The organism is Flavobacterium sp. LK-23, assembly GCF_058135255.1.
In genome coordinates this window covers 346,028-403,698 of sequence record NZ_JBYUVT010000002.1, presented here as the reverse complement: position 1 = coordinate 403,698, position 57,671 = coordinate 346,028, and the positions used below count along the sequence as shown (strand labels likewise).

At 36.5% G+C, this 57,671-nt stretch carries 43 protein-coding genes (1 of these 43 cut by a window edge); 15 read left to right on the top strand and 28 right to left on the bottom strand.

From position 1 onward, the window contains the following. Positions 1-1,047: the 3' portion of a cation:proton antiporter gene (locus tag AC3Y25_RS05155; RefSeq protein ID WP_095927773.1), read on the top strand. It extends 108 nt beyond the left edge of the window; the window shows 1,047 of its 1,155 coding nt (coding positions 109-1,155); the start codon falls outside the window, past its left edge; it ends in the stop codon at positions 1,045-1,047. An 844-nt stretch (positions 1,048-1,891) separates the two neighbouring features. Here AC3Y25_RS05155 and AC3Y25_RS05150 read toward each other — a convergent pair. From AC3Y25_RS05150 to AC3Y25_RS05125, 6 genes are all read right to left on the bottom strand, one after another. Next, entirely contained in the window at positions 1,892-2,710 is an 819-nt protein-coding gene (locus AC3Y25_RS05150) for a helix-turn-helix domain-containing protein (protein ID WP_095927772.1), read from the bottom strand. A 30-nt stretch (positions 2,711-2,740) separates the two neighbouring features. Continuing rightward, positions 2,741-3,736 (bottom strand): SDR family NAD(P)-dependent oxidoreductase, encoded by a 996-nt coding sequence (locus tag AC3Y25_RS05145; RefSeq protein ID WP_095927771.1) that lies wholly within the window; start codon positions 3,734-3,736, stop codon positions 2,741-2,743. 668 nt (positions 3,737-4,404) lie between these two features. Then, on the bottom strand, positions 4,405-5,841 hold the full coding sequence (locus AC3Y25_RS05140; protein WP_095927770.1) for a TolC family protein: 1,437 nt from the start codon (positions 5,839-5,841) through the stop codon (positions 4,405-4,407). Further along, positions 5,831-9,037 (bottom strand): efflux RND transporter permease subunit, encoded by a 3,207-nt coding sequence (locus AC3Y25_RS05135; RefSeq protein ID WP_095927769.1) that lies wholly within the window; start codon positions 9,035-9,037, stop codon positions 5,831-5,833. The genes AC3Y25_RS05140 and AC3Y25_RS05135 overlap by 11 nt, the downstream gene beginning before the upstream one ends. 21 nt (positions 9,038-9,058) lie before the next feature. Then, on the bottom strand, positions 9,059-10,141 hold the full coding sequence (locus AC3Y25_RS05130) for an efflux RND transporter periplasmic adaptor subunit (protein ID WP_095927849.1): 1,083 nt from the start codon (positions 10,139-10,141) through the stop codon (positions 9,059-9,061). A gap of 158 nt (positions 10,142-10,299) precedes the next feature. Beyond that, positions 10,300-10,689, bottom strand: a complete 390-nt coding sequence (locus AC3Y25_RS05125; protein ID WP_095927768.1) for a hypothetical protein — start codon at positions 10,687-10,689, stop codon at positions 10,300-10,302. Positions 10,690-11,197: 508 nt separating this feature from the next. On the opposite strand from AC3Y25_RS05125, the gene nhaA reads away from it, so the two are divergent. Then, a complete protein-coding gene (gene nhaA, locus AC3Y25_RS05120; protein ID WP_095927767.1) occupies positions 11,198-12,379 on the top strand; it encodes a Na+/H+ antiporter NhaA in 1,182 nt (393 codons plus the stop codon). Here nhaA and AC3Y25_RS05115 read toward each other — a convergent pair. The 6 genes from AC3Y25_RS05115 to AC3Y25_RS05090 all read right to left on the bottom strand — a co-directional run bounded on the left by AC3Y25_RS05115 (position 12,312) and on the right by AC3Y25_RS05090 (position 18,929). Then, positions 12,312-13,715 carry a DUF389 domain-containing protein gene (locus AC3Y25_RS05115; protein ID WP_253251743.1) on the bottom strand — a complete coding sequence of 468 codons (1,404 nt, stop codon included), beginning with the start codon at positions 13,713-13,715 and terminating at the stop codon, positions 12,312-12,314. The genes nhaA and AC3Y25_RS05115 overlap by 68 nt on opposite strands. Positions 13,716-13,819: 104 nt before the next feature. Beyond that, on the bottom strand, positions 13,820-14,038 hold the full coding sequence (locus AC3Y25_RS05110) for a hypothetical protein (protein ID WP_095927766.1): 219 nt from the start codon (positions 14,036-14,038) through the stop codon (positions 13,820-13,822). Positions 14,039-14,193: 155 nt separating this feature from the next. After that, complete coding sequence (locus AC3Y25_RS05105; RefSeq protein WP_320492525.1) at positions 14,194-15,246, bottom strand: succinylglutamate desuccinylase/aspartoacylase family protein; 1,053 nt, start codon at positions 15,244-15,246, stop codon at positions 14,194-14,196. Between the two features lie 206 nt (positions 15,247-15,452). Then, the gene (locus AC3Y25_RS05100; RefSeq protein ID WP_320492526.1) at positions 15,453-17,243 is read right to left on the bottom strand and encodes a chloride channel protein; all 1,791 of its coding nucleotides are present in this window, start codon (positions 17,241-17,243) and stop codon (positions 15,453-15,455) included. 499 nt (positions 17,244-17,742) lie between these two features. Further along, positions 17,743-18,105 carry a hypothetical protein gene (locus AC3Y25_RS05095; RefSeq protein ID WP_489902000.1) on the bottom strand — a complete coding sequence of 121 codons (363 nt, stop codon included), beginning with the start codon at positions 18,103-18,105 and terminating at the stop codon, positions 17,743-17,745. Between the two features lie 407 nt (positions 18,106-18,512). Beyond that, a complete protein-coding gene (locus tag AC3Y25_RS05090; protein WP_489901999.1) occupies positions 18,513-18,929 on the bottom strand; it encodes a hypothetical protein in 417 nt (138 codons plus the stop codon). Positions 18,930-20,282: 1,353 nt separating this feature from the next. Here AC3Y25_RS05090 and AC3Y25_RS05085 point away from each other — a divergent pair. The 13 genes from AC3Y25_RS05085 to AC3Y25_RS05025 all read left to right on the top strand — a co-directional run bounded on the left by AC3Y25_RS05085 (position 20,283) and on the right by AC3Y25_RS05025 (position 40,998). Beyond that, a complete protein-coding gene (locus AC3Y25_RS05085; protein WP_095927765.1) occupies positions 20,283-20,948 on the top strand; it encodes an IS6 family transposase in 666 nt (221 codons plus the stop codon). Between the two features lie 737 nt (positions 20,949-21,685). Beyond that, positions 21,686-22,297, top strand: a complete 612-nt coding sequence (locus AC3Y25_RS05080) for a thioredoxin family protein (protein WP_489901998.1) — start codon at positions 21,686-21,688, stop codon at positions 22,295-22,297. A gap of 337 nt (positions 22,298-22,634) precedes the next feature. Continuing rightward, positions 22,635-23,840 carry a MalY/PatB family protein gene (locus AC3Y25_RS05075; RefSeq protein ID WP_489901997.1) on the top strand — a complete coding sequence of 402 codons (1,206 nt, stop codon included), beginning with the start codon at positions 22,635-22,637 and terminating at the stop codon, positions 23,838-23,840. A gap of 157 nt (positions 23,841-23,997) precedes the next feature. Next, positions 23,998-24,432, top strand: coding sequence for a DUF3995 domain-containing protein (locus tag AC3Y25_RS05070; RefSeq protein WP_489902048.1), 435 nt, complete (start codon positions 23,998-24,000; stop codon positions 24,430-24,432). A 242-nt stretch (positions 24,433-24,674) separates the two neighbouring features. Further along, a complete protein-coding gene (locus AC3Y25_RS05065; RefSeq protein WP_489901996.1) occupies positions 24,675-24,920 on the top strand; it encodes a hypothetical protein in 246 nt (81 codons plus the stop codon). A 21-nt stretch (positions 24,921-24,941) separates the two neighbouring features. Beyond that, positions 24,942-25,457: a DinB family protein gene (locus AC3Y25_RS05060; protein ID WP_489901995.1), complete on the top strand. Its 516-nt coding sequence runs from the start codon at positions 24,942-24,944 to the stop codon at positions 25,455-25,457. 1,129 nt (positions 25,458-26,586) lie between these two features. Beyond that, a complete protein-coding gene (locus tag AC3Y25_RS05055) occupies positions 26,587-27,144 on the top strand; it encodes an RNA polymerase sigma factor (protein ID WP_489901994.1) in 558 nt (185 codons plus the stop codon). Positions 27,145-27,233: 89 nt separating this feature from the next. Continuing rightward, complete coding sequence (locus tag AC3Y25_RS05050; RefSeq protein WP_489901993.1) at positions 27,234-28,286, top strand: FecR family protein; 1,053 nt, start codon at positions 27,234-27,236, stop codon at positions 28,284-28,286. Positions 28,287-28,449: 163 nt separating this feature from the next. Continuing rightward, on the top strand, positions 28,450-32,031 hold the full coding sequence (locus AC3Y25_RS05045; RefSeq protein WP_489901992.1) for a SusC/RagA family TonB-linked outer membrane protein: 3,582 nt from the start codon (positions 28,450-28,452) through the stop codon (positions 32,029-32,031). Positions 32,032-32,048: 17 nt separating this feature from the next. Beyond that, positions 32,049-33,404, top strand: a complete 1,356-nt coding sequence (locus AC3Y25_RS05040) for a RagB/SusD family nutrient uptake outer membrane protein (RefSeq protein WP_489901991.1) — start codon at positions 32,049-32,051, stop codon at positions 33,402-33,404. A gap of 9 nt (positions 33,405-33,413) precedes the next feature. Next, a complete protein-coding gene (locus tag AC3Y25_RS05035; protein WP_489901990.1) occupies positions 33,414-35,396 on the top strand; it encodes a TlpA family protein disulfide reductase in 1,983 nt (660 codons plus the stop codon). A gap of 22 nt (positions 35,397-35,418) precedes the next feature. Continuing rightward, entirely contained in the window at positions 35,419-38,019 is a 2,601-nt protein-coding gene (locus AC3Y25_RS05030) for an alpha/beta hydrolase family protein (protein ID WP_489901989.1), read from the top strand. A 177-nt stretch (positions 38,020-38,196) separates the two neighbouring features. Beyond that, positions 38,197-40,998, top strand: a complete 2,802-nt coding sequence (locus AC3Y25_RS05025) for a M16 family metallopeptidase (RefSeq protein ID WP_489901988.1) — start codon at positions 38,197-38,199, stop codon at positions 40,996-40,998. Between the two features lie 728 nt (positions 40,999-41,726). Here AC3Y25_RS05025 and AC3Y25_RS05020 read toward each other — a convergent pair. From AC3Y25_RS05020 to AC3Y25_RS04945, 16 genes are all read right to left on the bottom strand, one after another. Beyond that, on the bottom strand, positions 41,727-42,350 hold the full coding sequence (locus AC3Y25_RS05020; RefSeq protein ID WP_489901987.1) for a TlpA family protein disulfide reductase: 624 nt from the start codon (positions 42,348-42,350) through the stop codon (positions 41,727-41,729). Between the two features lie 25 nt (positions 42,351-42,375). Then, positions 42,376-42,948: a TlpA family protein disulfide reductase gene (locus AC3Y25_RS05015; protein ID WP_489901986.1), complete on the bottom strand. Its 573-nt coding sequence runs from the start codon at positions 42,946-42,948 to the stop codon at positions 42,376-42,378. 36 nt (positions 42,949-42,984) lie between these two features. After that, entirely contained in the window at positions 42,985-43,548 is a 564-nt protein-coding gene (locus AC3Y25_RS05010; protein WP_489901985.1) for a TlpA family protein disulfide reductase, read from the bottom strand. Between the two features lie 5 nt (positions 43,549-43,553). Beyond that, complete coding sequence (locus AC3Y25_RS05005) at positions 43,554-44,663, bottom strand: efflux RND transporter periplasmic adaptor subunit (protein ID WP_489901984.1); 1,110 nt, start codon at positions 44,661-44,663, stop codon at positions 43,554-43,556. Between the two features lie 23 nt (positions 44,664-44,686). After that, positions 44,687-47,866: an efflux RND transporter permease subunit gene (locus tag AC3Y25_RS05000; RefSeq protein ID WP_489901983.1), complete on the bottom strand. Its 3,180-nt coding sequence runs from the start codon at positions 47,864-47,866 to the stop codon at positions 44,687-44,689. A gap of 10 nt (positions 47,867-47,876) precedes the next feature. Next, positions 47,877-49,247, bottom strand: coding sequence for a TolC family protein (locus AC3Y25_RS04995; protein WP_489901982.1), 1,371 nt, complete (start codon positions 49,245-49,247; stop codon positions 47,877-47,879). 854 nt (positions 49,248-50,101) lie between these two features. Further along, positions 50,102-50,488, bottom strand: coding sequence for a DUF983 domain-containing protein (locus tag AC3Y25_RS04990; protein WP_489901981.1), 387 nt, complete (start codon positions 50,486-50,488; stop codon positions 50,102-50,104). A gap of 791 nt (positions 50,489-51,279) precedes the next feature. Further along, positions 51,280-52,038 carry an SDR family NAD(P)-dependent oxidoreductase gene (locus tag AC3Y25_RS04985; RefSeq protein ID WP_489901980.1) on the bottom strand — a complete coding sequence of 253 codons (759 nt, stop codon included), beginning with the start codon at positions 52,036-52,038 and terminating at the stop codon, positions 51,280-51,282. Between the two features lie 70 nt (positions 52,039-52,108). Beyond that, positions 52,109-52,495: an OsmC family protein gene (locus AC3Y25_RS04980; protein WP_489901979.1), complete on the bottom strand. Its 387-nt coding sequence runs from the start codon at positions 52,493-52,495 to the stop codon at positions 52,109-52,111. 48 nt (positions 52,496-52,543) lie between these two features. Further along, the gene (locus AC3Y25_RS04975) at positions 52,544-53,242 is read right to left on the bottom strand and encodes a DsbA family oxidoreductase (protein ID WP_489901978.1); all 699 of its coding nucleotides are present in this window, start codon (positions 53,240-53,242) and stop codon (positions 52,544-52,546) included. 639 nt (positions 53,243-53,881) lie between these two features. Further along, on the bottom strand, positions 53,882-54,325 hold the full coding sequence (locus AC3Y25_RS04970) for a hypothetical protein (RefSeq protein ID WP_489901977.1): 444 nt from the start codon (positions 54,323-54,325) through the stop codon (positions 53,882-53,884). 72 nt (positions 54,326-54,397) lie between these two features. Further along, complete coding sequence (locus tag AC3Y25_RS04965; RefSeq protein ID WP_489901976.1) at positions 54,398-54,799, bottom strand: GlcG/HbpS family heme-binding protein; 402 nt, start codon at positions 54,797-54,799, stop codon at positions 54,398-54,400. A gap of 107 nt (positions 54,800-54,906) precedes the next feature. Then, positions 54,907-55,536: an FMN-dependent NADH-azoreductase gene (locus tag AC3Y25_RS04960; RefSeq protein ID WP_489901975.1), complete on the bottom strand. Its 630-nt coding sequence runs from the start codon at positions 55,534-55,536 to the stop codon at positions 54,907-54,909. A gap of 25 nt (positions 55,537-55,561) precedes the next feature. Further along, positions 55,562-55,855: a thioredoxin family protein gene (locus AC3Y25_RS04955; RefSeq protein ID WP_489901974.1), complete on the bottom strand. Its 294-nt coding sequence runs from the start codon at positions 55,853-55,855 to the stop codon at positions 55,562-55,564. A 72-nt stretch (positions 55,856-55,927) separates the two neighbouring features. Further along, on the bottom strand, positions 55,928-56,476 hold the full coding sequence (locus AC3Y25_RS04950; protein WP_489901973.1) for an OsmC family protein: 549 nt from the start codon (positions 56,474-56,476) through the stop codon (positions 55,928-55,930). A 125-nt stretch (positions 56,477-56,601) separates the two neighbouring features. Then, positions 56,602-57,624: an LLM class flavin-dependent oxidoreductase gene (locus AC3Y25_RS04945; RefSeq protein ID WP_489901972.1), complete on the bottom strand. Its 1,023-nt coding sequence runs from the start codon at positions 57,622-57,624 to the stop codon at positions 56,602-56,604. Positions 57,625-57,671: the final 47 nt, after the last annotated feature.

The window sequence follows — 57,671 nt, the reverse complement described above, 5'->3', positions numbered from 1 at the left end:
GCCGGCGTGCTTTTAGGTCCTCAGGTATTTAATATTATCCACAAACCTGATGTGATATCAGAACTTGGTGAGATAGGGATCATTATTATGATGTTTTCCATTGGAAGCGAGATTGACCTTCAATATCTCACGCGTAATTTTTACAAGCCGCTGTTGATTTCAGTTGTTCAGGTCGTGCTTAGTTTTATCTGCATGTATTTTGTAGGATCATATGCGGGATGGGAAATTACAACAATTGTGTTGACTGCTTTTACAATCAGCATCAGCAGTTCGGCTATTGTATTTCAGTATCTGGCCAGAACAGGCCAAATTAAAAGTCAGCTCGGCATGATTACCTGCGGTGTATTATTAATGCAGGATATATTGGTTATACCTATGATGCTGGCTTTGAATTTTATGTCAGGCGCCGCCGTATCAGCAGTTCAATTGATAAAAGTATGTGCAGGAGGCGTACTGATGATTCTTTTTTTGAAAGGGGCTCTGACTAAAAAACTTTTTAAAATTCCGATGCGCAAAGAGATTGCTGCTGACCATGAACTGCAGGTTTTTATCGGCTTCAGCATCTGTTTCACAATGGCCTGGATCAGCGGATGGTTTGGCTTGTCTACCGCCTTTGGTGCTTTTGCTTCAGGAATATTAATCGGGCATGATAAGGCAACCCGCTGGCTGGGTAGTTCCCTTATTCCTTTCAGGGTATTTTTTATGGCTTTCTTTTTCTTAGCTGTAGGACTGCAGTTGGATATTAATTTTTTTATTCAAAATACAGGTACAGTTATATTGATTTCATTTTCAGTACTCATTATAAACAGCCTGATCAATACCATCCTTTTTAAACTGACTAAGAACTCCTGGCGAGACAGTTTATATGCAGGGGCACTCTTATCGCAGATAGGGGAATTCAGTTTTATTTTAATGACCATGGCAGCTTCTTTAAAATTAGTGGAAAATTATACGTATCAAATAACACTGGCTGTAATTACTTCAACTATGATGCTTACTGCAATCTGGCTTATGATTATCCAGCGGCTGATTTTCAGGCTGAAATAGAAATGAAAGATTGTTTTTTTTTTGACCGGCACGGCTATATTTTTTTTTTCTGAGAATTGGTTTATAAAAGTCCCGAAGAAAAAATAGGACAGTGATGAATTGATTGTGAGCGGCCTGTCTAAGTTAATATGAATTGCTGTCAGCATCATAAAATATACTATGATTGACAGTGCTTATTTCCTAGGAGCTCTTCCCGCTGTGCGCTGCAATCTTTGCGGTGAACCCCGCAACAAAAGATTTTACTGCACACGAGCGAAGCGAAATGGCGAAGCAATCGGTGCTGGGGGATGCTCAGACGTGCTTTTTTGTCTTGGAAAACTGCACTTCAAACCCGCTTTTTGCACTTCTAATCAACAGCCAATCCCCTGTTTATAGTGATGCAGTAAACATAGCAGCGGCGGGGCTTTAAATTAATAAAAAAACAGAAGGTTATAATAAAAAAGGCGCCAATTGTCTTGAATTGGCGCCTTTTGGCTGTGGAGAGAGCAACAGGACAAATTTCTGTAAAATTTTTGGACGATTTGAAGAGATTGTCATACTGCATTTAGTGCCTTTCATTCATTGGCTTTATCAATTTGGTTTGGATGTCCTGTTGGGGATTGATCGAAAAATCTATTTAATTTTTTTTGACAGCTTAAACAGAATTCACCTTAGCTTTATGTGACACTTTTGGAGGCAGCTCCAGCACCGGGTGCCACGATTTTCGCGCAGAACTAAGAATGTTGAGATAATAACCAGCCTAAGACTTCTGTAAAATAAGAAGCAAATCCAATTTTAAATTTTAAAAATGCCTCTGAATAGCTAATGCTAGTTCATTTTTAAGGAGGGCTATTATTAATAAAGCTTAACTATTTTTATTTATTTTTTGCAATTCAGTCGGGGAGTAGCCAAACTGTTTTTTGAACGCAAAGGAAAAATGCGATAAATTTTCAAAACCTGTTTCATAATAAATCTCGACAGGTTTTTTATTTTTTTCATTAAGCTGATAATGGGCTAATTCCAATCTTTTTTTGGTTAGCCAGCGTTGTGGCGTACTATTGAAAGCCTTATGAAAATCCCGTTTAAAAGTGGTAAGACTCCGGCCTGTTAAATAGCCAAACTTTTCCAAAGGCATATTAAACATAAAGTTCTTCTCCATAAAAGCAGTTAAATCAATTTTATCAGGTTCTTCAAAGCTGGCCAGTACAGCATCAATATCGGCATCAATGTTTCTAAGAATTGAAATTGCTTCAGTAATTTTTAATGAAGCGATATTCTCGGGAAAGTTTTCCTGCATGTCAAAATAGGGAATCAGCGAAGCCAGACAGCTTTCCAGCAGAGGATGTTTATGGAAACTGAAAATTTTTGGTATGGCAGTTTTTATTTTTGCATTTTGGCGATCGTAAAATTCCCGGAGCCTTTTAGCCGTTAGATGCATCGCAGCTGCTTTGTGGGGCAGTCCATCTTTTGGAATATTAATGATTGCCGCCAATTGGTTTCTTGGAATTAAAAAAGTACTGCCCGGGCCAAATACAAAACTTTCATCTGCCTGGATAATTTTGGTTTCACCTGAAATTAACCACACAAGCAGATGGTCATTAAACGCAGCTTCTGTTTTAAACAGCTTACCGGAATAATTAGAAAGTTTAATGTCTGGGTTTATGTAATTTACCTGATAATCCATAATTGCCTGTGTGGTATAAAGATACAAATATTAACTAAGATCGAAATGTATTCCGGTCATTTCCTGGCTTAATTTCCATAAACGTTTTGCATTTTTTTCATCTAATGAATAAGGTGCAACACCTCCAATAATTTTTTCATTTGAATTTAAAGATGCTATATCTGCGTTTTCACAATACACCCCGCCAATATTGTTAAGCGATTTGCTTGTCGCAGCCCAAAGGGTTGTGGCTGCACCTTGCGGGATCGTTTTTAATGACGCGGCAACTTCCGGCAGTATATTTCCTTCAGCATCACTGTAACCGAGTTTTTGGAACAAATCAGCTGGCGCTTCTCGAGCTAATTCTGTTTGCCCAACAGCACCCGGACATAAGCAATAACTTCTCACATTATACTTTTTTGCACGCGTGTCTAATTCCATAGAAAAGAGATTCACCGCTGTTTTTGACTGTCCATAGGCCTGTAAGGTCTCATACTCCCGATTTAGAAAATTAGGATCTTGAAAATTAAAATCTGAAAATTGATGCCCTCCTGAAGAAACATTGACCACTCTGGCGCCATCAGCTTTTTTTAGTGCAGGCCATAATCTTGCCGTAAGCTGAAACAGTGCCAGATAATTAGTGGCTAATTGTGATTCATAGCCTCGGGAATCCCTGCGCAGCGGCACCCACATAATCCCTGCATTGTTAATGAGCAGATCAAGCGGTCTTCCTGAATGCAGATACTTTTCAGCAAAAGCATCAAGAGAACCGGGATTCATTAAATCCATGTTTTCTATTATTACATTTGGAGTTCCCTCGAGATTTCTTTTCGCTTTCTCTGCATCTCTGGCCGGTACAATGACCGTTGCCCCTGCCGCCGCAAGTGTTTTGGCCGTTTCCAGGCCAATGCCTGTATTCCCGCCCGTTACAATGGCAGTTTTCCCTGTAAGGTCAATTCCTTTTATAATTTCCTTTGAGGTAGATTTTGCGCCAAATCCCGAACCTGTGGTTTTCTGTAATTTTCCGTGATAATTATTCTGTTCCATTTTTTTAATTTAAATTATTTTAACAGGACAAAATTAGAGGATGAAACAAGCAGCCGCTTTGTTTAAACGTCTTAATATGGTTTGTTTAAACGTCCAGGTCAAAAATTTGCGGGTCAACTTCAGGTATAGCTCACCGGAGCGGCCAACAATTACTATTATGGAGCAGCCTATTATGAATAGGATGTGAAAAAATCCACCATTGCAGCCCCAACTGCTGGAATTATAGAGGAAAACCTTTCGGATGGGCCGATGAGGCGGAAAAAGAAAGCTAATGTTTAAAAGATGGGCTGCGTGCCGGATCTGCTGGAACAGCACAGAAATGGATAAAACAATACAGGCAGTAAGGATAAAAGCGGTCTGGACACAGCGCAGAATTAAAATTTTAAGCCGAAAGAGACATGATCTGCAGAGGGCGCCCAGATTGTCCATAGCTGGTAAAGAGGAAATCAGTACCTGAATTATTTTTTAACAGCATCTGAAAATGAGACAGAGCTTATAAAATCATAGATGCGCGGAAGATTGCGGACAGACTCTATCGCCTGAGGGCATACGCTTAGGAATTATACAGCTGGATTAGTTTTAGATTTGATCCAGGACTAGGTGGTAAGCAGAAAAGGAGCCCTGTTAAAAAACAGGGCTCCTTTAAAAAAAAATAAAAATGAAAACTACTAATTCCAGCCGCCGCCTAAGGCTTTATAAACATTAACAAAAGCATTCATCTGCTGTTTTTTGGTTTCGATAAGTTCAAACTTAGATTCTAAAGCATCTTTCTGGGTCAGTAAAACTTCCATATAATCTGCCCTGGCAGAACTAAATAAGTTATTGGATATCTGAACAGATTCGTTTAAAGCATCAACTTGTTTTGACTTCAAATCATAGCTTTTTGCTGTATTTTGAATTTTAGAAAGCTGATTCGCAACTTCAACATAAGCGTTTACCAAAGTTCTTTCATAATTGTAAACTGCCTGAATTTGTTTGGCGCTTGCAGTAAGATAACTTGCCTTAATAGCATTTCTGTTGATCAGAGGAGCAACCAAATCTCCGGCTATGGAATACAATAGAGATTCTGGAGAAGTCAGCAGATACTTGGCATTGAAAGCTTCATAACCAATTCCTGCTGAAATGCCCAGCGATGGATAAAATTTAGCTTTAGCGGCCTTAATGTCGAGTTTTGCAGCGATTAGTTCCATTTCTGCTTTTTTAATGTCGGGACGATTCTCCAGAAGCTGAGAAGGCACTCCGGCATGAATATCTGCAGGAGTTATAGAACTGAATGTATTGCTGTTTCTGGCAATTTTTTGAGGAAAACGCCCCAACAGGAAATTGATTTTATTTTCTGTTTCGGTTATCTGCTGCTGTATGTCAAACTGAATGCTTTGCGTGCTTAAAATCTGAGCTTCAAACCGGCGTACAGCCAGTTCGTTTACCCTTGCCGCTTCTTTTTGTATTTTTACGACTTTTAATGCATTGGTCTGAATGTCAATATTTTGTATGATGATTTTCAATTGATTATCCAACGCTAAAAGTTCGTAATACGAATCGGCTATTTCTGCAATCAAATTGGTAACTACAAAATTCTTTCCTTCAATAGAACCTAAATAACGGTTTAAAGCTGCTTTTTTAGCATTATGCAGTTTGTTCCAAATATCGATTTCCCAGCTTGAAGTCAGCGCAAAACGATAATTAGGAAGCGGATCTGGTGTTTCTTTCCCAGGCATAATTTCTGTTGTAGCTTCACCAGAACCTGTGCTTGTGTATCTTCCTGACTTCGTTACATCTGCACCGGCGCTAAAACCTACAAAAGGCAGGTATTCTCCTTTTCGTGCTTTTACTTCGCTTCTGGCAATTTCAATTTCCTGAAGTGTGATGTTTAATTCCTGATTGTTTTTTAAAGCGATATCAATCAGATTTTCTAAATTTTCGTCTGTAAAATAACTTCTCCATTTTACTTTTCCGGTATTTAGAGTGTCTAAGCCAGTGTCAGCATAGTTTTCTGGCAGTGTTTTGTTTTCTGTTTTTTCTGCAATAGTTGTCGTTTTACAACCCGCTATGGTGAGTAATACGCAGGCAAGACCTGCGTATTTTATATTTCTGTTATTCTTCATTTTCCTCCGTTTGATTGTTTGTTGAAAAATCATGTACATGATGCATAAAATCATCAGATAATGAACTTTCTTCTTCTCCTTTAATTAGTTTTCGGCCTTGAGCCAATGAACCAAAAATGTAGTATAGCCCGGGAACAATAATTACTCCGAAAATAGTTCCGAAAAGCATTCCACCAAGCGCGGATCCTCCAATAGTTCTGTTACCGATTGCACCCGCTCCAGAAGCGAAAATCAACGGAATCAATCCTGCAATAAAGGCAAATGATGTCATTAAGATTGGTCTGAAACGAACCTTAGCGCCTTCAATAGCGGCTTCGAGAATGGTAGCGCCCTGCTGGTGTTTGAGGACGGCAAATTCGACTATCAATACGGCATTTTTACCGAGCAGTCCGACCAACATAATTAATCCGATTTGCGCATAAATATCGTTTTGTAAGCCCATCATTTGAAGAATGACAAACGAACCTAAAATTCCAACAGGAATCGATAAAATCACTGAAAACGGAATAATAAAACTCTCATATTGCGCAGCTAACACAAAATAAACGAAAGCCAATACGACTAAAAAGATGTAAAGTGATTCGTTACCTCGTCCAGCTTCATCATAGGAAAGGCCCTCCCATGCAATATCATATCCTTTAGGAAGTGTTTTAAGCGCTGTTTCCTGTACTGCTTTAATGGCATCAGCAGTGGTGTATCCTTTTGCAGGCTGACCCTGAATAGCAGCAGAATTATACATGTTGTAACGCGTGATCTCATTAGGTCCTTGTGTTTTTTTAAGCGTCATAAAAGCAGAATAAGGCACCATTTCTCCATGATCATTTTTTACATAGAGATTCAATATATCTGACGGAAGTCTTCTGAATTTTGGATCAGACTGCACGTATAATTTAAAGAAACGTCCAAATTTGATGAATCCTTGTTCGTAGGTACTTCCGATTAGAATGTTGAGGTTTTCCATCGCTTTACCAATAGAGACCCCTTTTTGCATTGCCAGATCATTATTTATCTCCAATTCATACTGCGGATAATTGGCAGCGAAGAATGTAAACAAACCAGAAAGCTCTTTACGTTTGCCGAGTTCGGACATAAACTGCTTGTTGATTTTATCAAACTCCTGGTAATTGGTACCGGTTGTTTTATCCAGCAAACGCATCGAAAAACCTCCTGATGATCCAAAACCAGGAATTGCAGGCGGTTCAAAAAACTCTACAACAGCACCCAGATCTTTAGATTTCTTTTCTAACTCTTCCATGATTTCTGTAACAGAATGTTTTCTGTCCGACCATGATTTCAGGTTAATCAGACAGGTTCCAGCATTTGACCCACGGCCTTCCGTCATGATTTCGTAACCCGCCAAAGAAGAAACCGATTCAACACCTTCAACCTTTTCACAGATTTTCTGCAGTTTCTGCGCTACCTGATTGGTTCTTTCTAAAGTTGCACCCGGTGGTGTTTGAATGATTCCGTAAATAGTTCCCTGATCCTCACTCGGAATAAATCCAGAAGGTAAAACTTGATTTTCTATAAAAATGAAAGCACAGAACGCAATTAAAATTCCGAAAGTTAGAACTCTTCGGCTCACAATTGTTTTTAGAACGACAACATAACGGCCTGTAAGTCTTTCAAACCATCTGTTAAAAGCATCAAGAGACTTGGTGAGGATATTTCCTTTTTTCTCTTTTCCGTGATTGTTTTTCAAAAGAATCGCACAAAGAACAGGAGTAAGGGTTAAAGCCACGATTGCTGAAATAATAATCGAGCTTGACATGGTAACCGAAAATTGTCTATAAAAAGTTCCAACCGGACCCGACATAAACGAAACGGGGATAAAAACCGAAACCATAACGGCTGTAATGGCGATAATCGCACCTCCAATTTCACCCAAAACTAATTTTACAGCATGGTAAGGCGTAATATGCGGAAATTCTTCAAACTTGGCATGGACGGCCTCGACAACGACAATCGCGTTATCAACTACAATTCCTATCGCTAATACCAATGAAAATAGGGTTACCAAGTTGATTGACATTCCAAACATCTGGATCACAAAGAAAGCTCCAACCAAAGAAACTGGAACGGCAATAATTGGAATTAAAGTGGAGCGCCAATCTCCTAAAAATATAAATACAACTAAGGCAACCAAAATAAAGGCATCTCTCAAAGTATGAACCACCTGATCGATAGAAGCATCTAAGAATTGCGAAACGTCATAACTGATTTTATAATCCATTCCTGGAGGAAAACTTGCTTTCATTTCTTCCAGTTTCGCTTTAACGTCATTGATTACGTCGCTTGCATTACTTCCGTAGTTTTGTTTTAATACAATTGCGGCAGAAGGATGACCATCTAGATTGGAGTAAATATCAAAGAATTCACTTCCTAATTCTACTTTTGCAATGTCTTTTAAGCGAATGCTTTCACCTTCAGAATTCGCACGGACAATTACATTTTCGTATTGTTTTGGCTCGTCGTATCTTCCTTTATAAGTCAATACATATTCTAAAGATTGTGCTGCAATACCAGAACTTTGTCCTAATCGTCCCGGACGGCCAATAATACTTTGTTCTTGTAAAGCTTCCATCACTTCTTCAACAGAAATTTTGTAAGCTCGCATTCGGTCAGGATTCAACCAAACACGCATGGCATATTTACGGCTTCCTAAAATTTGAGTTCTCGCAACACCTTTAACACGGCTGATTTCCGGAATCATTTTTACATCAGCGTAGTTGTAAAGGAATTTTTCATCCATGCTTTTGCTTTTCGAATAAAGATTCACATACATCAGCATGCTGGGCTGAATAGGGGTAATAACAACTCCTTCACGCTGAACCAGTTCAGGTAATAATGGCATTACCTGATCGACCCTTGTTTTGACTCTGATTACAGCTTCATTAGGATCGGTTCCCGGTTCAAAAATGATTCTAAGTGTTGCTTCTCCAGCACTTGTGGCATCTGTCGCCATATAACGCACACCTTGTGTACCGTTAAGCGAATTCTCTAAGGTGATTAAAGTAGATTTTACCAATACATCGGCACTTGCTCCCGGATAAGCAATAAAGATATTTACAGTTGTGGGCGCAATTTGAGGGAATTGCGAAATAGGTAGCTGTTTGATCGACAGCGTGCCTATAAATACAATTATAATCGAAATTATAATTGCAAAAACGGGTCTATGTATAAATTTATTAAACATTTCTTTTTCTTTTAGATTCGGTTATTCCGCATACAGTTCTAAGTTGGACATAACCGATTCGGGTTTTAAAACTTCGTAGTCTATTTTTTGATTTTCTTTTACAAGACGAAGTCCCTCTAAAAGTATTTTATCATGAATCGACAAACCTTCTTTTATTACAAATAGGTGAGGCATTTCGGCAGCAATAACAACCTCTCTCGATTTTACTGCATTGTTTTTATCAATTACATATACATATTTTTTGTCTAAAACCTCAAAAGTTGCTTTCTGAGGTATCAGCATAGCATTTTTCAGTTCTATCGGCATCTGGATGCTTCCGGTTTCCCCGTGTCGTAACAATCTTTTTGGATTTGGAAAAACAGCTCTAAAAGGAATATTTCCTGTTTCATTATCAAAATCGGCTTCAATGGTTTCTACAACTCCGGGATATTGGAATTTTTTATTGTTGGCCATCAATAAATAAACTTTCATTTTACCATTTTTTCCTGCTTTTTCCTGATAATCTAAATATTCAGATTCCGGAACATTATAATATACCCACATTGAACTGTTGTCTGCCAATTCTGTAAGCAGTTCGCCTTCATCAACTAAACTTCCCTGACGGACATGAAATTTATCGATGATTCCGTCAAAAGGCGCTCTGATTTCTGTAAACTGAAGATGAACTTTGCTTAAGGCCATTTCAGCATTTGCTTTTTCCAGTTTGGCTTTTGCCATTGCCAGTTCATTTGGAGAAACCACTTTTTCGTCAGCTAATTTTTTAGCATTTTGGTATTCTATTGAGCTGAAACTTACTTCTGCTTTAGATTTTTTTAATTCGGCTTCATAAAGCGCAGGCATAATTTTAAACAACAGCTGGCCTTTTTTAACCATTTGTCCTTCATCTACATAAATTTTTTCAAGGTAACCGCGCTCTTGCGCTCTTATTTCGATATGTTGAATAGAGTGTATCTGCGATACATAATCTTTTGTAATGGTAGTATCTTTTTCAATTGGATTCGTAACCAGAAATTTGGTTTTTTGCTCTTTTTCTCCTTCTTTTTTAGAGTTGCAGCCTGCAAAAACTAATGCACATAAAGACATGAGCATGAAAATTCTTTTCATAATAATTTCAGAATTAAAACGTAATGATTTTGATTTTTTTAACAGCCTTAAATAAGGCTGAAGTATTCCGCATCCGTTTGCCGGCTTAGAGAAATCATCTGCCGGCAAAGGATAAAACGGTAAATTGGAAATAGTTTGTGACTACTTAGGATAAAAAATCAAATTCTGAAAACTTGAAATCGAAGGTATACTTTATTAGAAAGTAAGGCGAAAATTTTAAAGTTATTAGCCTTTTTGTTAAAGGCAGGACACACTGCAAATTTATTGCGGCACAGGAAATGTAAAAAGCAGCTGCTTTTTACAAGCTGTTTTTGAATGGTGGAAAAATTTTCTTCATTTTCTTCATTATCTAAAAGACAGCATTTTCTTTTGAAGGTTTCAACAGAATGTCTTTTAGCCAGATAAGCTCCCGTATCGGACTTTATTTCCCGAAGTGCTGCAGGGTGCGGTTTTTTCTCTGAGAATTGGCTGCTGCTTGTATATACACTGCCATATCCCATTAACAGGACAACAAGTGACAGGGTAAAACTAGCAAACCATTTTTTCATAGGAAATACAAATTTAGATAAAGAATTTTATAAAAACAATCACTGTGATTTACTAATTTATGCCAAATGGTAATTTGGGATTTTTTAGGCAATTTATTAAAAAAAATCATTTATTTTTAGCCCCCATATTATGAATTGGCAAATAAATAGAGATTATGCCTTGTCTTTTTTTATCAAAAGCCGGCCGTTTTAAAGAAAATGAAAAGCTGGGCACCAATTGCTAATATGAAGTATGGTTCCAATCCAGGTCTTATCAATGCCTTTTGCATATCAGCTCTTAAAAGCAGGCTTTTTTATATAAGGGCTGATGATGAAAAGACCGGATAAAATGAACGGGATACCCAGCCGGTGCCCGTTGACAGCAGAGGGGCTAATTAGTGTGCCTTTGCAAAATAATCTTACTTACGTGATTGGTCCTAACTGGCATTATTCATAATACCGGATGCTGGTTCATTTTTATGCATGGATCTTCTTTGGCATTTTAAGCCCTAATGCCTATTTTTGTTCAATGGCAAAACTTATAAATCTCAAAATTTTCGTACATTTTTTCCAATCTTCCGCAGCAGGAGGGATTCTGCTTTTAATTTGTGTGCTGGTTTCTCTTATAATGGCCAATACTGGGCTCGGAGTACATTTTAATGATTTGCTGGGGTATCCTTTGGGATTTGAAGCAGCGGGCCTGCAGCTGCGGTATCCGGTGCTGCTATGGATCAACGATGGCTTGATGGCTGTTTTTTTTCTGCTGGTAGGCCTTGAAATCAAGAGGGAAGTGATAGAAGGTGAGCTTTCATCTCTTCGCCATGCGGCCCTGCCGGTGCTGGCAGCTGTTGGAGGGGTCATGGTTCCCGCATTGATTTACTTTCTTTTTAACGGACAAAGTCCTGATACTGCCAAAGGATGGGGAATCCCTATGGCAACCGATATTGCTTTTGCTCTTGGAATACTTTCCCTTTTAGGAGATAAGGTTCCATCAGGGCTTAAGATATTTCTTGCCGCTCTGGCCATTGTGGATGATCTGATTGCCATTTTGGTTATCGCGGTTTTTTATTCCTCGGAACTTCATTTTCTGTATCTGGTTTATGCAGGGGGTATATTTGTACTGCTTATGATTTTTAACCGCTTGGGTGTTAAGAATTTGTTTTTTTATCTCCTGCCCGGTGCGGTGATGTGGTATTTTATACACCATTCAGGCGTTCATGCCACGATAGCCGGAGTGCTTACGGCCTTAACGCTTCCCACTAACGAAGAAGAAACGGATTCCCCTTTGGAAAAGCTGGAACATGCTTTGGCTCGTCCGGTAAATTTTATCATCATGCCTGTTTTTGCACTGGCCAATACTAACATTGCTTTTGAATCCGAAATGCTGCAGGGACTAACCGGTAATCTTGGACTTGGAATTATTCTGGGGCTTTTCCTGGGCAAACCCATCGGCATCTTTGTAATGTCTTGGTTCTCGGTAAAAATCAGGGCAGCTGATCTGCCTGCTCAGACGACATGGACTCATGTGCTGGGACTGGGGCTTTTAGGCGGAATCGGCTTTACGATGTCCATCTTTATAGCGCTGTTGTCTTTTCAGGAGCAGGCCTATCAGAATGAGGCGAAATTTGCGATACTTACTGCTTCTATACTGGCTGGGGTATCAGGTTTTGTATTGCTGAGCTGGTATAATAAAAAGAAACAGCAGCAGTAGTTTTTTGTTGATTCTTCTTAAGGGCTAACTGTCTTTTAAACAATGCGGCATCTTTCACTAAAAGACGTTCATTGAGCCATTTGGTCAGTTTTTCACTGTCTTCTGCTGTTAGGTTTTTTGAGGCATCGTAAATTACAGCGGTGATCGTTGAGGTGCTGTCTTTATAATTCACTAAAGTGTTTTTGGCAATGGAAAGCGAATGGACATCAGGAAATAAGGTTCTTATTTCTTTTAAAAGCTGTTTGTTGTCAAATTTGTTTTTTGCCAGCTCTTTTTCCAGCTGGATTATTTTAACATCCTTTACATTCATTTCATTCTCGCTGCTCTTGATCTGATTTAAGATATCGCCTTTTATGTCGTTAAAGCGGTCGGTGCTGTCCTGTCTGATGCGAAGGCTGGTGCCGGCAAGGTACTTATTGCTGTTGAGTCTGCTTTTAAGGCTCTGAATCTCCTTATCGGAAAATCGTTTCGATAAGAAAGCAAGTTCGAGTTTTTTCTGCTTCGCGTTAAAATCCGTCTTTTTATAAACCACCGTATAACCCTTGCTGCTGAACTCACTGTCAACAAAAAGCTCTGCATTTTTTTTAAACTGCTGTTCCCTGTATAGGGAGTAGGCGAGATAACTGCTGGGAACGAGCATGGCAGTAATGAGAAAAGCAATAATATACTTCACCCTTTGCTGGTGTTTTTCATCCACCTGTTTAACAGCAGCATAATTCAGGTATTTAATAATTAGAAAAGTAGCGATACCGATAAAAACGCAGTTGATGCAATACAGGTAGAAAGCTCCTAGAAAAAAGCTCCACTGGGCAGTTGCAATCCCATATCCTGCGGTGCATAAAGGCGGCATCAATGCCGTTGCAATAGCTACTCCGGGAATAGGATTTCCTTTCTCTGACCGCGTAACGGCAATGACCCCGACAACACCTCCAAAAAAAGCGATAAGAATATCGTAAATGTTCGGGGAGGTTCTCGCCAGTAGCTCCGACTGCACATCCTTGAAAGGACTCAGATAAAAATAAAGCGTGGAGACCGCCAGACTCACAACCGTTGCATTGAGCAGGTTTTTGAGTGATTTTTTAAGCAGTGAAAAGTCATAAATGCCCAGGGCAAAACCAGCCCCTACAATAGGCCCCATCAGAGGGGAGATGAGCATCGCACCGATGATAACAGCTGTAGAGTTTACATTGAGCCCCACAGAAGCCACAATTATGGCGCAGGCCAGTATCCAAAGATTGGCTCCTTTAAAGGAAATGTTTTTTTTAACGGTCTGCAGTGTTTTTTCTCTGTCGTCTTCTCCTTCTCTAAGATTCAGAATATCAGTAATTTTTCTCATGATTGTCTGCATTAGGGTTACTGCTGTGATCGCTGTATTTAAAGATAAGATTTATTTTAATAACAGGTATGGATTTCAAACAGATTAATTAGTGCAGCGGCTTATTATCCATTAATTTTATCCTTGTGGTATTCTTTGAGCCATTTTTCCATTTTTTGCAAAAGCTGTATTTCTTCTGGATCACCTGCTGGATCTAAAAGGCCGATGATTGTTCTGTCGTAATTGAATTTCTTATCTTCAAAAATACAGCTGAATTTGGGAACTTCGTTGTGAGATACAAGCCATTTTCCGTGCTCTGTTTTTTTAATTTGAAATTTTTTCATAGGAGTTTAAATTTGTCTGGGTGCCTTAATTATAGTGCTGTTATGATAGACAGGCACCGAACTATTGTAAACGGCTGACAGCAGGCAGTATTGTTCATGTAGATTAATTCTTTTCAAAGCGGCAGGATCTTGGAGCTTTCGGTATTGATATAAAATTAATCCACAGCCTTATAGCCGATACAGAATAATGTTTCGCCTTGGTTTACCGGCAGTCTTCCTGCTTTGTAGAGAATTGTGCCGCTTTGGGGCGCTGTGATTATTTTCACATTACGTCCGAAAACATCTGTGATATAGCCAATTTCCTCTTCTTTTATCACTCTGCTTCCAGCTTTAAAACTGCTGTAAAATAATCCCTGGCCGGGTCCTGAAACATAGGCCTGCCTGTTGTATTTGTTTTTTGCAGGAGCAGCCGGTATCACTTTTTTGCTTTCATACATTTGCAGCTCTTTGAGCATGCGGTAAACTGCATTTTTAGTAAAGGAAACATCTGACTTCTCGCAGCTGCCAAGCTTTCCAATTTCAATGCTCAGCGCCGGGATGCCCAGCCTTACGGCCTGCTTAAAGGCATACATCGCCGGCTGGCCTTCGGCAATTACATAGGGATAACTCACAATGGTGGAAAAACCGCTGTTTTCACTAAGACGGGAAACCAGCCGGGTCTGCTCTTTGAATTCCTTGTTATCATAATAACAGATAAAGGGTATGAGATCTTCATTGACATCCCCGCCATGCAGATCCAGAAACACGTCCGTGGCGTCAAAAACCTGAGTGGTTATAAAATCAGCAATTACCTCGGTGATACTTCCTGTTCTGCTGCCTGGAAAAACACGGTTTAAGTTCAGGTTGTCCGAGGGGTTTACAAAAGGAGTTCTTTGGTAGAAGGACTGCAGGTTCATGATGGGAATAATGATTAAATTTCCTTTAAGCTTTTGAGGATTTATTTCCCTGCGAAGCTGCAGCAGAGAGGCTATGGCGGGATATTCCATTCCGTGAATACCTGCCGTTATGGTAAAAGTGGGACCGCTCTGGCTTCCTTTGATTAGAGTTGCGGGAAGATCTGCCGTAATGGAATCCAAGGTGCTTAAATGAAATATGGTGTCTTTAACACCAGGCTGGAGCTGGGATAAGATCTTTTTTAAAGAATTTTTTTGAGACTGTGCTGTTTGAACTATTAGTAAGGAAAATAAAAAAAGGAGTAAATTTTTCATGCGTATTTTAAAGCGGCTGAAGCGCTTAATATATTATTGTTTAGTTGATTTAAATTAAAAATAATAGCTCGGGATTCAATTTGCTGCAGGGAGAAAAACAAAAGCTGAACGAACGGCTCTTTACCTTTTTTTAAAATTTGATGCAGTCTGCATTTTTTTTATTAGCTGGAACAAAAATGTTCCATTGTAATAATCCCTAAAAGTTATTATTCAAATGTCATGGATTTAAGCCTGTTTCGGTAGGATTCCAAAATATCTGATTTAGCCATAAAACCATAATACCTGCCGTTTTTTTCTACAGGAAGAAATATTTTACTGCTTTTCTCAAATTTATTCATGACGGTTTCCATGCTGTCAAAGAGATAGATAGTTTGAACCGGCTTTAACATTATATCTTTTACCATTGTATTTTTAACTTGAGAAGTATCAAAAATGATTTCTCTGATGTCATCAAAATAAACCAGTCCCTCGAGCTCATTCTCCGGGCTCACTACTCCAAAAACGACCTGATCGCAGTGTGCCAGCAGATCGGAAATCTTTTCCATATCCTGATCTGCTGTAAGGGTCAAATAATCTTTTTTTACAAGATCCTCAATATTGAGCGTGCATAAAATATTGCTGTCTTTATTGCTGGTGAAGGCATTTCCTTTTCGGGCAAGGTTTTTTACATCGAGAGAATGTTTTTCAAAACGTTTTGAAACAGCAAAGCTTACTGAAGCCACTATCATAAGGGGTATCATCAGATCGTAGCCTCCGGTTATTTCTGCAATAAGAAAGATCGCTGTCAGCGGGGCATGAAACAGCCCGCTGAGAATTCCTGCCATCCCTACAAGGGTAAAGTTGCTAATCGGAAGATCCGTTAAACCAGCCAGATTTAACAGCTTTGAAAAGAAGTATCCAGCATAGGATCCCAGAAATAAGGAAGGGGCAAAGTTCCCGCCGTTCCCGCCGCTTCCAAGGGTTATCCCGGAAGCAAAAGCTTTTAGGAACATTGAAAATCCAACGAAAGCCAGCAGTATCCAGCTGCTGGTGCTGTATTGCTCAAAGAGTGTGTTTTTTAAAAGTGCTCCCGGGTTCTTATCGGCCAGGATTTTGATGCTTTCATAACCTTCACCAAATAAGGTAGGGAAAACAAAAATCAGAATTCCCAATACCGCTCCTCCAATTAAAGCTTTTTTATAGGGGCCAAATTTTAAGTGCGCAAAAAAATGTTCTGTTTTTAAAAATTTCCTGGCGTAGAAAACCGCTGTAAGACCAGTAAAAAGTCCCAGCAGCACGTAAAATGGAATATTATGATAGTCGAATGTCTGCTTTTCTCTAAAAACCAGCAGTATATTTTCATTTAAGACCACCGCTGAAACAAGCGCGCCTGTTGCCGCGGCAATCATAATAGGGGTAAAAGCCGCGATTGTAACATCTACCAGCAGCACCTCGACAGCAAAAAGCACACCGGCTATAGGAGCGTTAAAAGCGGCCGCTATACCGGCTGCAACCCCGCATCCAATGAGCAGCGTCCGTTCCTGGTAGCTTAATTTGAACTGCTGGGCAAAATTGGAACCAAAGGCGGCACCGGTAATTACAATTGGACTCTCCAGCCCGGCCGAACCCCCAAGCCCCACAGTAAGGGAACTGGTCATGATCTGGGCGTACATTTGTTTTTTAGGGATAATGCTGGCTTTTCGCGCGACGATGTACAAGATCTGAGAAGTCCCTTTTTCGAGGCTGCCTCCTAAAATCCTGTTTACCACAAGTACAGTCAGCAGTATCCCAATCAAAGGAAGTATGCTGTTTATAAAACTTAATTTTACTATTGCGTTGATATAAGCTGCAAAGGAAAAGACCCAATGGGCAAAGGCCTTTAAAAATATTACAGCAAAGGCAGCAGTAAATCCAATCAATACGCTGGCGAGAAAAATGAACTGTTTGCGGGTTAATTTTTTCTGTCCTTCAATCAGGATGTATTTTACTTTTAAGAGCTGTGTTACGACTATTTTCATTGATTAGTAATCAGGTGCGGGCAGCCAGCGGGCAGTATTAAAATATTCAGCCTGGGTCTTGCCTTGTTAGTTATCTCTATCGTTTTTGTCTGCAGTGCAGAGCTGGATTTATTATTTTACTTAGCCACAGCGGTTCTCTGTACGCTGAAATTTTTATTTTAGCAGTAAACAGGCAGAAGATTTCTTCTTGTTCTGGTCTTTCCGCTGCGAATGCCGGCTTGTAATTGCTGTAATCCTTTTTTATTGGTGCTTATCAGTGAAGAAATTTCTGCAGTATAAATTGAACAGCACCTGCGGACATAGTTTTTTAAAAACAGCAGCGCCGGGAACAAGTGCCCAGACATCGCTGAGCCTTATTTATGGATCCAGAGCTGACAGCAGTGTCTTTGACTGCCTTCACTAAACTGTGCTTAGTACTGTATTGTGTTCTGCTGTCAATGCTGTTAAGCGGCAGATAAGGAACTGCCGAACAGTTCTGCCTCAATAATGAAAGCCCGTTTTAGAAAAGCTGGTAGAGGTGCAGGTAATTATGACGCTGAATTTGGTAAATAACTTCAATGCCGTAAATTAAGCTGTTTTTAAAGATTGCAAAAAGTGCTGATTTAGTGCTGTAAGGAATATTTAAAGCATCGCTTTCCGAAGCAGTTGCACGGTATTTTACTTTACTTTTAAATTTAAAATGAACATCCAGCTCTTTATATTTTATTACAAATGCAGAAGTGATTAAAGTATTGTCAAAAGAGATAAAGCCAGTTTTTAAGTGCCCGCCGCAAGATGGCTCAGGTGATCTGTCTGATGCGCTTCTGGCTGTGAAGGCAAGCAGCGATATTAGAAAAACGTATAGTAACTTTAAATGCTTCATTAGGGAACCTGCAGGGATTGTATTTCTCCGGAAAGAAAGTGTAACAATATAAGTGATGCAAATATACTGATTTTGAAAAAGAAGAATTATCAAATAAACTATAAAAGCTTCATTTTTTTTGTACGGGTTCCTTGTGCTGTATTTTCATCTTTTCATTGTTCTTGTTTCTAACATTTATAAGGATGAGATCAAGTGAATAAAATTAAAAAATGACAGCTTTAATATCTTTTTCCTGTTCGCAGATCAGCAGGTTCCCGGCCTTTTCGAGTTGTTTTTTGAACATTTTAATGAATTGGATACTAGAAATACAAAGCAGCCTCTTCAAAGGGGTTTTTGGGAAAAATCAAACGTTAATGTAATGCTGATTTTAAAGGCGGGTTTTAGGACGGGAGATAATTTGACTGCCCTTACTGCTTTAGAAGTTTAGCAGATACGGTAAGCTCTATATAAACCAGCAGGCAGATAATTGCTGTTTCACCTAAAAAGTATATCAGATCAAAAGCTGTAAGCTGCTTATAATAAATAAATAGAAAGGCAGTGGTCAGCGCGCAGTACAGTAAATTGGCAGAAGTTATTATTCTGATGTAAAGCGTCCATTTTGCTTTTAAAAATAAAAAGCATACAGCGGAGTAAAAGCACAAACAAGCCGCTATTGAAAAGAGTAAATTCAGTGTTGTCTTGGGCATGCCAAAATAGGGGCTTAGATTTGAAAGCACGGCAGAGAGCAGCACAGAATTAAGCAGAGCCCCCGCAGAGTCCATTAATAAAAGTCTTCTGGGATTTTTTGCCAGATGACGGGTTAATTTTTCAAGAATTTTATTCATTTTTCTATTGCTGTTCGCTGATTTAAAGGTAATGTTTTTTTTATCCGGGATTCTTATCTGTTCTTTTTATGCCGGAACAATTTATCTTGCTGCTGTGATGTTATTCAAACACAAAGCCCAATTCAATTGGGCTTTGTGTTTTTTTAAATAAATAATTCGATTTGTATTTGATGCAGCTATTTGTCTGCACTGTGGAAGAAAACAGGAAAGTTTTTTAATTTGGTGTCTCACTGCTGATCAGGAACTTTATAAAACGTGCGGCTGTTGGAAAACCGATATAGATCAGCGGGGATGTATTTAATGTTATTTTTCAAGAGCTCTTCCCGCTATCCGTTCCACCCGAGCGACAGCGAACTGGCGAAGCAATCTTTTGTGCCGAAAACCGGCACAAAAGGATTTCCACTTGCCATCCTAAGCTTTTCATCTGAATTTTGTACCTCTTGTTTGGCCTGATGCAGATCTGTTACATCTGCTCCGGTATGCATTTACCCCGTAAATATTGCCCCTTGTATCTGCAAGGGGTAAAAAGCAATAATTAAAATAATGTGATTTCATCTGTCCATTTATCCCCAGATCAACTTTTTTGTCTTTGGCGTGAAAAGCAGTTCCGGTTTTAAGTACCGTAAGCTATTCGCTAGCTAAGAGTTTTTTAATATGCAGCTATAGAAAATAAAATTTATCTTATTCCTTTGTTAGCATCGGTAAACAGCTATTGCCAATCGGATAACCTTAAGCAATTCTGTAGCGAGTATGCATTTACTAAGGATCTAACCCAAAATTGGGTTCTTGAAATGGATGCCGGCTTAAGTTTGAGCAGTATTGCAGAGGATTCAAATATGTTTTATAATATCACGCAGGTTTATTTGAGAGCGTGGGTGCATTACTATCCCGCTCAAAGGTGGAAATTTTCCCTATTTTCATAATAAAAATGTACCAGAACTAAGCAAGCAAAAAAACTCCTGAATTAAGAAGTGCAATTCAGCTTTCCTATAGCTTGTTTACACAGAACAGTTTTAAGGTAAATCTTCGTGCCAGATTTGAAGACCTGCATCTTGAAAGTTTTCTTGACATGCTAAGACTTTTTATTTCTAAGCTAAAAATTAGTTTCACTGATAACTTACTTTTATTTATAGCAGTAAAGACATTGCAGCTGCCGCAAGAGCAGTGAACACTGAAGAGATAATTATAAAATTTCTTTTGCACCTGCGGTCAATTTCAGCCAGATTCTGGCTTAATTTATTTTTTTCCTGATCTACAATATATTGATACCTGTCTTTCATTATTTCAAAGATATTAAGGTTCTGTCGCATCTGGGAATAACTTTTATCTTTAGAATTTTAAACCGATCAAAAGATGAATACTAAAGGTCATTGTTATCCAAAATACATAATTCTTCAGGCAGTATATTTCAAGCTAAGATTTACACTTAGTTACCGTGATATTGAAGAACTAATGAAGATTAGAGGAGTCATTGTGGATCATGCCACGATTCAGCGTTGGGTTTATAAGTTTGCACCTTTGCTTGAGGCAGAGATGAAGAAGAGAAAAGGCAAAGTGGGGGCGAGTTGGAGATTGGATGAGACCTACATCAAAGTAAAAGGTATTTGGTGTTATTTATATAGGGCAGTAGATAAATTAGGCAATACGGTTGACTTTCTTTTGACCAGAAAAAGACAGAGAATGAGCGCTCAGTCTTTTCTAATTAAAGCAATTGGTAATAATTGGCGGCCAACAGTAATAAACATTGATAAAAGCGGTTCTAATATCGCAGCGATCAAAGTATATAACAAACGTTCATTCTCAAAGATTAAAATCCGGCAGTGTAAATATCTCAACAATATTGTAGAACAAGACCATCGATTTATAAAATGGCGAATACAAAACGGGTTAGGTTTTAAAAGTTTTGAATCGGCAAAACGAACATTGAGTGGAATTGAAGTTGTGCATATGCTAAGAAAGAATCAGATGGTCAAACCCGGGAAATCTATGTTTAAATCATTCTGTAAACTGGCGTGCTAAATTTTAAATCACTTAAATTCTTATATTTGATTCTGACAGATGCGACAGAACCAATAGATTTTGTTTTCTCTTTTTCAAAATCACGAATATCAGTAAAAATATAGTTTTTATGCGTGGGGGAATTTATAGAAAATCGTTTTTCACTAATGTATCTTGATTTAAAGAATAAACCCAAAATTCTTCCGACTAAAAGCCTCAGGTGAGTTTAAATCTAATGCGGTTTCCAAGAAGGCATTTAAATGTGTTAACATTTGTTCCACATTCATTTTTCCCATTATCTTTCCGAATTTGAGGATAGTTTTTCTATTCGGTTTAGAATTCCCAAAACATCTGATTGATTATATAAATTATTCATTTTTATTAGATTTTATGTACTTTTAAATTATGTAAAACGTTTCGGAATAACTCAGTTTTTTAACATATTACAAATCTTGGTAAATTTAGCGATTGAGAAGGTCATGACCCAACTTTTATTTTGCTACTTCTTTATAAAAAGAAGTGGCAAAATAAAAAATGCTGTAGATTTCTCTGATGTTTTGTCTTAGTTACTGGAGGTATTCAAATCATCTTACAATCTACCTAAAACTACCATCTTTTTACCATTATGTCCATCTTTTTGTATTTGTTAATCTATGATCTTTGTTATCTAATAATTGCACGGCAATGCTTAATATTGAATTTATAAGCTGTCATAATCTCTATAGAATAGATGCTGTGGAAACTAAATTAATGTAATAATGAATTATATCAGCTATAAAGAATTGTTTGATGAAATATTGGATAATCCTAATCCAGCAGCTCCATATAAGGATGCCATGTATTTGGATTATACCAAACTGAACAGATCACGAATGAAACGGTGGGATAAGCAATTATCGCTGGACGAGGATCTGGTTTCTCATTTAAAGAAAATAAAATCGCCACAACACTGGATCATCATTTCAGAGCCCTGGTGTGGAGATGCTGCGCATATTGTGCCCTTTTTGATAAGAATGACAGAGCAAAATGAATATTTAACGTATGATATCCAATTGAGGGATACTGAACCGTTCCTTATTGAAAGCTACCTGACTAATAACGCCAAGAGTATTCCAAAGCTTATAGTAAGGGACAAGAAAGAGAATGATCTTTTTGTTTGGGGACCACGACCAAAGCAGGCACAGGAATTAATGGATAATATGAAAGCTGTAAACGCTGATTTTGAAACCAGTAAAATTGCTTTGCAGAATTGGTACAATGAGGATAAAGGGATATCTCTTAACAGCGAGCTGATTCAATTTTTTGGAAAAGCTAGTATAAAGATTTGCCACAACCAACAGAGATTTAATGAAAAACCTTTCCTTCTGTAGCATAGTGTAGTTGCTTTTTACAATACTCAATAAAAATAGAATTTTAAAAATAGTATGACTGGTTAATTGAAAAATTTCCCCATAATAGCAATTATAAAATTAGTTTTTGGTGCTTTTTGAATTGTCACAGGACTTATTGAAAAACAGCACCATCGCTTTGATTGGCAGTGTTTTACTAATAATTAACTTGGTAAAAAAAGGAAATTGTTCTCGATGAACCTGATTTACTGAATATAGTTAGCTAACCAACATTTTTATATTTTCTGCCAATCTCATTGAAGGAGAATCAACAAACTTCCTTAAAAATGATATATAATAGATTAAAAAAGACTTTAGTATGAAATATGATTTTGATGAAATAATTGACCGTAAAGGCACTAACAGTCTTAGTTACGATGGCTGGAAAAGTTATATGTTTGGCAATGAAGAGAACCTAGTTTTTCCATATAAAAATGAAGATTACATTCGTTTGTGGGTGGCAGATATGGAATTTTCTACTCCGCCGGAAGTCCTTAAAGCTATCAGAGATAGATTGGACAGAAAAATATTAGGATACACAAGTATTTATGACCCTGAATACTATGAAGTTGTGCAAAGCTGGTTTATGAAACGTTACCAATGGAAAATCAACCTTGAACATCTTGTTGTTTCTCCCGGCATAATCCCAGCCCTTAATCGGTTGGTGAGTTTGTTGACAAGTCATAATGAAAGTGTATTGATCAATACTCCTTCATACACGCCATTCAAAACGGCTTGCGATATTAATGATCGCCAAGTTTTTTACAGCAATCTGGTTCTGGAGCAGAACAGATATGATTTAGATTTTGAAGATATTGTGTACCAATTGGAAGATAAGCAGAAAAATATAAAGCTATTCATTTTCTGTAACCCGCACAATCCAACAGGAAGAATATGGACAGAGGCAGAACTACGTAAGATTGGTGAAATTTGCATCGAAAGAAATATATGGATCATTTCCGATGAAATACATTGTGATTTGCTTAGAAAGGGAAAAGTACATGTACCTTTGGCGAGTTTATTTCCTCAAAGTGATCGTATTATAACCTGTACAGCTCCGAGTAAGACTTTTAACCTTGCAGGAAATCTAATGTCACATGTTTTTATTCCAAATGATATTATCAGAAATAAATGGACAAAGATCTATTTTGATTTACTGTCTCCTTTGAGTGTTGAAGCCGTCAAAGCAGCATATCGGTATTGCGAGGAATGGCTTGAGCAATTAAGGGAGTATTTAGATGGAAATTTTAATTATTTAAAAGCCCAACTCAATAAACATTTGCCAGAATCAAAATTTGAAGTACCCGAATCGACTTATCTTGCCTGGATTGACATTTCTGAATATGCAGATAAAATTCCAGATCAGAATATATCGAAATACTTTGCAGAGAAAGCAGGAGTATTAGTTGAAGATGGGAATATGTTTGTAGCTAATGCAGAACGATATATCAGGCTAAATCTCGCTTGTCCACGTTCTGTTTTGAAAGAGGGAATACATCGAATTGTAGAGGTATTGAGAAAATGATGCTATTTATTTAGTGAAAATTACCAAGAAAATATTGTGCTTTCCAAGTGATCCTCGTTCATAAATGAGGTTATTAATTTGAATAAGATCTTTAGTTTAGTGATTTATTAAACACAAAGGTTTAACTTTGATAATGCAAACAAATCCATAAAAAACAATAGTATTTACACTAGTAGCAATTAATACTTTAATTTTTACCTTCCTTTCTTTTTTACACATCTACTGGAGCTTCGACGGAACATGGGGCAAAAAAAAAGCATTACCTGTTAAGGTAAGTGGAGAGATGGCCTTAAATCCCAGTAAGTTCGGAACTCTGATTGTTGGACTCGGATTATTTTTATTAGCATTTGTCACCCTGGCAAATATTGGGCTTGCAGACCAGCTGATTGGGAGAAAATACATTCATATAGCGACTTATATTAATGCAGGAATATTCTGTTTTCGTGCGATCGGAGATTTCAAATATGTCGGATTGATGAAAAGTATTAAAGGAACGAACTTCGCAAAGCTAGACATCAAGACTTATGTCCCACTTTGCCTTATGCTCTCTTTATTTAGCTTATCTATTCCACTGATCACTAGCGGACAATAGACTTTACTTACCTAACAGAATCCTGTACGCAGTTAACGATGATTTTAATCACTTAAAGGTTCAGAGAATAGAATGATTACAACAAACTTGTGTGTGGTGATTTTTAGAGGCTTTAAACAGATTTACTAGGTTTAATTGTTAACAAACAGTGGGATCACATGTTAAATTGTTTTTTTAAAATAAATTAATTTTCTATTTTTAGTGTCTATGCAATTATTGTTATCAAATTTAAAATATTAAAAATGGAAAAAGCTGTTAAAATGCAGATCCGTAAGGATTTAAACGGACGCCAACAGCAGGATATTATCAAACTAAAAGGCAGTTTGATTTCTAATGGATATACTCAGATCATACACATTATGGATCAAGATGAGGAATTTCATATCAACTCTTTTGAAACTGAAGATGAAAAAAGAAATGAAGTTCATGATTTTATAAAGACATTTGTAGATAAGGCAGATTTGGCAGATGCAGTTTTTATTAAATGATTTACTTGTTTTAATTAAATAATGAAGAGAACAGAAATAAAAAGTATTCCTGACTATTTTGACAGGTATATAAATCTGGTTGAGGATATTGATCTATTTGAGGCTTTTGAGAAAAGTATGCGCGAAATAAATCAACTCGATACAAGACTAATTGAAAAAATAGGAGGCAAAACGTATCTCCCCAACAAGTGGACAATTAAAGAAATCATTCAGCATATTTCTGACATTGAAAGATTATTGCACGCCGGAACACTAAGATTTGTAAGAGGAGAGATAAATCATGTAATTTCATTTGATGAAGAAGAAATCGCAAAAAATTCCGGAGCAAATAACAGGCATATCATTCAAGTAATTGAGGAATTGAAATCTGTACGGAAATCCACTATTGCTTTATTTGAAAGCTTTGATCAAAATGATTTTCAAAAATCAGGAATCAACTGGAAACATAGAATTAGCGTAGAAGCAATGGGATTTAATATTATTGGTCATCAAATCCATCATTTTAAATTTATAAAAAACAATTATTTCTGTCTATAAGCTCCCTGAGAGCTGTCCACAATATACAAATCTCTACTGTCATTAATTCTTGAAGCTCTTTTGATTATAAAAGTTCTATCTTATTTTTTAATAATAGTTCAACTTCACTACGATATCTTGGATTATAATATGGCGTATATTTGATATATCCCATTGTATGAAGTTCTTTAAAGTATTTATGGTAGGTTGGAAGAGTTTTTATATATGATGATGACATTATTTTACTTCTGCTGACTTTAATAACTTTAGATTGTCCTTGCCTGTATCCTAAATATAAAACTGCATTTAGTAAAGCAAAATACCAAACATTTAATCTGGTATCTTTTTCAAATAGGTTTAGGTATTTTATAATATTATGGATTTGCATAATTGATTAATTCTTAAAAAGATTTTGCAGATCGGTTTTGCTGTAATAATAAGAACCAAGGATCTTTGTGCATCGCACTTTTCCAGTTACACGCAGAGTCTGAAGTCAGGCAGAGGAAATGCTCAATGATTTTTTTACAATTCGGCTTTTCAACCAGTCAGGAGTGAATTCCTCTTGTTTTTTATTATCATTTCTTATTTCATTAATGCAAACTGTCTTAAATCGTCTTTTGTTACTTGCTCGCTCATAATTTTTTTTCATTTGCAATTTGAAATCTTTCGATTAGTTTTTCTATAATTTCTGATCATTTTCAAAATTGTTCTTTATTTTGAATAAGTTTTTCAAGTGCTTTAGCTTATCAACTAGCTCATTAATCATTTTAGGGTTTTGATCCAGTGTAAGAAGATTTAAAATGGTTATTGTTTAAATCAATTACATTAGATTTCTCAATTAAATAATTTATTTAAATTTCATCTTTATAATTAATTATCAAGTTTAACTATAGTTAATAGTAAGTGGCTTTAGAAAGGCTATTTTGGTATTAATTAAAATTTTACTATTTTTTTGATTGCCTGGATGCGAGACACTCCGTTTTATATAATTATGAATAAGTAGTTTTTTAACATAGCCATAGGCTTTATAAGTAACTGTAGTATAAAGATTATAGGTTTTGATAATTTCTTGTATATTTTGAAATAACTATGAAAAATTAATTGATAATTTTTAAAATTATTTAGTTTTGTATTGAATAAAACTCCTAAAGTGGGAAAATCTTCAATGAAGAATGAAAAGAGAGATATTGATTTATGGAGCCGAATAAAAAAGGGAGATCTTCGTGCTTATCATGAATTATATGATCGTTACATAAACATGCTTTTTACCTTTGGAATGCAGTACACTAATGACGAATCTTTAGTGCAGGATGCCATACATGATATTTTTGTCGATCTTCATCGTTACCGCACTACCATTAAATTGGATGTAATAGTGAAATCGTATCTCTTCAAGTCTCTTCAGAATGATATTTTTAAAAAATTAAAATCCCAAAAGAAGATAGTATCTCTTGATATTATTTTAGATGGTGCTTACAAAACTGATTCTGCAGAAGATGAGCTAATTTTTAATGAAACGACATTAAAGAAACATGCAGTCCTTGCCTTAGCATTATCTTCGCTGACCAAAAAACAACGTTATGCACTGCATCTGCGTTTTAGTGAAGACTTGTCTTACGAGGAAATTTCTTACGCATTAGGAATTAGCGCGCAATCTTGTAAAACATTGGTTTACAGGTCTTTAAAAGAGATTCGAGAGAAGCTTTAAAAAAACTTTAAAAAAACATCATTTTTTTTGTCTACGTTTTGGCCTTTTGGTTCTTATAGTAATATAGAGAATCTAAAAAGAAAAATATTTTGTACCCAAATTTCAAAATTTTACCAAAAGAAGATAAAGCTGATTTAAGAGCCAGAATTGCACAAAGCATTCTACTGGAAAAACAGCGTATCAGAAGAAAAAAATTTTTCACTCTTTCCTTGAGCCTTGCAGCTGTGCTTTTTATAGGCCTTGTTATTAATTTCACTTTTAACCAAGAGCAAAAAATAATTAGTCCAATTGAGCAGTTTGCAAATCAAACCTCAAGTACTGGTTCCTTCGAGAAAAGCGATCAGGTTAAGTTAGTACTTGCAGATAAGAAGGCTGTCAGTATTGGTGACAGTACTACCATTGCATATGATGAGTCAGGAGATAAAATTCACATTAATAATAAAGAAATTGAACAAGGAAAATCTCAGACCCTTCAATATAATACTGTTTTAGTGCCATACGGAAAAAGAGCACATCTGAGCTTGGCAGACGGAACTTTGGTCTGGCTGAATTCAGGATCAAAATTAATTTACCCAACGGCTTTTAATACAAAAAGCAGGGAAGTATTTCTGGAAGGTGAAGGTATTTTTGATGTGGCTCATAATGCGGCAAAACCATTTTTTGTACAGGCAGCTAATAATTACAGTGTTCGCGTATTAGGGACTTTATTTAATGTGAGCTGCTACGCTGCAGATGCGAAAGTATCGACAGCCTTATTGCGAGGAAAGGTACAGGTTGCCTATGCCAAGAAAGGTTTTTTTAGTGGAGATACTTTACAAACAATTCTTAAACCGGGAATGATTACCGCTTTAGACAAAAAACATCAGACGATACAAACTACGAGAGAAGATGTTACGCCATTGTTTTCCTGGAGAAAAGGTTATTATGAGTTTTCTGAGCAAAAACTTCCATTAGTTTTAGAAAAACTCACAAGATACTATAATGTCACTTTTGTTATGAATAAACAAATAAATCAAAAAGAAACTTATTCAGGAGCTTTCACCCTTAATGATGATTTAGATAAAGTGATAAAAACATTAGAAGCTACAACAGGTCTTGAGTTTGTTTATGATGCTAAGGCCAGAAAAATAACTATTAACTAATATCAATTGACTAAAAATTACGGATTGCCTATGAAGAGATAAAACATGACAGAATAAACCGGGAAAACTAACCAAAAAAAAACCAAAAGATGCTCCAACATCTCTTGGCTTATGTAAAATTTATAATTGCGAAGGCAATTATTGAAATAACTAAAACAAAATTATGAATAAAAATCATGATATAGGCTTTCTATTGCCTAAAAAAATCATCAACCTTACTTTTATTTTATTTATGAGAGTATTCATTTTAGTTCTCTATTTAGGATTAACCAGTATCTACGCCAATGTTGCCAAAGCACAAAATGAAATCTCAGTAAAGGTTCAGGGGGCTTCGCTGCAAACACTTTTTAGTACCATTCAGCAAAAAAGTGATTACGTGTTTTTTTACAATGACGACCTAATGTCCTCTACTAAAAAGATAAATTTAAACCAGTACGGAACTGTCGAGCAGATTTTAAATACTGCATTAGCCAATACAGGTTTAACCTATACTGTTATAGATAAACAAATCGTTATTAAAAAAAACAAGCCTAAAACTGCGTTAAATGAACTGGAACCTTATGAGGTTAAAGGAACGGTAACTGATAAAAAAGGAAATCGTTTAGCAGGGGTAAATGTCTTACTGGTGGGAACTCAAATTTGGGATGTTACACGAGAAAAAGGAGACTATAGAATTGAAGTAGTTGCCACAGATTCGCTTAGATTTTCATATTTAGGTTATAAAACTAAAACAGTAAGTGTCAACAATAAAAAATTGATAAACGTAGTTTTAGAACCTCAGGCAGAATTATTGAAAGATTTAGTTGTTACTGCTTCAAACGGTTATACAGATATTCCTAAAGAAAGGGTTACAGGTGCTTTTGAAGTGATGGGTGCTAAAGAATTGGCAGAAGTTCCTACTGTAGATCTTGCTTCAAGACTGGAAGGAAAAATGGCAGGAGTAAAAGTAGATCCAAGAACAGGTTCAATTTCTGTCAGAGGAACCAATAATTATAGTGGGAGCGGTAGTCCGCTAATCGTTATTGATGGTTTTGCTCAGTCTGAAAACGATTTTAAATTTAGTAGAAGAGGGGTGCCGGGGCAATCGATCTTAAGTTATCTTAATCCGGATGATGTTGAAACTATAACGGTTTTAAAAGATGCTGCTGCAGCTTCTATTTGGGGTTCGCGTGCGGCCAATGGAGTAATTGTTGTAACTACAAAAAAAGGTAAAAAAGCAGATCCAACAATTAATTTCAGCACTACCACTACAATAGGTGAGAGAATGGATTTAGGGAAGCTTCGTGTAATGAATGCATCCCAATATATTGATTATGAGAAAGATTTAGTTAATGGTGGTTTTATTGTTGATAATATTAACAATACAATTGATTCCGGTGGTGCTAAAAATCCGAGTGCTGCTCAGGAAATCATCTTTCAACAACAAAGGGGAACGATTTCTATGGTACAAAGGGATCAATTATTAGCCCAACTGGGACAAAATGATAATCTGGGTCAGATAAACAAATACTTATTGCGAAATTCAGCCACTACACAATACGATTTATCTGTAAGCGGTGGAAGTGATAAAAGTACGTATTTCTTGTCTTTAGGTTATAATAAAGATGAAGCAGCGTTTAGAGCAAATCAATCTAAATCATACAATATTACCTTAAATAATTCTTTTCAGCTTAAAAGTTTTTTAAAATTAAATACAGGGATAAATTACGTTTCAAGTACTTTTCAGGAAAATACTACAGCTAATGAGGCTTTATCCAATGTATCAAGCAGCGCATTGCGTCCTTATGATATGATTACGGACGATAGCGGGAATGGTATCGATCGTTATATTATTTTTAGACCCGAAGTGGCTAAGGGATTCGAAAAGAAAGGATATTTACCATGGACGTACAATTATTTGGATGAGTTGAATTACTCCAATGTAATCACAAAAGGAGCAAACTTAAGACTGAATGCCAGTTTAACGGCTACAGTAAACAGTTGGCTGAACTTTGAAGCTTCGGGTATGTACACTTCAATTGGAAATAAAACTAAATCGTTGAGTGAACAAGACAGCTATTACTCAAGAAATTTAATAAACGAGGCCACCTCTGTAAATACGGCGGGTAAATTGGTATATGGTATTCCGATGGGAGCTTATTTGTACAATACAACATTGTCTAATGAATCACAAAGTATGCGTTTTCAAATGAATATTAACAAGAATTTCAATGAAAATAATGGGCTGCACTTTCTAGCTGGTTCAGAAATTAAGGAAGAACGCAGGGAAGGATCAAGCCAGAGATATTATGGTTACAATACAGATACCAACTCAGGACAATCTGTAAATCCTACCACTTACTATACCACTATTTACGGGTGGCAGAGTATTATAGGAAGTTCTGATACAAGTATCAGTAAATACAGAGACCGCTGGTTATCTTATTATGGATTAGGTTCTTATGATTACATGAGCAGATATCACGTATCGGGAAGTGTTCGTTTTGATGATTATAATCTACTGGGAGCTTCAAGAAAGAACAGAGCATTGCCTCTGTGGTCAGTAGGCGGTAAATGGGATATTAATAAAGAGTCTTTCTTAAGAGAGGTGGGCTGGCTTAATAATTTGTCTGCCAGGGTTACTTATGGTAAAGCAGGAAGCACTCCTACAGGCGGTTTTGGAAGCAACAGTGCTATTATTAATGTTGGATCAATTGATTTTAATACACAATTACCAACAGCTGGTATTTCACTACCGGAAAATCCTGAAATTAAATGGGAAACTACAACAACGCTTAATTATGGTTTGGATTATTCCCTTTTTAATAATCGTTTAAACGGAAGTGTTGATTTTTATTATAAAAAATCTAAAGATATCCTGGCCAATGTCCCTTATAATCCAACTTATGGCTGGAGTTATTTAAACTATAATACTGCTTCACTTAAAGGTCATGGTGTTGATGTGAATATTGGTGGACTTATAATAGACAAAACTTTTAAGTGGAATAGTAATTTCAATATTTCGTATAATACCAATGAAGTTACAGACACCCGTTATAATCTTACCACAGTGAACCAATATTTTTCGGGAACTGCAATGCTACGTAATAGTATAGGCTACCTTTATGCTTATAACTGGGCAGGTTTAGATGCCACAGGCCAATCTACTATTGCTAAAAAGGATGGCACGATCGTAAACTCCTCACAAGGTATTGCAACGATTGACAAAGATGATTTAAAATATATGGGAACTACTATTGCACCTTATTTTGGGGGACTTATGAATAGTTTCTCTTATAGTAATTTTACATTAGGTGTGCAGATTACCTATTATATGGGGAGTGTTTTTAGAAATCCGGTATTACAGAATTATCCTTCTTATGCAGGGGTGCAAAATGGGGCTGTAGCAAAAGATGAACTTATCGCCGATCGCTGGAGACAATCTGGAGATGAAGCTTCTACAAATATTCCAGGGTTAGCCAATATTAGTTATAATAGCCTGAACCGTTTTCAGATGGCAGACATCAATGTATTACCGGCAGACAATGTACGATTACAGCAAATTTCGTTGGGCTATAGCGTTCCTTCAAAATTTTTAGACAGGACTTTTATAAAGTCTTTGAGTTTTAATTTCGCCGCTAGAAATTTAGGTTTATTATGGGTTAAGAATGATTTAGGTATTGATCCGCAATACTTGTCAAATAACAATTATAATACACTTGCTCCTCAGCGCAATTATACTTTACAATTTAATTGTAGTTTTTAATTTTAAAAAACAGACTTATGAAATTTCTAAAATTCACACTATATATTTTCCTGCCATTGCTTTTATTAAACTCCTGCAGAGATTACGTCGAAGTAGAACCGGTTGGCAACAACAGAATCTTAAAATATACCTCTGATTACAGAGGTTTGGCTAATAATTATACCACGATGGGATCTTTTGGCGGTGTCCATTTACTTGCCAGTGCAGATGTAGAGTTTCCTGCAACCTATCAAAATAGCGTTACGACTATTTGGCAAAACAGTTATACATGGCAGGAAACGATATACAATCCGTCTCAAGGCGATTCAGATTGGAATGGCCTGTATTTGTGTATTTATTACAGCAATGTGATCATAGACGGCGTAATGAGCAGCCAGGGTGCAACAGATGCAGAAAAAAAAGAAATTTATGCCGAAGCTTTTGTTCACAGGGCATTTGCTTATTTGCAGCTGGTCAACGTCTATGGACCTCAGTTTGATCCGGCTTCTGCCAATTCAGAAAAAGCGGTTCCGTTATTATTAAAACCAGAATTGTTTTCAAAATTAGACAGAAGTACAGTGGGGCAAGTTTACGATCAGATTATTTCTGATCTGCAGAGCGCCCTTGCCAGTGATATTCAGGATACACCTCCATATAATGTGCTGCCTTCAAAAAGGGCTGTTTATGCATTGCTTGCCAGAACCTATCTTTATATGGGCAATTACCAATTGAGTCTTGACAATGCGCAGAAAGCACTGGCCATGCAAAACGGTCTAATCGATTTAAAAACCTTTGCAACTGCTTTCAATTATCCGGTTTTAATTGAGAATCCCGAGATTATATTTTCTAAAACATTGCTTAATGCCTATGATGGAGCTCCTTTATCAAGTGAGCTGTTAAACAGCTTTGAAAGTAATGATTTACGTTATAATTACTATACCATTGCAGGTACTAATTTTTCTCCTTCTTATACTGGAAGAGGTTTTGGAATTGGAAGGTACAGCAGGACTACTGGAATTAATATTGGAGTATCGGTTCCGGAAATGTATTTAATCTCAGCGGAATGTTATGCCAGGTTAAACGATACGCAAAAGGCAGTTGATAATTTAAATGCATTAAGAGCAACACGATATAAATCAGGAACAACCTATCAGGTAACTGCTGCCACAGCCAAAGAAGCCCTGAATCTTGCACTTGTTGAAAGACAAAAAGAGCTTATAGGAAGAGGATTTCGTTGGTTTGATCAGCGAAGACTGAATTTAGATCCTGCTTTTCAAAAAACATATACCAGGGTTTTTAAAACCCAGACCTACACTCTGGCGCCTAACAGTCAGGGATATGTATTTCCAATTAATCAAAATTATATCGATTTAAACCCTGAGTTGGGTAAATAAAACAACAAGATGTTAAAAAAAATATTAAATATCAAAATACTGGTACTGTTTTTTTGCACCATTACCTTACAGGTTAAAAGTCAGGAAACAAAGTTAAGATTAACCGGAATGGTAGACATTCCGGTTGTTGGATCAACTTTAAATATGACCTATGATCCAAAAGGAGGTCCGCTGGAAAATATTAAAGATATTAATGGTTATGCCTACATTTTTAATGATTACAGATGGCAAATTGAAGACCTTAAAATGAGGAAAAACGGAGCAGTTTGGAATGTAGAATATACAATACCGGCTAACTGCGCTTTCATGGCTTTTAAATTCTATGCTAATACTGATAAGGGGATTCTTACTGATACCGGACAAGATACCGGATATCTGCTGACTGCTTTTACAGAGGCAAAAGTAAAGGTAGCCGGAGCAGATTTAGCCTGGGCAACGTTTAGAAATAAGGATTTCAACAGTGGATTCGGCGGTTATTTTAAAGATTTTACCATAGTGGGAGAGGCCACAGAATACTGGCTAAAGAAGGAGCTAACAGATCATCCTGAGAATTTTCCAAAATTTATTGATACTTATATTAAAGTTTTAAAGGTTCAGAAACCGGAAAAATTTGACGAGTTAGGACATCGGTTTTTGGGAGATTTTGTAAAGAAAATCAACGGACAGCCTGAAGAAGTTTTTACAAAAGTTCACAATTTGTATTTGTATGAACTTAAAGATAAAGCAAAAGGGGATTCTCTTGAGACCGTGATTCAAAAACAGTTTCCAAAAGGGTCACTTATGCGTTTCAAGGCTTTTCAGAAGATAGCCCCAATAGCGGATGCAGCAGAAAGAAACAAAGCGATAACTGAGTTTTTAACTGATTTTCCATACAGTAAAGAAGTTCCGGAATCACAGAACTATTTATATGATAATCTGGCTAAAATGCAGTTTGGTTATTATTTTCAGGCAAAGGATTATGCGGCTATTTTAAAGCTGATTCCAACAATGAATTTTGCAGTACTGAACGATTGTTATCATCAAAATATCTCAAAAGCATTGTATGTTAAATCTGTAGAACCGCAAGTTATCGAAACTATGGCTGTGCCGATGATTAGATTGATGAGGGAAAAGATTAACGATTTATCGTATATGCAGGGAATTTACTGGTCACCAAATCAGGCAACTCAAAACGCAAAGAACCAGCTAAATGAAGAGTTAGTGATCCAAATCCGTATGTTCAATATGCTAAAAAAACACAAGGAAGTTTCGGAGTGTTTCGAATTATTACCCACTCAAAAACGTTACGAAAAAGCAAGTATCAACGACATACATATTGCGGCTTTAGAAGCATTAAACAAACCCACTTTAGAAGTTTTAAAAGCAGCGGCAAGAGCCAATGCTTTATCTGAAGGATCAACAGCCAAATTAAAAGAGTTGTATTTAAAAGAAGGCAAAAAAGAAGCTGATTTTTCTGCATTCTTAGAAGAATTAAAAAAAGAAAATAATTCTGAAGAAAAAATTGCTTTAATGGCTCCTGTACAAGCTCCGGCAATTAATGTACTAACGGCAGAGGGTAAGCCAAAACAATTGGTTTTAGACAATGGAAACATTATCGTAATCGATTTTTGGGCAACCTGGTGCGGACCTTGTAAAAAAGCATTTCCCGCGATGCAGCAATTGGTTAACAACTACAAAGACGACAAGCAAGTTAACTTTTACTTTATAAGCACACAGGAAAATAAAGAAGGCTATAAAAAAGAAGCAATAGCATATTTAAAAGAAAAAGGATATAAGTTAGATGCTTATTTTGATCTTGTAAAAAAAGGTGGAGGAACTAATAATGAATCTTTTGCAAAGTACGCAGCGATCTTTAAATCAAGTGGAATACCTAGAAAAGTAGTCATTAAAAACGGAAAAATTCGTTTTACATCAGAAGGTTTTTCTGGAAATCCGGGACAATTAGTGGATGAACTTACCGAAGTTATCAATGCTTTAAAGAACGAAAAATAGACTTTCAAAAGCCAATAGGGATATGAAAAAAATAATGACACTGTGTATACTCGCTTTGAGTATACACAGTTTATCTGCCCAGAAAAAAGCAGTCGATGAGTCTGCTTACCAGTCATGGCAAAGAATTAACAGTAAAGCGTTATCCTATAACGGAAAATGGATGTCGTACAGCACCGTTTTTCAGGATGAAGAAAAGGAAAATAAAAAGCAAATTATTATTCAGGAAACTCCCAAAGGGAAACGTTTGGTATTAAATGATGCAAACGATTTTAAATTCATCGGAAAAAAAGACTGGGTTCAGTACAGTAAACAGGATACTACACTTTTGCAAAACTTAAAATCGGGTTTAAAAAGAGTATGGAAATCCAGGCATTATACAAATGCTTTGGAAGGAACCGATATTTTATACTATACACGTCCTGAGACGGCAAAAGGAGATTTCTTTTTACAGCGTTTGGTATGTTATAATCTGCAAAGCAATGACAGTTTATCTGTAAAGAATATTAAGTCATTTCGTTTTTTAAAGAATAAATCGATTTTTTATGTTCAGATAGAAAAGGATCAGGTATTGCTGAAATATGGAACTCCGGGGGGCAAACAACAAACTCTTTACAGCGCAAAAGCTTCAGATTTTGGAGATTTTCAACTCAACGCAAAAGAAGACGGCGGCAGTTTTACTCTTCGAACAAACAACAATTCAGGGTTTAATATGCTGTATTATTTTAGTTTAAAAACTAATTCGGTAAAACCAGTATTCAATTATGATGATCTTACCATTAATGATCCGGCATATTCGATTGTAAAAACAGCTTACGCATTAAATGAAAACACCAATTTCATTGCGTTAATGCTTAACGAAAAAAAGCGTCCCGAGAATACACAGATTCCAAGATCAGAAATTGAAATCTGGAAATCCGCACAAGGTACGATGGAACGCAGGCAAGAATTGCTCCGAAATTCTAAAACGGCGCCAAGTGAGCAGAAATATCTTTACGATATCAAAAACAAAAAAAGTGTCAAATTGGCTTCGACTGGCGAATTTGATCAGGTAATGATTCCGGAATCAGCTAATTTTAAAGGTGTTTTTGGCATCGATAAAAAACCCTATACAGTAGAAGTAGACTGGATGTTTAATGAGCGAAGTGATTTGTATTGGATTGATGCCGAAACCGGAAAATCAAAAATAATAATAGAAGGAACAGCTGTAAATCCAATCTGGAATCCACAAGGAACGTTTGCTGTGATTTATGATGATAAACAAAAATCATGGATGGTTTTTGATAGTGACAAAAATTCGCTGCAGTTTAAAAACATAAGTGCACAAATTCCGTTTTCAGTTTCAAATAGCAATGTAGATATGGCCTCTTTAAGCACTGCTTACGGAATTGCAGGCTGGCTCAATAACGGAAATACAGTAGTTCTTTACGATCAGTTTGATATGTGGGCAATAGACTTGAGCCATCAGATACCGGCATATTCGATTACGAAAGGTTACGGACGAAAAAATAAAGTTGTTTTGCGATTGGGTGAAGTAGGATATGGTGGTGATTTGACCAACAGAAAAACAATAACTTTAACAGGTTTTGATACAGAACACAAAGCCAAAGGAGTTTACAAACTAAGCAATAATACGATAACCAAAATAGCGGCTGATCCTAATTATGATGTGAAAATAGAAGCAACTTCAGGAGATAATTCCAGTGTATTATTTTCTAAAGAAAGTTATACTGTTTTTGATGATCTCTGGTGGGCAAGCTCAAATTTTGGATCACAGCAGCGACTTACAAATATCAATGCGCAGCAAAAAGAATACGCTTGGGGAACCTCAAAATTACTTAGCTGGAAAGCTTTTGACGGAAATGAAAATCAGGGAAATCTATATCTTCCGGACAATTATGATCCTAAAAAAACATACCCGGTAATTGTTCATTTCTATGAAAAACATACCGACGATTTGAACCAATATCAATTGCCGGAAACCAGTACCTCGAACATTAATATTCCCTCATTTGTAAGCCGTGGTTATATAGTTTTTCAGCCAGATGTGCATTACACGTACGGAGATCCCGGAAACAGCGTGTACAATGATGTTATCAGCGGTGTTGAGTATTTAATTGCACAAGGCATTGCCGAAAAAGGTAGAATTGGGATTCAGGGACATAGTTTTGGAGGATATGAAACTTCTTTTCTGCTTACTAAAACAGATCTTTTTAGCTGTGCCATTGTAGGTTCGGGCGTAAGTAATTTTACGTCTAATTATCCTGTTATGAGATCCAATGGACTTTCCACTATGTTTAAATATGAAGTAGATCAGTACCGAATGGGAAGTTCTTTATTTGATAATCTGGAGGGTTATATTAAAAATTCGCCTCTTTTCTCTGCAAAGAATATCAAAACACCAACACTAATTTTCCACAATGATGGAGATCGTGCAGTACCGTATCAGGAAGGGCAATCTTTGTTTTTTGCACTTCGCCGTTTAGGAAAACAGGCCTGGCTGGTCAATTACAAAAAAGAGGGACATACTTTAGATCAGGCCGGTAACAGAAAAGACTGGACAATCAAAATGCAGCAGTATTTTGATTATTACTTAAAAGGTGCAGAACACCCAAATTGGATGTGATATAACCCATAAATTAATATAATACTAAGACTGTTATTTGAAGGTTTCTCCTGAAGCCTTCAAATTGACAGCAGGGTTTTCTCTCATAGTATTTTAAAATTTATTTTGATTTAATAAATAAAAAGGATAAATAAAATAATAAAATCAATCAAAAAGAAACATAAGACAGCAACAAATATGAAAGTAAAAATAATTTTAGCACATTTCCTGATATTGGGTTTAACTCAGGTATCCGCGCAGTTTAAAACTACAATTCCGCTGCGAAAATATGTTGTACACGGAACTTTAAACAATGGAATGCAGTATTTTATTCTGCACAATGAATGGCCCAAAGACAGAGCAGATTTTTATTTTGTTCAGAATGTAGGGGCCATTTTAGAAGACGACAATCAAAACGGACTGGCGCATTTTCTGGAACACATGGCTTTTAACGGAACAGAAAATTTTAAGGGAAAAGGAATTATAAATATGCTGGCAAAGCACGGTGTTACTTTTGGCCGCGACATTAATGCGTACACTGCTCATGATGAAACAGTTTACAATCTTAGTAATGTACCGGTTAAAAATCCAACTTTATTAGATTCATGTTTATATGTTTTACACGATTGGTCTGGTTTTTTATCTTTAAAAGATACCGAAATTGATGCCGAAAGAGGAGTAATACGCGAAGAATGGAGAACAAGAAGAAATGCCGATTTAAGAATTGCATCACAACTTGAGCCTGTCATTTACAACGGTTCAAAATATGCAAAAAGGGATGTTTTGGGCGATATGGATCTTATTGAGCATTTTAAATACAAGCAATTAAGAGATTATTATAAAAAATGGTATCTGCCAAATCATCAGGCTGTAATTATTGTTGGAGACATTGATCCTGCAAAAATAGAACAGCAGGTCAAGAAAATAATGGGGTCAATTCCTATGGCTTCAAATCCTGCAGAACGTACTTATGAATCGATTCCCGATAATGATAAGCTGCTTTATAAACTGGCTTTGGACAAAGAAGCGCAGAAAACTTCTATTTCATTAAATTTCAAAAAGAACAAGCCTCTTGTTCAGGATCTTACAGTGTTTGAAAACAGCATTGCAGAACAACTGGCTTTGCAAATGATGAATAATCGTTTTAGAGAATATACAGTAAACAACGAAACCGCCCTATTAGGAGCTGGTTTAAGTTATTCAGGTCTAACTAGATTAACATCATTTTTTACTTTAACTGTAAACCCTAAAAATGGAAGATTATTAGAAGCTTTTGAACAGGCATATACAGAATATGAGCGCGCTATTCAAAATGGTTTTACCAAAGAAGAATTAGACCGCGTCAAAGATAATATGCGTACAGGTTATGAAAATCAATTAAAAAACAAGGATAAAATTAGTAATGCAAACTGGGCTTCACAATTGCAGAATTACTTTTTAGAAGCTTCGCCTGTAATGAGTTTAGAAGACGAAGGGGAGCTTGTAAAAACGGCTTTAACGAAACTTGATATCGTGCAGATTGATAAAGTATTTCGGGGACTTCAAACAGAAAAAAATCAAGTTTTAACTGTTTCAGGACCAGAAAAGCAGAATCTTACTTATCCGGCAGAGGCAGATTATACTGCGGTAATTAAAAAAGTAAAAGAACAAAAATTAGAGCCTTACACTGAAACAGTTACAAATACTGATTTGGTGAAAGATAAACTTACAATCAAGCCAATTGGTAAAAGATTTGAAATTAAAGGAATCAAAGAAGCAAAAGGATATATTTTAGAGAATGGAGCCAAAGTAATTATTTACCCAACTACTTTAGCTCAGGATCAAATTCTTTTTTCGGCTTTTAGTCCGGGAGGAGTTTCTGTATTGCCCCAGCAAGATTTGACATCCTCGCAAATTGCAACTGTTCTGGCTAAAAATTCGGGATTAGGAGATTTTAAAGTTACTGATTTACAGAAACAGCTTTCAGGAAAAACAGTTAAAGTGAGCCCGTTTATTGCAGAACATTATGAAGGTTTTAGCGGGAGCGCTGTAAAAAAAGATTTGGAAACGCTGCTACAACTGACTTATTTATACTTTAAAAGTCCAAGATTTGAAACTCAGGCATACAAGAGAATTATCGATTATTATAGTGATGCCCTTGAGAATGTAAAAGAGAACAATAAGCAGATATTTGGAGATAGTATTGCTCTATTAGATAGCAATCACAGTAAGCGGACTTTTCTTTTAAGTAAAGAAAACCTTGGAGAATTGAAATTTGATGACGCTTCTAAAATTTACAGAGAGCGTATCTCAAATGCATCTGATTTTACTTTTGTTTTTGTTGGAAATGTGAGCGAAAGTGACATTGAAATCCTTAATAAGTACCTGGGAAACATAGAGGGGAATCATACTCAGGAAAAGTTTATTGATCATAAAACAGGAATGGCAAAAGGATTTTCGAAAGAAAAATTGATACGAGAGATGAGTGTTCCTAAAACCAGTATCTATGTACATCTTGAAAACAAAAATGTGGTATTTTCAGAGAAAAATCAGATCATGGCTTATATGATATCACAGTTATTAGACAAACGATATTTGGATAAAATCCGAGAAGATGAGGGAGGAAGTTATGGTGTGCAAACTCAGAGTTCATTGTCAAAAAGCCCAACTGCAGTTTTTTCCCTTCGCGTAAGTTTTGACTGCAATCCCGAAAAAACCAGTAAACTCATTGAAATTGTGTATGACCAATTGAATGCTATTGTAGAAAACGATGTTTCAGAGAAAGACTTATCAGATATAAGAGAAGATTTAATTAAAAGCAATCAGCAGAACATCAAATCAAATAGCTATTGGCTAAATACAATTACAAGTCAATTACAATTTGGAGATAAATTTCTGAGCAGTGATGATTATGTGAAAATTATCAGAAGTATTTCGATAAAAGATATTAAAAAATATGCAGGTGAAGTGCTTCCAAAAGCCAATAAGGTAGAAGTTGTCATGCAACCAAAAACAAATTAATATGCTGTAAGATAATTTGAGCCACTTTTTCTATGAATAATTGTGGATAAGGTATTTAACGCTTCAAATAAGAACGGCAATTCTTTACTTTAATTTTAATGGTCTGTTTACAGAAGAACTTAGGTTTTTAAATATTTGAATTAGTTATAAAATTGTGTAGACTGTAAAGAGCTGTTTTGCCGAACAGCTCTTTTAAATTTATTTACCTTTCTATATTTAAATTGACTATGTTTTGTAATATATATTCCATAACATAAACAGATAGGAAAACCTAGTGGTTGTGAATTTTAAAAAGACTAACTCTCCAATAAGGTAGAAAACTTCAAAGTGAGAAGTCAATTATGCAACAATGTTGCTGAGCTCAGGTATTTTTATAATGATTACTTTAGATACAGCGGTCAATGTTACAGAGATATTTATTAACAAACCATCCGGACCATCTGGTATTGAAGAATCTTTGGTTTTAGGAGTACAAGAATTTTGGTTTTGTTTGATCTAAATTTAATTCAAAAAAGAAAGTATCCAAAAAAAAGCCACTTCATTTATTTTGAAGCGGCTTTACTAAAATTAGTACTCAAGAAGTTATATACCTGAAGATTCATAGGAAATCTTCAGGTATAAATTTTTAGATTTGATATAGCGATAGGCCCATGATGTTCTGATAGCTCTTTATACATTTGCTTTTCCATTGTTGATATTTAAAGATAATAATAAGCCTTACAGCCATATTATTCATTTATTAGTCCTTGGATCTGTTTTATGAATTTATCAGAACCATAGTTAGCAAAACCCTCATGTCTAAATCTGATTTTTCCCTTTTTATCAAGAACAATTGTGGTAGGTAATGTTCCGGTGTAAATCGTACTGGGAATATTTCCACTACTTTTAAAAAAAGGTACTGAAAGTTTTTCTTTTTTCAGATACGTATTTGCCTTGGGAATGTCTTGATCTTCATTAATTGTCAGAAAGAAAACACTAGGTTCGCTTTTAAAATTTGAATAAAGCTCTTCAATAGAGGGAAATTCAGCCCGACATGGCGGACACCACAATGCCCAAAAATTTATAAAGACCACTTTCCCGCGCAGAGATGAAGTATTGTAAGCTTTTCCTTTATCGTCTTTGAAATCAAAATCATGTGCCAATTGAGTAGATACATCAGAATCTTTTTTGTCTATACTAGCATTGAAAATGCCTGTAACCATTAATTGCCTAAGTACGAATGATTTTGCATTGGGGCTGATGAGCATTATTCCCAGAGCAATTACCATTAGTATAGTAAAAGCATTTTTCTTAATGTACTGCCATTTACTTGCAGGCGAATTCTCTTTTGAAACCTCTTTGTTGTTGAACATAATTCCCTTTTTTTATATCAGACTGTTAATTACTTTCTACTAATTCATTCAAGACTTTCACCATTTCAGGGCTTGTGTAATCCCTGCCTCCCTCTATACGGGTTATCATATCTCCGCTTTTGTCAAGGATAACTGTAGTAGGAATGGAATTCCCTAAATATTCAGGTGGAATATTTCCATTATGAACATATACAGGTAAATCATAGTTGTTTTTCGCCATAAAGGCGGTAGATTTTTCCATTTTGTTATCTACATCTACCATCAGAAACACAATTTCTTCATTGTCCTTGAAAGATTGTTTTAGCTTGTTAATGGAGGGCATTTCTTCAATACAGGGTGGACACCACGTCGCCCAAAAGTTGATAAATACAACCTTTCCTTTTAATGTATTTAACGAAACGATTTTACCGTCTTTGTCTTTAAAGGAAATACCTGAAGCCGCAGGGGCTTCCAACTCTGCAACTTTCTCTGTCGTGATATTTCCATTCTCTGGCATATCTTCTTTGTTCTTATCCGAATTTCCACAGGCTGCCAATAAAATGACTATGATGGTTAAAAGACTGGAACGAACCGCCAAATTTTTAAATTGTATCTTCATAATAAATGATTTTATAGTTTTTATTAATTTAATTTTCTATTTACTCAATAGCTCCTTGATCAGGTCAACCATTTCCTTTGACATATAGTCTGCACCACCTACGTGCCTAACTATTATATTGTTTTGCTTATCTACAATAATGGTAGTTGGAATAGAACCTGAAAAAATATCCAGCGGTATTTGGCCATCGAAAACGTGTACGGGCAAGTCAAATTTTTTGTTCTTCATCCATTTATTTGTCTTTTCGATATTCCCGTCTACATCAACCATTAAAAAAACTAGATTATCATTGTCTTTAAAGGTTTTGCGGAGTTCATTTATGGAAGGCATTTCTTGGATAGACGGTGGACACCACGTTGCCCAAAGATTGATAAATACAACCTTTCCTTTTAATGAGCTTAATGAAATAGTTTTGCCGTTTTCATCCTTAAACTTCAAATCGGGTGTTTGCTGATCATTGGACACTAACGATTTTTCGTCGTTAATGTCTTTATTAGTGTTGATATTCTGATCAATGCTGTTACTTTTCATTGATGCATACGTCAATCCCGTAATAACCAATAGCGTGAATAGGATTACTTTTTTTATATATTTTTTCATATTTTTTATTGATTTATTTTACCCTCTTTAATTTCTTCCGATGGTTTTAAAATGATTTTGTCCCCGGGCAAAAGGTTTCCGAAAACTTCTGTCAGCGTATCCAAACGAATACCCTCGTTTACCGCAACTCGTGTCACTTCATTGTTGTTCAACGTTAAAACATATGTTCCAGACTGCGTATTTAGGACACTCTTACTTTGAACCCAATTTGATGGATTTTTACGTTTTAATTTCAACTTTACCTGCGCATAATCGCCACCCTGCAATTCCCCTGATGGATTATTCACATCAAACTCCAACTTAAGGGAGCGGTCTTGTTGGTCCAGCAAACCCGATGTGCGGGAAAGTATTGCATTAAATGTTTTTCCTGGCTGTGAACTGATGGTAAACCTAGCAGGGATTCCCTCTTGTACAGATGACGCATGTTTTTCAGGAAGAGACAAAGTCAGACGTAGTTTATTGCTCTGTGCCATCATAAAAAGAGGCAAATTGGAACCAGTTCCTGCCAATGCACCAACCGAAACATTTCTATCGGTAATGACACCATCAAAGGGAGCTATTATACGTAAATATTGCTGTAATTGTGATGAATGGGCAGTTCCTGCTTTAGATGCCTGATAAGCTGATTTTGCACTTTCCATTGCTGTTTTGGCTCTGTCGGTTTCTATAGCTGCGACCGCACCAATTGTTTTGGAAGCATCTACTAATCGTTCATACGCTTGTTTAGCATATACGAAATCACTATATACTTTTTGCTCCGTAGATTTGTTAGAGAGGTATTGTTGGTTCATTTCGGGAGCTTCTAATACTGCTAATAATTGCCCTTTGCGCACGTGGTCGCCACGATCAACGTACATTTGTTTTACAAATCCCGTAACTTTTGCATAAATCGCTACCTGCTCGTAAGGTTTTAGTTCTGCAGGGACGGATATATCGTATTGGGGATTGATAAACTCTATAGGAGCTGTTGCATAATTAGCAGATTTTGTTTTCTCATTTTCTGATTGTCCTTTTTTCTGTTCTTTTTGTGAACAAGCACAAAGCATAAGTACTAACGAAGTGCTTAATGTCAATACTATTATTAATCTTTTATTTATTGAAATGTTATGATACATTGTAATTAGTATTTTAAAGTTTATTATATCGTTTGTTTTTCGGATTGCTCTGCATAATACCTGCTTTGATTATCATCAGGGTCTAATGAAGGACTGACTAGAGAAGTTCGTGACATCAGTGAGGAAAAGAAATGAGGAACTAATAACAGAATGGTTACGGTAGAAGCAATCAACCCGCCAATAACAGCTCTACCCAAAGGAGCTACCTGCTCTGCTCCGTCACCCAATCCCATTGCCATTGGCAACATACCAGCAAGCATCGCTGCGGCAGTCATTAGCACTGGTCTTAATCGAGAAGAAGCTGCAAGTGTTGCGGCGTTGGCTGGTTTCAGTTCCAGTTTTTTGCGATAATATTCTGCTTGATTGACCAATAATACTGCATTGGAAACCGATACACCGAGTGACATAATAATTCCCATATAAGATTGCAGGTTAAGTGTACTTCCTGTCAAGAAAAGTATGATGAGGCTTCCCGCAATTACGGCAGGTACTACCGAGAGGATAACTAATGGAACTTTAAACGATTGGTAATATGCCGAAAGCATCAGGAATATGGCAACAATGGCAACACCCAAACCTGCCAAAAGATTACCCAATGTATCATCTAAAAGCTTTAATGCTCCCTCTGTCCAAACAATGGTTCCACGAGGAGGCTCTCCTGCGTCTTTAATGGACTGCTTAACTGCCTTTGAAGCAGTACCCAAATCTTTTCCGTACACATTAGCCACTATGGTAACGTAACGGTTAGGCCCCTTTCTGTTTACCTGTGCAGGAGCGGTAGTCCTTTTTATGGTTGCCACATCCTCTAATACTGGGCGAAGACTTCCCGCTTTCAATGGAAGCGATCGTAATCTTTCTTCCGATGACATAACTCCCTCGGGTATCTGTACCTGTGTCTGGAATACTAGTCCTGATTTTGGATCAATCCAAAGATTTTTGTCAGTAAAACGGGTAGATGAGGTTGCCGTCACAAGGGTTCTTGTAATGTCCTGGATCGTCAGTCCGAACTGCCCGGCAAGGTCACGATTTACCTCGATTTCCAGATTTGGATAAGCAATAGGTTCTGCAATGCGGACATCTCGTAGATAAGGAACTTTTTTCAGGTTTGCTTCAATCTTTGATGCGTGTGCAAAAGCACCTTTTACCTGATTGGCTCCAACTTTGACTTCAATAGGTGTCATTGCTCCCTGTCCCATAATCTTTTCTGTCAGCTCCATCGATTCAAAATTGAAAGCAACTCTGGGATACTTCTTAGCAATCTTTTTACGGACTTTCTCTTTAAAATCTTCCATAGATCCACTGTAAATATCCTGATTGACCGAAATTTGCAAAACAGCTTCGTGGGAAGAATTAGTAAAAAGGAATATGGGGTTGATAGGCGACCCTGCAGGATGCATACCAACAAATGCTGAGGTAATATTTAAGCCGTTTTCGGGTAGTTCTGCTTTAATATCCTCAGTAATATCTTTGACAATCTGTTCTGTTTTTTCGAGTCTGCTTCCTTGTGGAGCCTGTATGCGCATTTGAAAATCGCCGTTATTGGAAACAGGCATTACATCTGTTCCGACAAGGGTTAATAATATACCTGCGATAACACTTGCAAGCAGTACATAGATTGCAAAAAGCGGTAATGCTTTGGTTGACCATTTACGCATCTGATAGGAATAATTTACACGAAATTTTTCAAAGAAAGCTCGTTTCCTAGGTGTATTGGCTTCTGTATTGTGCTTATTCTTCATCATCCAATTTGCCAGTATTGGAACAAAAGTCTGTGAAGCCAAAAAGGAAGCAATCATTGCAAAGGCAACAGCCATAGACAAAGGCATAAACATGTCTTTCGGAATGCCTGTCATAATAAAAGCAGGTGTCAACACAGCAAGAATACAGAATAATATTAGCAATTTTGGAATAGAAATTTCAAGTAAAGCATCCAGGATAGCTCTCTGTTTGGGTTTGTGCATTTCCATATGCTGGTGTATATTTTCTATAGTTACCGTAGCTTCGTCGACCAGAATACCAATAGACAGGGCAAGACCGCTCAATGTCATAATATTGATGGTCTGTCCGAAAAGATACAAGACTGTAACGGCCGACAGGATAGCAATCGGAATGGTCAGCACTACAATGATAGCTCCACGGGTATCGCCTAAGAACAATAATATTACTAATCCTGTGAAAACAGCTCCAAGAATGCCCTCGTGGATAAGGTTGGAAAGCGAGCGTTCGATATAAATGGACTGGTCGAACTCATAGCTTACTTTCACATCTTCTGGCAGTTGGTTTTTCAGCATAGGGATGGCATCTTTTAAGTTCTGCACGGCATCCAATGTAGAGGCATCTGCCTTCTTGATAATAGGCAAATAAACTGAACGCTTGCCATTCACCAGGGCATAACCAACCGTTTGGTCGGCTCCATCTTCCACACGAGCCACATCTCCAACATACACCGTACGATTATCACTCGTTTTTACTGGTGTTTTCAGTAACTCTTCAGGTCCTTTAGCAATGGAATTGATGGGTGCCATTAAGTTTTCATCGCCTATGCGGATATTACCGGCTGGTGATGGAAGACTGTTTTTGGTAATGGCAACCGTAATATCTTCAGGACTTAACCCATTTGACTGCATCGCTTCAGAGTCAATTTTAATAACAATCGAGCGAATGTTTCCTCCAAAGGGAGCTGGAGAAGTAATACCAGGGATTTCAGTAAACATAGGCCTTATCTTTGTAATGGCAAGCGTCTGAAGTTCGTTGACCGAACGCTGGTCACTTTCAAAAACAAGATTACCTACAGGAAGCGAACTTCCATCAAATCGTACTACCATTGGTGGTACAGCTCCAGCTGGAAGAAAGCCCATTGCCCTTGAAACAGATGTAGAGACCTCTCCTGCAGCTTGTGCCATATCGGTTCCAGGATAAAAGGTCAGTTTCATCAGGGTCAAACCCTGCACGCTTTTAAAATCAATATTTTTTACACCACTAACAAATAGAAGTACCTTCTGGAACTCGTTTGCCATAAACCCGTCCATATAAGCCGGGGATAGTCCACCATAAGGCATAGCAATATACATTGCAGGTAATTCCACTTCGGGAAAAATATCTACATTTATTTTTTTTACGGTATTGTAGGAAAAGAAAATTATGGTCAGTACAACGACCATAATGGCAATAGGTTTTCTTAACGCAAATCTTATAATGTTCATATACGATTAATTAAAGGTTGTTAAATAAAAAATCGAAATCGGCAGTCAGTTCTGCTTGGTACGCGAGCAAAAACCAATAATCTCGTGAAGCATCGATATGGGTGTTTTCTGCTTGTTCGGATAAAATGCGTATCTGCAAGAGTTCACTTAACGTAATCAAGCCACTTTTATACCTCGCCAGATACATATTATAAGCATCCTTAGATTGTTGTACGGCAAGTTTCGTTTTCTGAATCTGTTTGTACTGCTGCATAATTTTTACTTTCGAGGCTGAAAAATCTGCCTGCATAGCCTGTTGATATTGAGAATGAAGTAAGTTGATACCTTCCGCTTCTTTGAAAAGTTCTTCCCCTTTTAGGCGGTTAGTATGCAGGCTTGTCAAGTTCCAAGTGATACCTATACCTGCAAGAAAATTATTGGTTGTATTGCTAAAACCATCGTTCCACGCTCCCGATACCGCCCCATAGCGGCTTATACCCGTACCTCGATAAGCATAACCGCCCAACAGGTTTATAGAAGGCAAAGAAGCTCTTTTTTGTGCTTGGCCACTCAAGGTGTAATACTCGGATTTTTTATCCAAAGCATCTAAAACGGGATGTGAGGGATTTATAGCCTTTAACTGGTTTAAATTATTATCGGCTGGATTATCAAAATGGCTGGCAGATGTTGAATAATCAACCGAATCACCGCCGTAGAGCTCTAATAGCTTGATAAGAGAGGCGTTTTTAAAACCGTTCCATTGATCTTGTTCGCCTAGTGCCTGTATATAAGACGCTGAGGTTAGTAGGCTGTCTGCCGCTGGCCTTAAACCCGATGCGGACAAGCCCGAGGTTATTTTGCGAATATCATCAAGGCGCTGAGAATTCTTCTCAGCCAATTGTAATTTAGCATTATTGTACAAAAGAGTGATGTATCGTTCTGACAATGTCTTTTTCAGATTGAGTAAATAGGCATCTTTTTCACTAACTGATTTGTTATATAATGCACCTGCAGCTTGATTTTGCTTACGGAGCTTTCCGAAAGAAAACAATTCCCATTCAACAGTGGCAGAGCCAAAAGTATTGGCTGCCGTTGAGCTACCATTTATCGGCATTGCAGAACCACTCACATTGAAAAAACCAGCCTGCGGAAAAAATGCACCTGCACTTCCCTCATAGGTTCCGTAAGTATTTTGTGTCTGTGCTTTTATCTGCGGAAGCATATTACTTTTTATCGCCCGTTCATTGAACTTTGCTGCATCAATTTCAGCTGTTTTTGACCCAATGCCTGGATAGCTTTCTTCTACTTTTGGCCATAAAGTACCTAAGGTATTTTCTTTTTTTTGCTGTCCATATATTGGAAACGCGACAGCAATGGCAAACCACATTACTGTGATTGCCATAATGTATTTTATCATACTACTACAGAATTATGAAAGGCCGTAAAGACGACCAAAGATTATTTGAATGAAAGAAATAGAAAATTTTCCTATTGAAGCCTTTAAGCCAATAGGAGAAAAATTAATAAGAAAGTTATCAAATAATAAGTTTTTGGTACTGAAGGAATATTGGTAATGTACCTGCGATTTTTAACCTCTTGTATAAGGGGTGTGATAGCTGCTTGATTTGTAGGGATTCAAACAGGAAAGCAAAATTGTCCGTAAGTAACACGGCTGGCAATAAACTAATTGTTTTAAAAGAAATCTCCTGTGAAACTTTTGAATTTGCAGTTTCACTATTCTCACATTTTTCTAAACTACTGTAACTAGTATTATTGCTAAGATTTAGATTTCGTTCAGTATTAGGAGGGATACCAGCAAGAGTTTTAATACTGCTTTTGACCGGACAGGAAAACAGGATCAAAATTATAACAGCAAATACCAAGAAGTAACGCTGAGAATATTTTGGAATATGTGATAAAGTCCTGTTCATAGATTTTCAAATTTACTTCTATTTGCTTTATAAAGCAAGAAAAATATATTCTTTAAATTCTTCAGACACGATTTACTGAGAGTTAGGTTTTCCTAAACTGAATTAAAAATCTATGCCTGATATATTCTTGTTGATTGTTTAATAAGTTATAGAATCTCCTCTTCGCAGTACCCAGTACCAGCAATGCAGATAGTGAAGAAAGTATAGTATTTTATATTCAATTAAAAGCTTAGGGGCTATTTTCCAATGTTCTGATACCCTGACTTGAAAAAGGAAAAAGTATTAATTAAAGGTATCCTTTCTCGAAGTTAGGTGTTTTAGATAGCTAAGTATTTTTTATATTTGTCTTTGGATCATAGGAAACAAACATGTTGATATAAATATTTCTCGATACCCTTAGCACTATTGGAAATAAAATAGTCAGTGTTACTATAATGGCAATAAACGATGTTTTTATACTTGAATTAAAGAAAAAAAATGAGATAATGAAACTAGCAATACCCAGAGCAACGTTCAGTGCATAACTTACATACATTGCCCCATAAAAAAAAGAAGGCTCTATTTGATATTTTAGCCCACAGTGGCTGCATTTCTCATGCATTTTGAGAACAGAACCTAAATGTAGTAGATTTTTATCCAAATACATATTCTCATTTTGACATTTAGGACAACTTCCTGTTAAAATACTGTTTAATTTTGATCCTTTTTTCATTTCTTATATATGATTTTAAGCCCAAATTGATGAGCTATGTTGTTAATTTAAAGCTTTCTGATAGCTAGTAAAAGGTCCAGGTTATTTATCTTCGTACTCTTTTCTTTCTATAATTAGGGGTACAGGTATTACCCGGACAATCCCCCTTGAGTAAAAAAGCAAACAGCCCCAATACAATTCCCATAATACTGATATAGGTGTTTTTTTCAATAATTCCCATCGCGATTAAAAGTATTGCGAAAATTAACTTTGCATATACCATTAAAGGTAAATTTCTAAAATATTTCAGCATATTCTTTGTTTTTTAGAGGTCTGTTTTCGATCTTTAGTTATAGTGTCATATCTCTGGTTTTCCACTCTCTTTAGCGTAAATCTTTACAACTCTGCTTTATCCTTATAATGGATAGGAGCAGCAGTATCTTCATTTTCTATGTTCTTGGAGATAAAGTTATCAGATAGCAATCTAGCCGTGTCACGGCCACTTGTAATGCCTGCTGGTCAAAACAGGTATATACTATTTGGAACATTCCTTTTTTAGTATGTCCAAAACCTAACCAGGGAGTTAATAGCATGGTACACATTTTTAGATGCTTCAAAGTAGAGTTCAAAGTCTGGTCTTAATACCGTATTATAAGCGCGATTGCCTCTTAGGGATACAAATGATAAATCTGACATTGGGTTTACAGGAATTATAAATTAATAGTAAAAAATCTTGAATAGCACAAGGCTCAAGACAGTAAAACTTAGTTTTCTGTCTTGAGCGTTATGAATGTACAGTACTAAATTAAAATTTAGTTTTGCCCTGCTAAAAGCCCCCCGTCTACAGTCCAGGTCGCACCGGTTACCCAGCTTGTCTGATCAGAAAGCAGGAAGTAAATTGTTTTTGCTACATCTTCGGGTTGTCCAACACCTCCTAATGGATGGTAAACATCAAATGCTGCAAGGTTTTCAGCAATTTTATCTTCCTCCATAAATGTTTTGAAAATAGGAGTAACCACAAAACCTGGGTTAACCGAATTAATTCTGATTTTGTATTCAGCTAATTCGATAGCCAATTGTTTGGTTAATGCTACTAGTCCTGCTTTTCCTACCATGTAAGAAGATGCTGGTCCGGCTTTAATGGCATGATGCATCAGAGCAGCACCAATATTCACTACAGAACCACCATTGTTGTTCTCTTTCATTATTTTTGCAGCTGCCTGTGTGATAAAAAAGAATGCTTTAGTGTAAGTTTGAAAGCTGTCATAGTCTTTCTCTGTATGATCCAGGAATGAAACAGGGGTGTAGTGTCCTGCGCTGTTTACCAAATATTTCAAATTAGGCAATTCTTTTTTCAGGTTACTGTTAAATGCATCAACTGCTGCCATATCAGATAAATCAAGGGCATATATTTTTACTTTTCCACCTTTACCCTCTAATTCTGCTTTTGCTTTATTTAGACTCTCCACACTTCTTCCAACAAGTGCTACTTCAATTCCTTTTTCAATTAGTAACTCTGCTGTGGATTTTCCTATTCCGGTTGAGCCACCAACTATTAATGATTGTTCCATTTTAATATTTTTTATATGTTATTTTAATTCTTTTAAAGACAATTGTTTTGAGTGGAATCAATACGTGCTATTAAGCTTGGTATGTAAATTGATAATTTTTTACAATTTCAGGATTCAGACTGCTTCCTACGTGACATAGGTTTTTTGCAGAATCTTCCATGATTTCTTTTTGCTCAGCAGTATAATCTTTATCAAAAAATATCTTGATATTGATTGTTCCCACTCTATTGCCATCGGCATGCATTTCATAAGAAAGTTCGCTTCTTGAACTATTTACCTCGAAATCTTTTTTTCTTGCGTAAAAATCAACTGTTGCCAACATGCAGCTTGCATAAGAGCCCATTAAAAGATCAATAGGTCCAAATTTAGGATCTACTTTGATTGGATCATTGCTAAGCGGTGAATTTGTTTTCGATACGTATCGACCTTCGTAAGTCGTTTCTATTAGTTTCATCATTTTGTTATAATTTTTATTGTTATTAATTTTTTATTTTTAGTTCTGAGCTTAAATACTGCAGCCGTCAATTCCGCACATATTACCGTTAGATTCTTCTGATAGATTAACGATGCTTTCCTGATAGGTCTGTGTAAGTGCTTTTACAAAAAGCTCAATAGGCTGTGCTCCGGAAATGCCGTATTTATTATCTAAAAGATAGTAAGGGACCCCGGAAATACCCAGGTTTTTTGCTTCCATAATATCCTGTTTGACCTGATAATCATAGTGGTCTTCAGTTAAAATCTTTCTGGCTTTTTCTTTGTCTAAGCCTAATTCTTCGGCTAATGAAACTAGAAACTCTACATCTGCAATGTTTTTACCATTAACAAAATGCGCTTCAAACAAAGCCTCTTCCATTGCATCGGCTTTATTGTATTCTTTAGCCAGATGCAATAATTTGTGCGCTGTGAAAGTCTCCGCAGCAATGGTGATATCCTGATTGAATGTGATCCCGGCCACTTTTCCCATTTCTTTTAATTGCTGTTGAAATTGCTTCAACTGAGGTTCGGAAAAACCTTTACGATTCATAAAATATTCATTGATACTCATCTTTCCTGAGTTCTCTTTCAAATCAGGATCTAACTGAAAACTTTTCCATTCTACTTCTACTTGACTTTTAAATGGAGAATTGTCCAGTGCTTTCTCAAAATTTTTCTTTGCTATGTAGCAGAAAGGACACATTATATCTGACCAAACTTGTATTTTCATTTTCTTGTTTTTTTAATAGTTAATTAAATATTTTCATTGCCTATTTTGCGAGTTTCTTCCCATCAGCTAATAGGAATTATTGCATTTCTTTTCCCTATTTGAATAACTTGACCCTTTGCACTCATTATCTGAAACTGTTGTGATAATATGTGATATTTTTTTTCATCTTTTGGTTTTGATTAATTTGAATCAAACATGGCCATCAATGATTTGTTTTATGTAATTCAATGACAAAGGTATAGTGTATAAAGAGACCGGAAAATGGATAAAATTGAAAAAACATGGTACTTATTGGTAAAGGATTGCTGGACTATTTAGAAAATTTCTAGAATATTAAACAAAGAGGGATTCAGTATACAAGCCAGTGAATTCTCGCAAGACGAGCTAGTGCAAAATCTTTGTCTAATATTTATGGAACAATTACAAGTCTGTTTATCATTTAAATAACCTGGAGTATCGATCGGGAAAATGAGCCCAGGAGCTGTTCTTTAGCAAAATAACTTGAATATTTACAGGCTAAAAAATTACAATTAAAAAGCAAAAACGATGCATTTGCTATTTATTACAAAGTTTTGTCGCCTTTTATATTGCTCTAAAATGAGCTTTAAAGAGGGCATATCCCATAATATAGGCTGGCGCTTAAAAAACCAGAGTATGATATCCTTTATCCTCCAGTTCAAACATATATATCAAAGCGTTTGGAGTAATGCTAATTCGTTTGTCAAGTTTTGATTTGTCAACTTTTAGAATGTCCAGGGCATATTCACAAATAACCAATTTGGCCCCTGTCTTTTCTATCCTGTCAATGATTTTTATTAACTCTTGATTCTCAATGATTTCTTTTGCTAAAATACCCACTATTACAATTTCAAAAGTTAATCCGTTTTCCTTAAGTTTTAACAATTCTATAGTTTCTGCAGTTGCTTTAAAATGATTAACGTCTGAAACCATAACTGCCAGTTTCTTGTTAGAGCCGTGGTATTCTACTTTGTTTCCTAATGTCTGGGTTTGCGCATTACTGTAGCTTGAATTGAAAATTAGAACTGTTAATAAAATTAATGTTAATAAAAAATTTGTTTTCATTTTAAAATATTTTAGTGTGATTGAAAAAACATAACGCTCAATAAGAAACCGTAGCCTTAAAACAGGCCTCTTTTATAAGATTGCTTTTGATCCGGCTTGGGCTACTGTGTGGTCATCTTCTAAGCTGCCACCACTTACGCCAATTGCCCCAATTACTATACCTGCTGAATTTTTAATTACTACGCCACCGGCAAAAGTTATTAGACCTCCATTGCTGTGCTCCAGATTAAAGAAAGGTCCGTCTGGTTTTACTAATGGAGTCAATGTTGCAGTGTCCATTTGTAACAAAGCTGATGTTTTTGCCTTTTTAATAGAAACATCTATAGAGCCAAGCAAAGCATCATCCATTCTGGCCAGTGCAACCAGGTTGGTCCCTGCATCTAAAACAGAGATAACCATTTTAGTATTTATTTCTATTGATTTTCTTTTTGCAGCTGCTATAACTCTTTCTGCTTGTTCTAATGTAATATCCATTTTTTTTATTTTTTATAATTTTATCCTAATTAAAGACTATCCAGTACTGCTTTATGTTATTATAAGATGGTATTTATTCTATTTGAAGATGTTGATTCAAATTATCTTTATACAAAACAATCTTTGGCGATCAAAGCAGCTGATTCGAGTGCTTTTGAAGCATCTTTTTCGGCATCCGGGTTGACCAGATTACCTAAAAATTTAATTGGATAGATATCTTTAATCCCTACCAGTCCAAGCCACCAGTTTACATAAGAAACCTGAAAGTCCAGGCCAAGTTCAGCAGGTACACCGGGACTATACACCCCTGAGGTGTATATTACACAGGCTTTTTTATCTTTCAGTAAAGGAAAGTAACCCTCAGGCCCAAAACCAAAAGTTAAACCGGGTTGTGAAACAGTATCTATATAGTGCTTTAATACCCAGGGAATCCCGCCATTCCACATTGGAACAGTAATGAGATACTCATCTGCCGATGAAAACCGCTCTGTAACCTCAACCACTTTGTCCCAGGAAGATTTTAACTCTTCATTGAGAGTACCATCTCCAAAAAAAGTCATCTTGGCAGCAGCTTTATCTCCATCAAATGTTGGGATAGTATCATCCCAAAGATTTAATTCATCAATAATAGCATCAGGATTTGATAATTTGTATTGTTTTAAAAATTCCTGAGCAATAGCCCCTGATTTAGATTTCTCTTTTCTTGGTGAGCTGATAATGTGCAATAGTTTTTTCATTTTTTTTGGTTTTGATTAATTCTGATTAAACATGTTCATTAATTATTTTTCCTAATTCACCAGCGGGCACCATACCTGTTTGCTGCCATTTTAACTTTCCTTTTTTTAAAAGCATAGTGGTAGGTACGGTTCTTATTTCAAATAACTTCACCAAATCCGGGTTCTGGTCAATATCTATTCTTTCATAATGAATCACTTCTCCATATTTTGAGAGAACCTGGTCTAAATCTGGTTTCATTGCTATACAAGGAGGGCACCATGTAGCGTGAAAGTTGATCATTGTTAATTGATCGGACTCTATTTTATTTGCTAAATTCATTGTTTTTTATATTTTAAAATTAGTAACAACAGCAATCGTTTTTAATTAGTGGATTGCTGTTGTTTCTTAAAATTAAACGATTGCTTTTAACCCCCTGTCAATAGTGATTTTTACAGGATTTGCAATTGTATTGTATCCCGGAGATATTTTTCGAACGTGTTCTGCAATAGCATCATAATCTTCCTGAGTACCACTTCCTTTAACTAGAAAATTGAATTTTAATGCTTCGAAACCAATACTTGCATCGGGGCTTACTTCAAGAAATCCTCTTAAATCAAGTTCTCCTGCAATGGTAAGGGAAACACTTTCCAATTCTATACCTTTTACTGTTGCTCCTGCAACAAATCCCACCATCATACATCCTGCAAGGCCACCTAAGATATAATCCTGTGGATTAGGATGAAGATTATTTCCTAGCAACTCTTGAGGCTCATCGATTAAATACTTAAACTCTTTTGCTACAAGAGTACTGCCTATTTTTTTTGGATGCGTAGTAATTTCAGTAGTTACACCGCCCTTCCAGTTTGCGGTAATTGCTAATGCTGCAACGGCTTCACTGGCATCATTTTTAATGACTTCGACATATTGTCCCAGGGCCTCTAAATTGAAATTGTTTATCATGATTATTTTTTTGTTTAATTAATAAGTACAAAGGTATATTGGTAAGAAAGACCTGAAAATGGACAAAAAGGAAAAAAAATGGTACTTATTGGTATGCTATTTTTATCCAAATACAGGATTCTCCCTTAAAGTTTGCCATCATGATCCTGATTTAAAGTATCCATAACTTCTTTAACAAGACGCAGACTTTTTAATTTGTCCTGGTGGTTGTATATTGGAGAGTGAATCATCAATTCGTCCACTCCAAAATCACCGATAAACTCTTTTAGCTCCAGAGCCAGTTTATTTTTACTTCCCACAAAAGAGCAGGCAGTCATTTGGTTGACCTGAAAACGAGCCTGCTCGGTCATTTGATTCATTAGATGGCTTAAGGAATCTACAGGAGGCTGTAAAAACTTTCCGGTATTTTGTACTAAATTTTGAAAAAATTGATACAAACTCGTAGATAATTTTTCGGCCAGCTCATCAGTGTCAGCCGCTATAACATTCACACTAGCAATTGTATAGGGCTGTTTCAGGAATTGGGAAGGTTTGAATGTATCACGATACAATTTAAAAGCTGCCATCATTTGTCTTGGAGCAAAATGCCCCGCAAAGACATATGGTAGTCCTTTAGATGCTGCCAAAGCTGCACTATCTGTACTCGAGCCCAATATCCAAATGGGAACATTCTTGCCTTCGGCAATTGCGGCGCGTACTTTTGCACTGGCATTCTCCGCAGAAAAATAGCTCTGAAGCGCCTCTATATTTTGAGGGAACTGTTGAGATTGCGCGTAGAAATCTTTTTGTATCGCTAAGGCAGTCTGCGTATCAGTTCCAGGGGCCCTGCCTAAACCGAGATCAATCCTGTCAGGATACAGGGTTGCTAATGTTCCAAACTGTTCAGCAAGAATAAGTGGTGAATGATTTGGCAACATAATCCCTCCGGATCCGATTCGGATATCTTTGGTTTGAGAGGCAATATAGGTCATCAATACTATAGTTGCGGTACTTGCCACGTGTGCCATATTATGATGCTCGGCTAACCAAAAGCGTTTATAATCTAATGTATCGCCCAATTGGGCAAGCTCTTTTGTTTTTTCAAATGTGTCACCGGCATCGCTGTCTTGAGCAATCAATGCCAGTTCTAATATAGATATAGGAGTCATAATTTTGTGTTTCTTTAATTGTACTGCAAATTTAGAGCGGACCGGAA

What these genes read in the sequence shown, in the direction of transcription:
- AC3Y25_RS05150 (WP_095927772.1), bottom strand. Translation starts at nt 2,710, where the DNA reads ATGGATTATCAGGTAAATTACATAAACCCAGACATTAAACTTTCTAAT.
- AC3Y25_RS05145 (WP_095927771.1), bottom strand. Translation starts at nt 3,736, where the DNA reads ATGGAACAGAATAATTATCACGGAAAATTACAGAAAACCACAGGTTCG.
- AC3Y25_RS05140 (WP_095927770.1), bottom strand. Translation starts at nt 5,841, where the DNA reads ATGAAGAATAACAGAAATATAAAATACGCAGGTCTTGCCTGCGTATTA.
- AC3Y25_RS05135 (WP_095927769.1), bottom strand. Translation starts at nt 9,037, where the DNA reads ATGTTTAATAAATTTATACATAGACCCGTTTTTGCAATTATAATTTCG.
- AC3Y25_RS05130 (WP_095927849.1), bottom strand. Translation starts at nt 10,141, where the DNA reads ATGAAAAGAATTTTCATGCTCATGTCTTTATGTGCATTAGTTTTTGCA.
- AC3Y25_RS05125 (WP_095927768.1), bottom strand. Translation starts at nt 10,689, where the DNA reads ATGAAAAAATGGTTTGCTAGTTTTACCCTGTCACTTGTTGTCCTGTTA.
- nhaA (WP_095927767.1), top strand. Translation starts at nt 11,198, where the DNA reads ATGGCAAAACTTATAAATCTCAAAATTTTCGTACATTTTTTCCAATCT.
- AC3Y25_RS05115 (WP_253251743.1), bottom strand. Translation starts at nt 13,715, where the DNA reads ATGAGAAAAATTACTGATATTCTGAATCTTAGAGAAGGAGAAGACGAC.
- AC3Y25_RS05110 (WP_095927766.1), bottom strand. Translation starts at nt 14,038, where the DNA reads ATGAAAAAATTTCAAATTAAAAAAACAGAGCACGGAAAATGGCTTGTA.
- AC3Y25_RS05105 (WP_320492525.1), bottom strand. Translation starts at nt 15,246, where the DNA reads ATGAAAAATTTACTCCTTTTTTTATTTTCCTTACTAATAGTTCAAACA.
- AC3Y25_RS05100 (WP_320492526.1), bottom strand. Translation starts at nt 17,243, where the DNA reads ATGAAAATAGTCGTAACACAGCTCTTAAAAGTAAAATACATCCTGATT.
- AC3Y25_RS05095 (WP_489902000.1), bottom strand. Translation starts at nt 18,105, where the DNA reads ATGAAGCATTTAAAGTTACTATACGTTTTTCTAATATCGCTGCTTGCC.
- AC3Y25_RS05090 (WP_489901999.1), bottom strand. Translation starts at nt 18,929, where the DNA reads ATGAATAAAATTCTTGAAAAATTAACCCGTCATCTGGCAAAAAATCCC.
- AC3Y25_RS05085 (WP_095927765.1), top strand. Translation starts at nt 20,283, where the DNA reads ATGAATACTAAAGGTCATTGTTATCCAAAATACATAATTCTTCAGGCA.
- AC3Y25_RS05080 (WP_489901998.1), top strand. Translation starts at nt 21,686, where the DNA reads ATGAATTATATCAGCTATAAAGAATTGTTTGATGAAATATTGGATAAT.
- AC3Y25_RS05075 (WP_489901997.1), top strand. Translation starts at nt 22,635, where the DNA reads ATGAAATATGATTTTGATGAAATAATTGACCGTAAAGGCACTAACAGT.
- AC3Y25_RS05065 (WP_489901996.1), top strand. Translation starts at nt 24,675, where the DNA reads ATGGAAAAAGCTGTTAAAATGCAGATCCGTAAGGATTTAAACGGACGC.
- AC3Y25_RS05060 (WP_489901995.1), top strand. Translation starts at nt 24,942, where the DNA reads ATGAAGAGAACAGAAATAAAAAGTATTCCTGACTATTTTGACAGGTAT.
- AC3Y25_RS05045 (WP_489901992.1), top strand. Translation starts at nt 28,450, where the DNA reads ATGAATAAAAATCATGATATAGGCTTTCTATTGCCTAAAAAAATCATC.
- AC3Y25_RS05040 (WP_489901991.1), top strand. Translation starts at nt 32,049, where the DNA reads ATGAAATTTCTAAAATTCACACTATATATTTTCCTGCCATTGCTTTTA.
- AC3Y25_RS05035 (WP_489901990.1), top strand. Translation starts at nt 33,414, where the DNA reads ATGTTAAAAAAAATATTAAATATCAAAATACTGGTACTGTTTTTTTGC.
- AC3Y25_RS05030 (WP_489901989.1), top strand. Translation starts at nt 35,419, where the DNA reads ATGAAAAAAATAATGACACTGTGTATACTCGCTTTGAGTATACACAGT.
- AC3Y25_RS05025 (WP_489901988.1), top strand. Translation starts at nt 38,197, where the DNA reads ATGAAAGTAAAAATAATTTTAGCACATTTCCTGATATTGGGTTTAACT.
- AC3Y25_RS05020 (WP_489901987.1), bottom strand. Translation starts at nt 42,350, where the DNA reads ATGTTCAACAACAAAGAGGTTTCAAAAGAGAATTCGCCTGCAAGTAAA.
- AC3Y25_RS05015 (WP_489901986.1), bottom strand. Translation starts at nt 42,948, where the DNA reads ATGAAGATACAATTTAAAAATTTGGCGGTTCGTTCCAGTCTTTTAACC.
- AC3Y25_RS05010 (WP_489901985.1), bottom strand. Translation starts at nt 43,548, where the DNA reads ATGAAAAAATATATAAAAAAAGTAATCCTATTCACGCTATTGGTTATT.
- AC3Y25_RS05005 (WP_489901984.1), bottom strand. Translation starts at nt 44,663, where the DNA reads ATGTATCATAACATTTCAATAAATAAAAGATTAATAATAGTATTGACA.
- AC3Y25_RS05000 (WP_489901983.1), bottom strand. Translation starts at nt 47,866, where the DNA reads ATGAACATTATAAGATTTGCGTTAAGAAAACCTATTGCCATTATGGTC.
- AC3Y25_RS04995 (WP_489901982.1), bottom strand. Translation starts at nt 49,247, where the DNA reads ATGGCAATCACAGTAATGTGGTTTGCCATTGCTGTCGCGTTTCCAATA.
- AC3Y25_RS04990 (WP_489901981.1), bottom strand. Translation starts at nt 50,488, where the DNA reads ATGAAAAAAGGATCAAAATTAAACAGTATTTTAACAGGAAGTTGTCCT.
- AC3Y25_RS04985 (WP_489901980.1), bottom strand. Translation starts at nt 52,038, where the DNA reads ATGGAACAATCATTAATAGTTGGTGGCTCAACCGGAATAGGAAAATCC.
- AC3Y25_RS04980 (WP_489901979.1), bottom strand. Translation starts at nt 52,495, where the DNA reads ATGATGAAACTAATAGAAACGACTTACGAAGGTCGATACGTATCGAAA.
- AC3Y25_RS04975 (WP_489901978.1), bottom strand. Translation starts at nt 53,242, where the DNA reads ATGAAAATACAAGTTTGGTCAGATATAATGTGTCCTTTCTGCTACATA.
- AC3Y25_RS04970 (WP_489901977.1), bottom strand. Translation starts at nt 54,325, where the DNA reads ATGAAAACAAATTTTTTATTAACATTAATTTTATTAACAGTTCTAATT.
- AC3Y25_RS04965 (WP_489901976.1), bottom strand. Translation starts at nt 54,799, where the DNA reads ATGGATATTACATTAGAACAAGCAGAAAGAGTTATAGCAGCTGCAAAA.
- AC3Y25_RS04960 (WP_489901975.1), bottom strand. Translation starts at nt 55,536, where the DNA reads ATGAAAAAACTATTGCACATTATCAGCTCACCAAGAAAAGAGAAATCT.
- AC3Y25_RS04955 (WP_489901974.1), bottom strand. Translation starts at nt 55,855, where the DNA reads ATGAATTTAGCAAATAAAATAGAGTCCGATCAATTAACAATGATCAAC.
- AC3Y25_RS04950 (WP_489901973.1), bottom strand. Translation starts at nt 56,476, where the DNA reads ATGATAAACAATTTCAATTTAGAGGCCCTGGGACAATATGTCGAAGTC.
- AC3Y25_RS04945 (WP_489901972.1), bottom strand. Translation starts at nt 57,624, where the DNA reads ATGACTCCTATATCTATATTAGAACTGGCATTGATTGCTCAAGACAGC.